The following is a 55910-nucleotide window of genomic DNA, read 5'->3' as shown; positions in this document are numbered from 1 at the left end:
ATCTCACCCGACGGCGCAAGCAGACGCAAGCTGCCGTCGGTGTTCCAACCCAGCCAGCGATGGCGCGTATGGATTTGCACGCCCGCGTCACGCAGGCGGCGCAGCCAGGCGCGCAGCAACGGTGCAGCCTTCATGTCCGAGGGAAACACTCGCCCGGAACTGCCAACGAAGGTGTCGATGCCCAGCCCGTGAATCCATTCGCGCAAAACCTCGGGGTTGAAGGCGTCCAGCAGCGGGCGCAGTTCGGCGGCACGCTCGCGATAGCGCGCCACAAATGGCTCGAAGGCCTCGGAATGGGTGATGTTCATCCCGCCGACGCCGGCCAGCAGGAATTTGCGACCGACCGAGGGCATGGCGTCATAGAGATCGACGGCAACGCCCGCCTGGCTCATCACTTCGGCAGCCATCAGCCCGGCGGGGCCGCCGCCAATGATCGCGACGCGAGATTTTGGGGTACGCATTGGAACGTCGCCGTGGTTCAGGGGCGGCCATTCTAGCGGCTCGCGATGGGAAGTTTGCAGCGACGATGGAGAGAGCGGGGCGCGGTGCGGAGTAAGAGAATCCCCGGCGCAGGGCGCGCCGGGGTGCAGGCTGTTAAACCGCGTCGGACTGTTTGGGCTGACGGCGATAGCCGAACATACCGGCGAACCCAGCAACGGCACCAGTGATCAACATCGTGATCAGCAAAGCCCAGCTGGCCTGCGATACACGCTTGGCCGCCTGGCCGGCGACTTCACGGGCCTTCTGCTCGGCCTGGGCCTGCAGCTCTTTAAACTTCACATAGGCTTCCTGATACTGCTGCTCGATCTGGCTGACCATCTGCTCGGCTTCCTGCTGGCTCATGTTGCCGCGCTCCTGTATCAGGTTGACCATCGCTTCGCGGTCGGCGGCATTCAGAGCTTCCTCACCTTTCTGCTGGATGCGGTCGATTAGTTGCGATATCTGCTCGTCGGCCTGCTGAGGATTCTGCTGGGCTTGCTCGGCGCGATTCTGAGCCTGCTGCTGAACCTGTTGTACGTCTTGCTCAAGGTTCTGCGGGGCCAGTTGCGGCTTGCCGGTCTGGCGCAGTGCCTTCTTGATTTCAGCCTCGATATTGCTCAGATCGAGATTGATGTCAGCCTGCTTGACCTGCTGCTTGATCTCACCACCGATAGCGGGCGCCATGGACGCAACACTAGAGCCAACCGCTTGCAAAGTTGAGCCCGCCACGCTGGCTGTGCCCGAGACAGCCGAACCGACCAGGCTGGCAATCAGATACACCGTGACCAGTGTCGTGACTGCCCACACCAACAAGCCGTGCAACATGCCGTGACGGGGCGCCATACGGCCCGCGATGTAGCCGCCGATGGCCAGTGATATGACACCGGCAAGCACCATCCAGATAATCGCGCCCATGCCGAGGCCCGCAACGGGATTGTGTTCAGTTGCGGGATCGATCGTGGAAGCGCCGATGGCCGTGCCAAGCAAGTGCAGCAGTAGTGAAACCACAAGTGCCAAAGCGATACCTGCAAACACAGCGCTCCAGGAGGTGTGCTTCAAGAAATGGCTCCGGCCATTGGGGTAGGCGGTGGTGGTGTGATCGGTTTCGAGCATCGGTGATTCCTCGTTGTTATGGTCATTTAGTGCTCGCAAACAGCGGCTTAGTCGTGCTGCATGGGTCAGCCACACATAGAAGTGAGGGTTTCGTTGCCGGTTGAAGTTCCGCGCTGCGGCCGTCGTTGTGACCAGTGGTGTCAGCCCAGGCCGTGTCGCTGCCAGGCCTTCGCGGCGCTGAAGTGCAGCTGCGCATGGCGCCGTGCGAGCAGGGCGCGGTCCTTGTCGTAGCCGCCGCCGATCACGCCAACCACCGGAATGTCTCGCCCCAGACAGTGTTCGATCACGGCGCTGTCGCGCATGGCCAGGCCTTCGTCGCTGAGCTCAAGCAGACCCAGCGCGTCATCACGGTGCACATCGACACCGGCGTCATAGATGACCAGATCCGGCTGATACAGCGGCAGCAGGTAGCTGAGCGTATCGTCGACGACCTTCAGGTAATCCGCATCGCCAAGGCCCGGCGCCAAACCGATGTCCCAATCGCTGCGGGCCTTGCGCGTCGGGAAATTCTTTTCGCAATGCAGTGACACAGTGACGGCATCCGGTACCTGCTCGAGGATCCGTGCGGTGCCGTCACCCTGATGCACATCGCAATCGAAGATCAGCACACGACCGACACGGCCACTCTCCAGCAGGGAAAGGGCGATGATGGCCAGGTCGTTGAATATGCAGAAGCCGGAGGCATGATCGTGATGGGCATGGTGGGTGCCACCCGCCAGGTGACAGGCCAGGCCGTGCTGCAATGCAAGGTCTGCGGCCAGCAGCGAGCCGCCTACTGCACGTACGGTGCGCTTCGCCAGTTGCGGGCTCCAGGGCAGGCCCAGGCGGCGCAGTTCGTCGCGGCTCATGTCGCCGCTGCAGTAGCGCTCGACGTAGTTACGGTCATGTGCGAGCGCCAGCATATCGGGTGGGCAGAGTTCGGGACGCAACAGCGCCGCATCCGTGGTCAAACCGCAATCAACGAGATGGTCGCGCAGCAGGCGGAACTTCTCCATGGGGAAGCGGTGTCCCGGCGGCAGAGCGGGGCTGTAATCGTCGTGAAATACCAACGGCAGGGACATCGAATCGGGCCCGTTGAGGTCAACCGCGAGTATGCAGAGCCGTTACCGAAGTCTTCAAGGAAACAGAATGGACGAACCGATGGAACGTATTGAATTGGAAACACCGCGCTTGCGTCTGCGTGCCTGGCGTGATGACGATCTCGATGCATTGGCCGAGCTGTGCAGCGACCCGCTGGTGATGCGCTATTTCCCCGAGTTGCTGTCGCGCGACGAATGCGCGGCGGCGATGGCGCGCAGCCGGATCCATTTCGCGCGGTTCGGCTTCGGGTTCTGGGCGCTGGAGCTCAAAAGCGATGGGCAATTCATCGGAATGGCCGGGCTGGCCTGGAGCCGTTTGCAGCTGCCGTTCTGCCCAGCGGTGGAAATCGGCTGGCGGCTCGCCCATGAGCATTGGGGGCAAGGCTTCGCGCGCGAAGCGGCAGAGGCATCGCTGGCGTGCGGTTTCGAGCGGCTGCAGCTCCCGGAGGTGGTGGCCTACACCGCGGCGATCAACGAGCCTTCGCTGGGGTTGATGCAGGCGTTGGGCATGCGGCATGAACCAGCGGGTGACTTTGACCATCCGATGATTTCCGAAGGGCATCCGCTGCGCCCTCATTCGCTGTATCGAATCACGCGGGATGAATGGGTAGCGCTTCGCCGACAAGCGCTACCAGTGGAGCCGCTTCTACGGAATCCGTAACATTGCGCGCCTGCCTCGTGCCTCGCATACATAAAGGAACTACACCATGAGCGACACCCTAGACACGCTGGTCAACCTGCTGTCGCTGGAGCGAATTGAAGAAAACCTCTTCCGGGGTGCCAGCCAGGACCTGGGCTTTCCCCAGCTGTTCGGTGGCCAGGTGGTCGGTCAGGCGCTGTCCGCGGCCAGCCAGACGGTGGCGCCGGAGCGTCACGTCCATTCGATGCACGGCTACTTCCTGCGGCCTGGTGATTCCCACCAGCCGGTGGTCTATGACGTTGACCGCGTGCGCGACGGTGGCAGTTTCACCACGCGCCGGGTCAGCGCGATCCAGAAAGGGCAGACCATCTTTACCTGCAGCGCGTCGTTCCAGGCCGACGAGACCGGGTTCGAGCATCAGTTGCCGATGCCCGACGTGGTCGGTCCCGAGGACCTGCTCAGCGAATGGGAGCTGTTGCACAAACTGACGCCGCTGATTCCGGCGCGTGTGGCAGAAAAGCTGCGCCGTCCGAAACCCATCGAGATCCGCCCGGTCACGCTGCAGGATCCGATCAACCCGCAGCCGATCGAGCCGGTCCGGCATATCTGGTTCCGTGCCGATGGCTCGCTGCCGGACAACCCGGCGCTGCACAAATACCTTGTCGCCTACGCCTCGGACTTCAGCTTTATCGGTACCGCACTGCAGCCACACGGCGTCAGCTCCTGGAGCAAGTTCATTCAGCTGGCAAGCCTGGACCATGCCATCTGGTTCCATCGCGAAGTGCGCGCCGACGAGTGGTTGCTTTATTCCATGGACAGCCCCTGGGCCGGCAACGCGCGTGGTTTCGCGCGCGGCAGTATCTTCAACCGCGCCGGGCAGCTGGTTGCCTCGGTGGCGCAGGAAGGCCTGATTCGCGTGCGCGAGGATTGGAAGTGAGCCTGGCCGATGCGCGGCACTGGGTGTTCGACATGGACGGCACCCTAACGCTTGCCGTGCACGACTTCCCGGCGATCAAGCGCGCTCTGGATATTCCCGAAGACGACGACATCCTCCATCACCTCGCCGCGCTGCCGGCTGAAGAGGCCGCCGGCAAGCGCGCCTGGTTGCTCGAGCACGAACGCGAACTGGCCTATGCCGCGACACCGGCGCCAGGCGCCCGTGAACTCCTGCATACGTTGCGTGATCGCGGTTGCCGGCTCGGCGTGCTGACGCGCAACGCACATGAGTTGGCGCTGGTAACCCTGCAGGCAGTGGGCATGGGTGACTGCTTCGCCAGCGATGACATCCTCGGCCGTGACGAAGCGCCGCCGAAACCCGATCCGGGCGGGTTAATGCATCTGGCGGACAAGTGGCGCATCGAACCCAGCGAACTGGTGATGGTGGGCGATTACCGCTTCGATCTGGAATGCGCCAAGGCGGCGGGTGCGCGCGGCGTGCTGGTCAACCTGCCGGAAAACCCCTGGCCGGAGCTGACCGAGCTGCACGCCCGTGATTGCATGGCACTGCGCCAGTTACTCGAGGGCTAGGCGGGAGAACAACCAACCTCGGATCGGCATGCCCAGTTAGCGGTGGCTCACGTTGTACCGATCCACGGTGGTGTCAGGCGGGACCCGCCGCGTAGATGTCAGTGCAGGCCGGGGCTGGCCCCATTCGCAGATATCAATAAAGCGCCTGGTACAGCTTGCGGCGGTAGGTGGTGACCAGCGGATGGTCACTGCCGAGCAGGTCGAATACTTGCAACAACGTCTTGTGTGGCAGGCCGTCGGCGTAGCCGCGATTGCGTACGAACAGCTTCAACAGTCCGTCCAGTGCCGCTTCGTGCTGCTGACGTGCCAGCTGCTGAATGGCCAATTGGTAGGCCGCCTCGTCATCTTCGGCGTTCTGCGCCAAACGGCTCTTGAGGTCGGCAACCTCGGGCAGGTCATTGGCCTGGCGCAGGAACGTCAGCTGCGCGCGGGCGCCAGCCAGGGCCTGCTTGTGTTCGTCGCCCTTGACGGCATCGAGCACCAACTCGGCTTCGCCGAGCTCGCCACGTTCAGCCAGGCAGCGTGCGTAGAGGATCAACGCGACAGCGTTCTCGTTGTCTTCAGCCAGCGCTTGCTTGAGGAGCTCCTCTGCCTCACCGATGCGTCCCTCGGCGAACAGCGCTTGTGCGGTTTCCAGCGAGTCCGCTTCCGGCGCAGCGGGCGCCTGCACGTGTGGCTCGAGCATGGCGCGAATCGCCGATTCCGGCTGAGCACCGGCAAAGCCATCGACCGGCTGGCCATCCTTGAACAGCACTACGGTTGGCAGGCTGCGCACGCCGAAACGCGCAACCACATCCTGCTCGATATCGCAGTTGACCTTGGCTAGCACGAGCTCGCCCTGATACTCCTCGGTGATCTTTGCCAACAGCGGCATCAGCGCTTTGCAGGGCGCGCACCACTCGGCCCAGAAATCCACCAGCACCGGCTTGTGAAAGGAGTTTTCCAGCACCAGCTGCTCGAAATTGGCGCTGGTGACGTCAAATATGTAGGGAGTCTGGCTCATTGGAATTCTCGGAATGGGCGCATGCGAAATGAGGCGTGCATGTTAAGTGGGGGCGAGCCGATTCGGAAGCAAGGGCGGCGCTGATACCCGATCAGCGACCGGGGGCCGCCAACGGCCAGCTCGCCAGTTCGCTGTAATGAACACCCGATGAGGTGTTTTCTGAGCAATAGAGGCCGAAGCGGCGCACCGGCCAATGGAATGCTGGTGGCTGGATATCCGGCAAGGCGTGAACCTGACGTGAAAGCGTGACGTGCGGCAGAAACGGCCGTGCGTCGAGCATGACGCCGTGTGTGGACAGCCCCGCGTGTAGCTGCTCGACCAGTTGGTTCAGCGGCGACGGGCTCTGGCTGGGCATCAGGCAGGCGAAATCCTTGCCGATCGTCCGCAACTGATCGAGCCGCAGCGCAAAGGCATCGACGCGCACCTTTGCCGCAAGCTGCTTCAAGCCCTCGACGGAGTCCGCGGGCTGGTTACCGAGAAAAGCCAGAGTCAGGTGCAGGTTGGCCTGGGCGACGGGCCGACCCCCTACCTCTTGGCTGTCACGCCAGTCGCAGACGGCCTCAGCGAGGTCGGAAGGGCAGGCCAGGGCGAAGAACAGGCGTAATGGTCTTTCGGTCGGCATGTTTCCTCCTGACGGCAGGCGCTGCTTGTCAGCACATCGCGACGGGCACGGCTTCGCGACGGGCGTGGTAGAGGCTGACCCGGCGAAATTCCGCAGGCTCGGCCAGGTCGGGCCAGGTACAGGCGTCAAGGATGTCCAGGCGCTGATACAGCGGGTGCTGGAAATCCCGCACGCGGGAATCGGCCACCAGCGCGACTTGGCCGCGACTGAGGAACTGATCCAGCAAGGGCAGGTTGGCCCGATCGTAGAGCACGTCGGCAACGATGATCAGGTCGTAGCGGTCAGCCTCGCTGAAAAAGTCGTCCGAATAGTTGAGCTGCACGCCGTTGAGTTCGGCGTTGGCGCGGCACGCGGCAAGGGCCAACGGATCCAGGTCGCAGGCAACAACCTCGGCCGCGCCGGCCTTCGCTGCGGCAATGGCGGCGACACCCGAACCCGAGCCGAAATCCAACACACGCTTGCCGCGCACCCATTCCGGCCGTTCGGCCAGCCAGCGCGCCAGGACCAGGCCGCTGGCCCAGCAGAAGCTCCAATAGGGCGGCTCGTCGAGGATCCGCCGGGTTTCCTCCGGGCTGAACGCCCGGTCCATATTGGCCGCATCGATCAGCCATAAACGGATATCGGTGCCGGGCAGCGACTCGATACTCAGCGAAGCGTCGCCGAGCAGCTCAGCCAAGGCTTGTTGCAGCGCAGCGGGCGGGGTCAAGGTGCTGGTACCAGATGCAGCGGGCCCAAGGACTGATTGGCCGGGCTGCTCACCTGCACGGCTGGTAGGCGCATGATCAACTGCCCCGAACGGGTCACTCGTCCACGCAGTTCCACGTCTCGACCCTGGGGGAATTTCTCGGCATTGAACTTGAGGATGAAGGGCAGCTCGGTTCCCCGACCCTGCAGCTTCACATTGCTCAGCAGGCGGTCTGGCTGGTCACGGCGGTTGACCTCCAGCAGTGCCAGCTCGACTTCGCTGTCGGCGGGGACGCCGATCAGGCTGCCGTGCAGTTCGTGCATCAGGGTGGTGGCCTGGGGCGGTTCCTCGAAGGTAACCGCCGCAGTAGGACGCTGGGATTGCTCACTCGAACACCCAACCAGAACCAGCAGCAAAGCAGGCAGAACAAAGGGGCGTAACTGCACGGACGGCTCCATAACATGATGTTGATGCGCGCCTGTATAGCAACAATCCGCTCGATTTGTCTTGCCGGCGGGATGCGCTACCATGGCTCTCCCGACGTCTGACAGCTCTAGCCCATGCATTGTCCCTTCTGTGGTGCACATGACACCAAAGTCATCGACTCGCGCCTCGTCGCCGAGGGTGATCAGGTGCGCCGTCGCCGTGAGTGCCTCGCCTGCGGTGAGCGTTTCACCACGTTTGAAACCGCCGAACTGGTCATGCCGCGGCTGATCAAGCAGGACGGCAGCCGCCAGCCGTTCGATGAGGAGAAATTGCGCGCCGGCATGCAACGCGCGCTGGAGAAGCGGCCGGTCAGCGTCGAGCGCCTCGAGGAAGCCATCGCCCACATCAAGCATCGCCTGCGCGCCACCGGCGAGCGCGAGATCAAATCACGCGTGCTGGGCGAGCTGGTGATGGTCGAGCTGCAGAAGCTCGACGAAGTTGCCTATATCCGCTTCGCCTCGGTGTATCGCCGTTTTCAGGATCTCAACGAGTTCCGCGAGGAAATCGAGCGCCTGTCACGCGAGCCTGCAAAAACCGAATGAGCACCAAGGATCACGCCTGGATGGCCCTGGCGCTGCAGCTGGCGCGCAAAGGGCTGTACTCCACGCATCCCAACCCACGGGTCGGCTGCGTCATCGTCAAGGATGGCGAACTCATCGGCGAGGGCTGGCATGTGCGTGCTGGCGAACCGCATGCCGAAGTTCACGCCCTTCGACAGGCCGGCGCCCGCGCCCGCGGTGCCACTGCCTACGTCACCCTTGAACCCTGCAGCCACCATGGCCGGACGCCGCCTTGTGCCGAAGCCTTGGTCAACGCCGGCGTTGGTCGTGTCGTCGCGGCCATGCAGGATCCGAATCCGCAGGTCGCTGGGCGTGGTCTCGAGCGCTTGCGCAGCGCCGGCATCGAAGTGGCGAGCGGGGTGCTGGAGGCGGATGCCCGCGCGCTGAATGTCGGTTTCATCAAGCGTATGGAAACCGGCCTGCCTTATCTGCGAGCGAAACTCGCCATGAGTCTGGATGGCCGTACCGCCATGGCCAGCGGCGAAAGCCAGTGGATCACCGGCCCCGCTGCCCGAGCCGAGGTCCAGCGGCTGCGTGCGCAATCGAGCGTGGTGTTGACTGGCGCCGATACGGTACTCATGGATAACGCCAGGCTGACCGTGCGTGAGTCAGAGCTAGGGCTCGATGCTGAAATGACCTCGCTGGCCATGCAGCGTCCACCGTTACGGGTGCTGGTGGATGGGCAACTGCGCGTACCGCTGGGCGCACCGTTCTTCCAGGCAGGCCCTGCGCTGGTGGCAAATACCCGTGCTGATCAGGCCGCGGTTTATCAGGCCGCGGGGCACGACTTTCTGACGGTGATAGGCGATGCGGGGCGTGTGGACCTGCAGGGTTTGCTGCGCGAGCTCGCAGACCGTGGCGCCAACGAGGTGCTGCTCGAAGCGGGTCCGCGGCTGGCTGGCGCCTTTGCAGCGCTGGGTTTGATCGACGAGTACCAGCTGTTCGTCGCGGCCAAGTTCCTGGGGTCGTCGGCCCGACCGCTGATTGACCTGCCTCTAGAGCGCATGAGCGAAGCACGCGAGCTGCAGATAAAGGATATCCGGGCCGTTGGCGAGGACTGGAAAGTCATCGCCGTACCGGCGAACTAACGCACGATCCGGCCGTTATTCGATGCCAACTTGCTGGTCATATAACGTGAATCCGCGAGCCTGGTAGTTCTGCAGCGCGCTTGGATGATCGAGGGTACAAGTGTGCACCCAGACGCGTCGCGTCCCGGGCCATTCCCATGCACTTGTGATCGCATGGCTCAGTAAGCCGCCTCCAAATCCTCGGCCGAAGAAGCCGCTTTCCAGCCCGAAATGGAGTATCTCGACGTCCTCAGCGCTACGGCGCAGCTCGTAATAGCCAGCGATGGCGCCGCGGTGGTAGGCCACCCAAGTGCGAAGATCGGGACTTTCAATTTCCCGCTGCCAGGCTTCATCGGATTGCTGAAGGCGCTCGGTCCACTGCCAGGGGCCGCCGATCAGCCGGTAGAGAAACTGATTGAAGCGAAACTGCTTGATCTCGCATTCGCTGATTAGCAAGTCCTGCGGTACGGGTTTGGCCCGTAGCTGCGAAGGCGCGGTCATCTCGAGGAAATACGTCACCGTTTGATCAGTCACTGCAAAATCTCGCTGGCAAATTCGGGGCGGCACAGCATACGCGATGGGCTCGTGATTGCTGTGCAGCGGGTGAACGTACTCGCTGAGATCACGCTTATCGGGCGGTTAGTTCACCGGCTTCAACCCGTTGTGATCGAGCTTGGCTTTTCGCTTGTTGGTGCCCAGCAGGTGCCGTGCGACTAGGCTTTCATGATGCGGATTGCCGAAGTGAAACAGCGCCGTGGCGCGCAGCATCGCGGGATCGCATTCATCATTCGCGTGCAGGCTTCGGTAACCCGAGAACAGGTAGAGATTGCCCGGCTCCAGCTTCAGGCGAATCGGTTTGAGCCAGCCGCGTCGCACCGCAAAAGCGACCAGCTTCTGGCTGGCGGTATTATGCAGCACGGCCTTTTCGATGACGTTGCGCAGGGCGTTGAAGCGGATGCGCCGCACACTGGGAAAGATGATCAGATCGCCGCAGTGCTCGCCTTCCGTCGGGATATACAACGGCAGTAGTGCAGTGACCGCCGTGGCGTCGAAGTGATAGAAGTGCGATTGCTTGAGCCCGCTGCGCCCCTGGAGACAGCGAATGACGGGAAAGATCTGCTCCGTTACGGCCGGCTCCCGGCCCGTCTGGAGTCGATAGAGTTCTGTCAGTGTCTCCTTGAACGGCTGCGACAGCGCCAGCCCTGCGATCAGGCTGCCGCCCAACGCCTCGATGCCATGAATGGCGAAATATTCGTGGTCATGGCTGGCCGCTTGCTGGTTGATGAAGGCGCGGCCCAGTTCAAGTTGCTCGGGCGAAATGTAGTGCTCAATGACCGTGTAGCCTTTGCGGTCGATCTCGGCAGCGTACGCCGCTGCCGACGGTTCCATAGCCGTAACCTCTGACATACCCAATCCCTCGTGGCACATGTGAAGGTTCGGAGCGTTCGTCCTGATCGTGTCCTGATCTGCGAGGAGGATCGGCATACTGCGAGCGGATCCTGGCTCGGCGTGTCGGTACGAAGAATGCGGGAGTGACGTTCCTTCCTGATCGCCTTGCGTTGCGTTGCATCGGGTGCGGCTGGCGGCGTCTACGATCGCCCGCTGCGATGCGTATGGACAAACAAGCGCAGCGGTAGTTGCGCTTGTTTGTCAGTAATTTTTACGGGCTGGGCTTGAGGTCAAACGGTCGTTTGTCGGCTGCAGAACCGGCGCAACTGTGGTAAAAACTGCGCCGGGCCTTAGCGGCCCACGTTCTCAGGGCGGGGTGAGATTCCCCACCGGCGGTAATAACGATGCGGTTGGCCATGCTGACCATCGTTTAGCCCGCGAGCGCTTGTCTCCGACAAGGTCAGCAGACCCGGTGTGATTCCGGGGCCGACGGTATAGTCCGGATGAGAGAGAGCGGGATGCCTCGACGGGCGCCTTTCGTGCGCGCGTCCACTCCCTATCGATCTGCAGCGCCCTGTTTTATCCAAAACAGGAGTTCGTCATATGCATCGTTTCAACAGCCTTCCACGGGAGGCCGTATGTTCACAGGAATAATCGAATCCATCGGGGCCATTGGTGCCATGACGCCGAAGGGTGGCGACGTTCGCGTGCTGGTCGAGACCGGCAAGCTGGATCTGGCGGACGTCAAGCTGGGCGACAGCATCGCGGTTAACGGCGTCTGCCTGACCGCGGTCGAGCTGCCCGGCAACGGCTTCTGGGCCGATGTCAGCCGCGAGACGCTGGCACGCACCGCGTTCGTCGATCTTAAGCCTGGTAGCCGCGTGAATCTGGAGAAGGCGCTGATGCCGACCAGCCGTCTCGGCGGGCATCTGGTCAGCGGTCACGTCGATGGCGTGGGTGAGGTGGTGGCGCGTGAGGAAAACGCCCGCGCCGTTCAGTTCCGCATCCGCGCGCCGCGTGAGTTGGCCAAATACATCGCGCTCAAGGGTTCGATCACGGTGGATGGCACCAGCCTGACGGTCAATGCGGTCAACGGTGCGGAGTTCGAGCTGACCATCGTCCCGCACACCCTGGCCGAGACCATCATGGTCGACTACCGCCCCGGGCGGAAGGTGAATCTGGAAGTGGACCTCTTGGCTCGCTATCTGGAGCGCCTGCTGATGGGCGACAAGGCCGCTGAACCGAATGCCTCGGGCCTGACCGAAAGCTTCCTGGCCGAACACGGCTATCTGAACAAGTAAGGATTGGCCACATGGCTCTGAACACTGCTGAAGAACTGATCGAAGACATCCGCGCCGGCAAGATGGTCATCCTCATGGATGACGAGGACCGCGAGAATGAGGGCGACATCATCGTCGCTTCCGAATGCGTGACCGCCGAGCACATCAACTTCATGGCCCGTTTCGCCCGTGGCCTGATCTGCATGCCGATGACCCGCGAGCGCTGCGAGACCCTGCAGCTGCCGCTGATGGCGCCGCGTAATGGCTCCGGCTTCGGCACCAAGTTTACCGTCTCCATCGAAGCTGCCGAAGGTGTGACCACCGGCATTTCCGCCGCCGACCGTGCGCGGACGGTGCAGGCTGCCGTAGCCCGCGGTGCGAAAGCCGAGGACATCGTCAGTCCCGGTCATATCTTCCCGCTGATGGCGCAGCCAGGCGGCGTTCTGGCGCGCGCTGGTCACACCGAGGCGGCCTGCGATCTGGCGCGCATGGCTGGATTTGAGGCCAGCGGCGTCATCTGCGAAATCATGAACGACGACGGCACCATGGCACGTCGTCCGGAGCTCGAAGTCTTCGCCGAGCAGCACGGTTTGAAGATCGGCACCATCGCCGATCTGATCCACTACCGGATGATCCATGAGCGCACCGTCGAGCGCGTCTCCGAGCAGCCGCTGGATACCGAGCTGGGGCAGTTCACCCTGGTCACCTACCGTGACGACGTGGAAGACACCGTGCACATGGCGCTGACCCGCGGTGAGATTTCCCCGGAAGAGGCGACCCTGGTCCGTGTGCACAACATGGAGCCACTGCGCGATCTGCTGCTGGTCACCGTGCCGGGGCGTTGGAGCCTGCGCGCGGCAATGAGCGAAGTGGCCAAGGCCGGTAGTGGAGTAGTGCTGCTGCTGGGCAATCCGCTGACCGGCACGCAGTTGCTGGCGCAGCTCAACCGCCAGCAGTCGCCAAGCCCGGCCACCTACAGCACCGTCGGTGCTGGTTCGCAGATTCTTCGCGATCTCGGCGTGCGCAAGATGCGCCTGATGAGTTCGCCGATGAAGTTCAACGCGATATCCGGCTTCGACCTGGAAGTTGTAGAATACCTGCCTGCCGAATAAATGATGTCAGGGCGCCGCGATGCAACGCGGCGCCTTCGTTCTTTAAAGAGATGAGAAACCACCTATGACACTGAAGACCATCGAAGGTACCTTCATCGCCCCGCAGGGCAAGTTCGCCCTGGTTGTTGGCCGCTTCAACAGCTTCGTCGTCGAAAGCCTGGTGAGCGGCGCCGTCGATGCGCTGGTGCGCCACGGCATCGCCGAAGACGCCATTACCATCATCCGTGCGCCGGGTGCCTTCGAGATTCCGCTGGTCGCACAGAAAGTTGCCCAGCAGGGCGAGTACGACGCGATCATCGCCCTCGGCGCGGTCATCCGTGGTGGTACCCCGCATTTCGAATACGTGGCTGGCGAATGCACCAAGGGCCTGTCGCAGGTTTCCATGGAGTTCGGTGTGCCGGTTGCGTTCGGCGTTCTGACTGTTGATTCCATCGAGCAGGCCATCGAGCGCTCCGGCACCAAGGCCGGCAACAAGGGCGCCGAAGCTGCACTGTCCGCGCTTGAAATGGTGAGTCTGCTGGCGCAGCTGGAGGCCAAGTGAGCCTTAATCACGACGACAGTCAGGACACCCCGCAGCCCAAGGCCAAGGGCAAGATCGCCACGCGCCGTGTCGCGCGCAGCCTGGGAATGCAGGCCCTGTATCAGTGGCACATGGCAGGTCAGAGCCTGAATGAAATCGAGGCGCAGTTTCGCGTCGACAACGATTTCTCCGGCGTCGATGGCAACTACTTCCATGAGCTGCTGACCGGCGTGGCGCGCGCCAAGACTGAAGTCGACGGCGCCATCGTGCCGCATCTGGATCGCCCGCTTGAAGAGCTGGATCCGGTTGAACTGGCCGTTCTGCGCCTGTCCACCTACGAGCTGATGCATCGTATCGACGTACCCTACCGGGTGGTGATCAATGAAGGCATCGAGCTTGCCAAGGTGTTCGGCGCCACTGACGGGCACAAGTTCGTCAATGGTGTGCTGGACAAGCTGGCGCCGATCCTTCGCAGTGCCGAGGTCGGCGCTTACAAGCGCTGAACCTGATCTGCCTGATGGGTGAGTTCGAGCTGATCCGCCACTACTTCGCCGCCGCCGCTTGTGCCAGGGCTGGCGGCGATGTCGTTTTAGGGATTGGCGATGACTGTGCATTGCTCGCTGTTCCGCCCGGCGAACAGTTGGCAATCTCCACCGATTCGCTGACGGCTGGGGTGCACTTCCCCGATCCGTGCGATCCGTACTCACTCGGTCAGCGCGCGTTGGCCGTTTCCACCAGCGATCTCGCTGGCATGGGCGCCACGCCCATCGGGTTTACGCTGGCGCTGACGCTTCCTTCCGTCGATTCCAACTGGCTGGCCGAATTTGCCCGTGGCCTTGACGCGATGGCGGCTGGCTGCGACATGCGTTTGATCGGCGGCGACACCACGCGCGGCCCGCTGAGCATGACGCTGACGGTATTTGGGCGCGTGCCGGTAGGCGAGGCGTTGTTGCGCAGCGGTGCGCAACCCGGTGATCTGCTCTGTGTTGGCGGAGCCCCCGGCGACGCAGCCGGGGCTTTACCGATCGTGCTTGGCGAGCGGGAGGCGGACACCGTCGAAGCGGCAGCACTGCTAAGACGCTACTGGTCGCCGCAACCCCAGCTCGCGCTCGGCCAGGCGCTGCGTGGCAAGGCAACCGCGGCGTTGGATATCTCCGATGGCTTGTTGGCCGACTGCAACCATATAGCCACTGCGTCTTCTGTTTCGCTGGTAATCGAGCAAGCCCGGGTGCCGCTGTCGGACTCGCTGGTGCGTTTCGCCGGGACTGATCAGGCCCTGCAATGCGCCTTGGGGGGAGGAGACGACTATCTTCTGGCGTTTACCTTGCCGGCAGATGCGTTACCGACCATGCAGTCCGAAGGATGGCCAGTTCACGTCATTGGCCATGTGGAGGTGGGAGAGGGCGTTCGGTTGGTGGATGCTGATGGGAGGTCTGTGGGCATCGGTCATCCAGGCTACAACCACTTCACCAGCTGAGCCGCCGACGCTCGAACTAATAATGAGGACAACCGTTTGACCGATTCTCTGCAGCCTGCCGCCGAACCGACCCCGCATTCGGTGTGGAGCAATCCATGGCACAACCTGGCCTTTGGTTTCGGCTCCGGCACCTTGCCGAAAGCGCCCGGCACCTGGGGCTCTCTGGTAGCGCTGGCCTTCGTGCCGCTGTGGCAGATGCTGCCGGGCTGGGGATACGGCGCGCTCATCGTCGCGAGCATGCTGTTCGGTATCTGGCTGTGCGGCAAGGTCGCCCAGGATCTGGGCGTGCACGACCATGAAGGCATCGTCTGGGACGAGTTTGCCGGCATCTGGATTACCTTCTGGCTGGTGCCTGCGGGCTGGTACTGGCTGCTGCTCGGGTTCATCGTGTTCCGTCTGCTGGATATCCTCAAACCGTGGCCGATCAGCTGGGTAGATCGGCAGGTCCATGGTGGGCTGGGGATCATGCTTGATGACATCCTCGCCGGATTTGCCGCTTGCGGTGTGATGCACATAGCGGTGCGCTTGTTAGGCTGATTGTCTCGGAGGCTTGGGCTGTGCGTCGGATCGCTGCAATGCCGGAAGGGCTCGTGAAACAATGCGACCTGTCCTGTTTCACAAGGCCGCCACTGATGCGCCTCGTTTCTTTGCTGCTTGTCTCCACGCTGTCGCTCCTCTCGCTGGCTGTCACAGCTGCACCTCGTGTGCAGGTGGTCGGCCTGTTTCCTGGCGCTGCTGTGTTGAACGTCGACGGCCAGCGCAAGCTCGTACGGGTCGGTCAGGTAGGGCCGGGCGGTGTAGAGGTAATAAGCGCTGATTCGAAAAGCGCGGTTCTGCGGGTGGAGGGCGTCGAGCGCAGCTATGGTCTGTCTCGTGAGTTGAGCTCAGGATTTGCCGAGCCTGATCGCCGGCAGCTGAGCATCGCCCAGGGGCAGGGCGGTCACTACTGGATCGCCGGCTCGATCAATGGTCAACCCGTGCAGTTTCTCGTCGACACCGGCGCCACGTCGGTAGCGATCAATGAGATTCAGGCGCGGCGCCTGGGAATCGATTACCGAGTTGATGGCCGGCAGATCGTCGTCGGCACAGCAAGCGGTACGGCCAAGGCCTGGCGGGTCAACCTCAACAGTGTAAAGGTCGGCGCGATCGACGTGCTCGGGGTCGAGGCCGTCGTGGTGGAAGGCGGCTCACCGACGGACGCCCTGCTTGGCATGAGCTTTCTCAGTCGAGTCAGCTGGCGTGAGGATCAGGGCGTACTAAAGCTCGAATCCAAAATCTAGACCTGGCCATCGTTACGCAATCTTGGCGGTATCGCTTCGTTGGCTGCCGATCTTCCGATACAGCTTGCTGCAGCACTGCTGTTACAATATCCGCTTTTCCGCTTTCTGGAGTCTCTCCGGTGTCAGTCGTGTTCGTCGCCGCTTCCAAACTGCCGACGCCGTTCGGTGTGTTCACCATGCATGGTTTTCTCGATCAGGACACTGGCAAGGAACATGTCGTACTGACTCTGGGCGATGTCGCGGACGGCAAGCCTGTTCTGGGTCGCCTGCATTCCGAGTGCCTCACCGGTGATGCCCTGTTCAGCCTGCGCTGCGATTGTGGCTTTCAGCTCGAAGCTGCGCTGCGCGCGATCTCCGAAGAGGGCCGTGGGGCGCTGCTGTATCTACGCCAGGAAGGTCGTGGCATTGGTCTGTTGAACAAGATCCGCGCCTACGAGCTTCAGGATGCTGGCGCTGACACGGTGGAAGCCAATGAGCGCCTCGGCTTTGCGCCGGACATGCGTGACTACGCGATCTGCCTCCCCATGCTCGAACACCTGGGCATCGCCGAAATCAAGCTGATGACCAACAACCCGCGCAAGGTGAAGGCCCTGCAAGGCTTCGGCATACGCGTCGCCCAACGCATGCCTTTGGAAATCGCACACAACCCGCACAACGAAAAATACCTCGCCACCAAGGCCGGAAAACTTGGCCACATGCTCGGCGAGATCCATCAGGGCGAAGCCGAGCAGTCGTGAACCGCGCTGCCGCCCGCCGCCAGCTGTCGCTCGATGGCTGGTTCTATCTGCTACTCATCGTTGTGCCTGTGCTCGTTGTCCGCCAGTTTCCACAGGTCGCAGGCCGCTTCGGCGAGCATTTGGCGTTGCCACTGTTCATTGGCGGTCTTGTCCTGTTGTTTCTCAATCTGCCCCGTTTCAGCGCCTATAAGCACGCCTTGATCGCCACTGAAAAGGATCTCGGCACGGATGCTGAGACATTTGCCTGGTCGAGGCTGCGCAGCGTCCGGCTGCGGGCTTTGCGAACCGCCGCGTTGCCGGCGTGGCTGGGGGCGATAGGCGTGCCACTCGGACTTGAACCGGTTGCCCAGTTGCTGCTGGTCTGTGGCAGCCTGGCGCTGCTGGTGCTCTACCGCCTACCGCGTCAACTGCAATGACCAGAGTGCTGGCTCTGTTGCTGGCACTGTCAGCATCGACCTGGCTGGGTGCTGCCGAGCGAGTCGTCAGCCTAGCCCCTTCGCTCAGCGAAATCATGCTGGAACTGGATGCCAAGGCGCTGCTCGTCGGCATGCTTGACGGTGGTGAGCGACCTGCATCGCTGGAGGCGATGCCCTCAGTGGGCCGAATGGGTCAGCTGGAAATGGAAAGCCTGCTAGCCCTTCAGCCAACGCTGGTATTGCTCTGGCCGGACAGCATCAGCCGTGCGCAGCGCGACCAGCTCTCACAGTTCGGCATCCCGGTGCTCGTCGTTCAGCCTGTATCCTTGGAACAACTGGCCGAGCAGTTTGCACGGGTTGGTCAGCGCGTCGGCCGAGGCGAGCAGGGGCGCGAACTTCAACGTCAGTTTTCCTTAGGCCTGGAGCAACTTCGGCGTCGATACCACCGAGAGCAGCCGTTATCGGTGTTTTATCAGGTTTGGAATCGCCCCCTGTATACGCTCGGTGGACGCCAGATCGTCAGTGAGGCCATCGAGGTATGCGGTGGTCGTAACGTATTCGCCGATCTGCAACTGCCGGCGCCCCAGGTCAGCGTCGAGTCCGTGCTATCACGTAACCCTGACGTTATCCTGGCTGGCAGCGGTGCTCAGCTATCCGAATGGAATGCCTGGCCGCAGTTGGAAGCGGTGCGTAAGGGACAGCTGTGGGAAGTGCCCGACAAGGGGCTCGAGCGACCGAGCTTCCAGATGCTCGGTGCGATCAGGAAGCTCTGCGAGGTTATGGCGCTGGCGGTACCCGAAGGCGCTCCTGAACGGCCCTAAAGCGACGGTGCCCAGGTCACAGCGAAGAGCACTGTGCGGCCTTCCGAGTTGTAACCGTACTGACCCGAGCTATAAGTCGCCTCAATATAGTCCTTGTTCAGCAGGTTGTTCAGCTTAGCTTCCAGGCTGATGTCCCGGCTGACTTTCCAGCCACCCCGCAGACCCAGCAAGCCATAGCCGTCAAGTTCGGTTGTGTTCGCTGCGTCATCATAGCGGCCGCTGACAGCGCGCCAGTTGGCGCCAACCGAGAAGTCGCCGAACTGGCGATCCAGGTCCAAATTAAGGGTGCGCTTAGCGCGGCGTGGCAGCGTGTGGCCGCTGTCTCGGTCGCGCGGGTCGATTAGGCCGAGTGCGAGCTGGGCTTGCCAGCCGAACAGCTGTTCGCTCAATGCAGCCTCAAGGCCATTGATGCGTGCTGTCTGTACGTTGTAGGGCTGCCAGCCGGTGCTGATGTCCGAAACGATCGCATCCTCTATATCGGTGCGATAAAGCGCCAGCTCCAGCGAGCCGCTGTCGCTGTAACGGCTACGCCATTGCACTTCGTAACTGCGGGAGCGCTCGGGGGACAGGTTTGGGTTCGCGCTGGAGTAGCAGAAGCCGAAGAAGCACTCGTCTGGATAGTAGAGGTCGTTGAACGTTGGCGCGCGGAAGCCTTCACTGTAGGAAAAAATCAAATCGTTGCGCGTATCCAGAGGGACGGTCAGCGCGCCATTCCAACTGTTTTGGCTTCCATACTGCTGGTTCTTGTCGTGCCGTATGCCCAGCTCCGTGGAGAACAGCCTGCCGGTGTAGCGATGCTGGATGAAGCCTGCATGGTTCCACCGTGATTCTTCGACAAAATCCGTCGTGCTATGGAGTCGGTCCTCATACCAGTCCGCGCCCAGCGTGACTTCGTGATCACGTGTAAGGGATAGCGTGTTTATCCAGCTTGCGGAATCACGATAGGTGCTAAAGCTGTAAAACATATTGGGGCTGGCTGTCGGCAGGTCATTACCGGTGTCGCGCTTGTCTTCGCTGTGGCCAAGTTCAAAGCGACTCTTCCAACCATCGCTAACCTTGAGAGTGGCGAAGCTGGAAAGGGTACTTAACTGAAAGTCGGTGGTCGGCTGGGACGGGCCGAATACATCGTCGTATTCGATCTGCCCACGCTGATCCAACGCGCTGAATCCGGCTTCCAGATGCTCGTTGAAGCGGTGCGACAGATTGAAGCTCAAGGCACGATTACGATAGGCATCGTCGTCACGATTGAGGTTGTCGCCGTGCCGAGTTGCGTCGATACCAGCGGTTTCATTCAGCGATGCGGCTAGATTCACTTGAGTCTGATCGTCTCCGCCGGAAACAGCCAGGCTGCGCTCGAAGGTCGAGTGGCTGCCAACGCCTAAGCGCAGGCGTGGGGCCAAGCCCGTGTCGTTCCCTTGCCGGGTGAATATATGTACCACGCCGCCGATTGCATCGGAGCCGTACAGTGCCGAGCGCGCACCTCGCACGACTTCTATGCGCTCGATATGGTCCGGGTTGAGAAACTCGATGCTGCTGGTGCCGCTGGAAGCCGCCGCGATGCGCTGGCCGTCTATCAGGAAAAGTGTTTGTCCGCTGGCGGTGCCACGGATAAACACGCTGGTAAGGCTGCCGGCACCACCGGTACGCACGACACTTACACCCGGTACGCGCTCCAGCAACTCGGCGACTGTGCGAGCCTGCAAGCGGTCGATGTCGGCGCGAGTGAACACCGTGGTGGCTGCCGCAGTTTCGGTTCGCAGCTGTGGCAAGCGGTTAGCGGACACGATGGTATCGCCGAGCTGCAGCGCGTCATAGTAGTCAGGTGTCTGGGCGTGTACGGAGATGCTTGGCAGCAGTGTCACCGCCAAGGCAAGTCGGGTCAGCTTCATCAAAATCGATCCTCAAAAGTTCAGCGCTTTTGAGAAGGGCAGGAGCAAGCGCAAGGGCACGCAGCCGCGCTTGACGGTGCTGCCCTCCGCAACACCAGTCGATCCGCCAGGCCGGTCTCCGGGCTTTCGACGCGCACCGCGCTCGCCTTCCCGTGCTGGGCACAGTGGCGGTTGAGCGGGCGGTGATCCTCGGATCACGGTCGATTACCGTTGCGGGGGCAGCGCCGGCCTTGCTCTTCGAGCGCACCGGCTTCCCGTTTAATGCGGACCTGGCGGTCGTGCACACCTGGGCGGATAGGAAATCGCGCGAACCTTACGGCCTGGGCTGGGGAAAGACAAGCGAATGAGCGACGCGCCTCAGTGCAAGGCTGCGGTAAACAGAGCTGATCGGTTGGGGGCTTAGGAAGCTCTCGGCTCGGGAGGGATTGATCCGCCCGGCCCAGCTACGGCAGCGTCGCGTGGATGACGTTTCATCCATCCCCGGACCCAGCGAAGATCGAGGTATGGAAATTCGACTCCCATATACCCAGGCCGCCTCGCTGTTGCCCGTGGCGGCGCTGGATCCTACGGCTGAGTGTGCAGCCTTCCCAGTCGCGCTTTGACTGCCGCCTCAATACCGGCGGCGTCCAGTCCGCACTCCCTGATCATCTCGCTGGGTTTGGCATGTTCAACGTAGTAGTCGGGCAGGCCCAGCTGGAGGAGCGGTGTGCTCAGGTTTTGCGCGGCGAGGAACTCTCCGACCGCACTGCCGGCACCGCCCATGATGCTGTTCTCCTCGATGGTCACCAACAGCTCGTGGCTGTCGGCTATCTGGCGCACCAATGCCTCATCCAGGGGTTTGACGAAACGCATGTCGACGACTGTTGCGTTCAGGGTTTCGGCAACCTGCATGGCGTCCGGCAGTTGCACGCCAAACACCAGCAGCGCGACCTGCTTACCCTCGCGACGTACCATGCCCTTGCCGATCTCTAGCGGCTCGAGGCCCGGTTCGATCATTGCGTTCGGGCCGGTGCCGCGTGGATAACGCACCGCGGCGGGACCTTCGAAGTGGTAGCCAGTGGTGAGCATCCGGCGCATCTCGTTCTCGTCGCTCGGTGTCATTACCAGCATGCCGGGGATGCAGCGCAAATAGGCCAGGTCGAAGCTGCCCGCATGGGTCGGGCCGTCTTCGCCGACCAGACCGGCGCGGTCGATGGCGAACAGCACGTCGAGGTTCTGCACCGCGACGTCATGGATCAGCTGATCGTAGGCGCGTTGCAGGAAGGTCGAATAGATTGCCACGACCGGCTTGGCACCCTCGCAGGCCATGCCCGCAGCCAGCGTAACCGCATGCTGCTCGGCAATCGCGACGTCGAAATAGCGGTCCGGATAACGCTCGCTGAAATCGACCAGATCCGAGCCTTCCTTCATGGCAGGGGTGATGCCCATCAGGCGTGGGTCTGCCGCGGCCATATCGCACAGCCATTGGCCGAACACGTTGGAATACTTCGGGCCGCTGGGTTTCTTCGGCTTGACCGGGCCGCCGATGGGGTCGAGCTTGCTGATCGCGTGCCAGGTGATCGGGTCGACTTCCGCCGGGGCGAAGCCTTTGCCCTTTTTGGTGACTACATGCAGAAACTGCGGGCCGGAGAGGTCGCGCATGTTGCGCAGGGTGCCGATAAGCGTCGGCAGATCATGGCCGTCGATCGGGCCGATGTAGTTCCAGCCGAGTTCTTCGAACAGCGTGCCCGGGACCAGCATGCCCTTGGCGTACTCCTCGGTGCGGCGGGCGATTTCCCAGGCGCCGGGAAGGCGCGAGAGGACCTTTTTGCTGCCTTCGCGCATGCTCGAATAGGTGCGGCTGGAGAGGATCTTGGCCAGGTAGTTGGACAGTCCGCCGACGTTGCGCGAGATCGACATGTCGTTGTCGTTGAGCACCACGAGCATGTCCGCACCGACTTCCGGCGCATGGTTCAGCGCCTCGAAGGCCATCCCGGCCGTGAGCGCACCGTCGCCGATGACCGCGATGGACTTGCGCTTCTTGCCCTGCATGCGGGCGGCGATGGCCATGCCCAGTGCGGCGCTGATCGAGGTACTGGAGTGGCCGACGCCAAAGGTGTCGTACTCGCTCTCGCTACGGCGTGGGAAGGCGGCGAGGCCGTCCTTCTGGCGCAGGCTTTCCATGCGCTCGCGGCGCCCTGTGAGAATTTTGTGCGGATAGGCCTGATGACCGACATCCCAGACCAGGCGGTCTTTCGGGGTGTCATAGACGTAATGCAGGGCAATGGTCAGCTCGATCACACCAAGGCCAGCACCGAAGTGCCCGCCGGTCCGGCCTACGCTGTAGAGAAGGTCCTGACGCAGTTCGTTGGCGAGTTCTTCGAGTTCCGCTTCGCCTAGCCGGCGCAGCTGCTCGGGCGTGGCCGCGCGATCTAGAACGGGCGTCGCAGGGCGGACCCGAGGAATCTCATGAAACGTCTTGGGCATCGGGCGAATCATTTTGGCTGAAAAAAGAGCCGCAGTTTACCCGATGGTTACAACGATAAGAACGTCTCAAGCATCAACGGTCGCCGTTATGCCGAACAGACGCAGCGCCGAGCAGTGGCGGTTCGCCGGTCAACTGCGGCGTTCCACGATGAAGCAGGCCAGCTGGCGCAGCGGCTCGGCGCTGGGCCCGAACGGGGCGACGGCCTCGAGCGCCAGGTCACGCAGCTCCAGCGCATAGGCCTTGGCGCTGTCCATGCCGAGCAGCGACGGGTAGGTGGGCTTGTCACGCGCGATATCGGCACCCTGGTGTTTGCCCAGCGTAGCGGTGTCGCTTTCCACATCGAGGATGTCGTCTTGTACCTGGAACGCCAGGCCCACCGCTTGAGCGTACTGCTGCAATGCTGCCAGTTTCTGCACATCGGCACGGCCACTGGCGAGGGCGCCGAGACGTACGCTGACTTCGATCAGCGCGCCGGTCTTGTGCCGGTGCATCAACTCCAGAGCGTTGCGGTCGAGCTTCAGTCCCACCGATCCCAGATCGATCGCCTGGCCGCCGACCATGCCGGCCGGGCCTGCGGCACGTGCGAGGCTGGCCAGCATGTCCAGGCGCAGGGATGGGTCGGATGGGTTGAGCGGGTCGCACGCAAGGGCTTCGAACGCGAGGCTCTGCAGGCCATCGCCGGCGAGAATCGCGCAGGCTTCGTCGAAGGCCTTGTGGGTGGTGGGTTGGCCACGGCGCAGGTCATCGTCGTCCATGGCTGGCAGATCATCGTGCACCAGCGAATAGGCGTGAATCAGTTCGACGGCACAGGCTGCGCCATCGGCCAGGGCAACGTCACCCTCGAGTGCTTCGCAGGCGGCGTAGACCAGCAGGGGACGGACGCGCTTGCCTCCGTTCATCACGCTGTAGCGCATGGCCTGGTAAAGACGGTCGAGTTGCGGGCGCGGTGGGGAGAAGAGTGTGCCGAGGCAGTTGTCGACGCGTTGCTGGCAGCGTTTCTGGTAGTCGCCGATCATGCTTCGGAATCCGCCTCGAATGGCGCTTCCTGCAACTTGCCGTCACGCTCCCGAAGGATCTGCACTTTCTGTTCGGCCTGGCTCAGTGCTGCCTGGCAGTCACGGGTCAGACCGATGCCCTGCTCAAAGCAGGTCAGCGAGTCTTCCAGCGACAGCTCGCCGCTTTCCAGACGCTCGACCAGCTGCTGCAACTCGGCGAGGGATTGTTCGAAATCGAGGGCGACTTTCTTGCGGGCCATGGCGGAACCTGTTCTCTGCGGCTGCTCTGAAACGGGCGCGACACTAGCAGAGCTGGCCGGTATACGCCATAAGCCGAGCGGGCTAGAGGCCTGCCGGTGACGGCCAGTACATGGCCTGGAAGTAGTAAAGGGTCATGGTGCTGCCCACCAGAATCACGAACAGACGCAACCAGGTCGAGGGCAGTTTCTTACTCAGCGCGCCGCCAGCGTAGCCGCCAAACGTGGTGCCCACCAGCAGGATCGCCAGTTCGTAGCCGCTCACCCGTCCGGCGATGACAAAGGTCGCTGTGGCGACGCTGTAGATCACCGCCGAGATCAGGTTTTTCAGCGCATTGGCGCGGACCAGCTGATGGCCTTCGATGGAAAACGCCGCCAGCTGCAGGATGCCCATGCCGGCACCGAAATAGCCGCCGTAGATCGAGACCAGCGCGTGAGCGGCCAGCGATGTCGGGGCATGAGGCGGCACCGCGTTATTGTCCTTGCGGCGCGCCGCGAGCCAGCGACTCAACCAGGGACTGGCGGCGAACAGCGCGGTGGCGAGCAACAGCAGCCAGGGAATGAGCAGGCTGAAGACGTCATCGCCGCTGGCCAGCAGCAAAAGGCCGCCGAGCAGACCACCAATCAAGCCTGCCAGTAGCAGGGGGATCAGGTAGCGGCCAAGGGGGCGTAACGCCGAACGTGCGGCCCAGGCGCCGGCGAGGCTGGCGGGCCAGAGCGCAACCGCGTTGGTCGCGTTGGCGGTCACTGGCGGCAAGCCCGTGGCAAGCAATGCTGGAAACGAAAAGAAGGTACCGCCGCCTGCGAGCGCATTCATGCCTCCCGCGGCAAAGCCGGCAGCGATCAATAGCAGCATATCGAACAAGGGCATCGGAAAGGCTCGAGGCAAAAAGAGACGAAGATTATCGCTGCCGCTGCGTTGCGCCAAGCACCTGCAATATCAGTCACCAGCGGTTGGCGCCAGCCACATGCCGACAAGCCACGCGTTAGCGGAGCCGGGCGCGACGCCAAGTGTTGACCGGCGATTGTTAGATAAGGTCACCTAAAACCGACTGCTACGGCTGCGTGGTGCCGACCTTGATAGCCGCTGGCGAACTGGTCAGCTCGTTGAGGATGCCGCAGCCATGCATGGCGCGATTGCCGGTGCAGCAGCTGCGTAGTTCCTGTAACTGACGCTCCAGGGCATGAAGGTTCTCCAGTCGCGTACGGACGCGTTCGAGCTGCTCGTCGATCAGGTGGTTGATGTCGCCGCAGCTGGCGTCCGGGTGATTGGAGAATTCAAGCAGCCGGCGAATATCAGCCAGCCCGATATCCAGTGCGCGGCAGTGGCGGATGAACGTCAGTTGCGCCAGCTGCCTGGAGGAATAGGATCGGTAGCCGTTGGAACCGCGCTCCGGGGCGGGCATCAAGCCGATCTTTTCGTAATAGCGAATGGTTTCGACATCGACGTTTGCCGCTGTGCTCAGCTCGCCTATGCGCATCATGGCCCCCTGGTGATGGACTGATTTGACAAAATGGATCTTGACCCTGGAGTTGCTCCAGGGTGTGCAATGGCTCCGAATATAGTTCAGGAGGCATTCCATGTCGTCGAGATGCTGTGATTCCGGTTGTTCAACCCCAGCGGTCAACCCGAGTTTTCGCAAGGCCCTTTGGGTCGCGCTGGCGATCAACCTGATCATGTTTGTCGTGGAGATCATCAGCGGGCTGCGTTCCGGCTCGGTTTCGCTGCTGGCCGATGCCATCGATTTCGCCGGCGACGCTGCCAACTACGGCATCACCCTGGTGGTGCTGTCGATGGGGCTGGTCTGGCGCTCACGGGCTGCCATGGTCAAAGGCCTGACGATGCTGGCGTTCGGCGTGTTCGTGCTGGGCCGTGCGGGGTGGTCGGTATACGCCGATGTCGTACCCGAACCGCTGACCATGGGCGTGATCGGCACGCTGGCGCTGATTGCCAACGTCGTCGTTGCGCTGATGCTTTACGCCTTTCGCGAAGGGGATTCGAACATGCGCTCGGTCTGGCTGTGCAGCCGCAACGACGCGATTGGCAACGTCGCTGTAATGATCGCCGCGGCAGGCGTCTTCGGAACCGGCGCTGCCTGGCCGGACCTTGTCGTTGCATTGGTCATGGCGGGGCTTGCCTTGTCAGCTGGCTTCTCGGTCGTCCGTCAGGCCCGGCAGGAGCTGGCCTCGCATCGTTAACGGCCGTTTGGGCAGATCACTGTGATCAGATTGACGACGGCCGAGGCGGCGAAAGGCGCACGTCTCGTTCGGGCTCGCCATACAGGCAAGACGGCCGCTAACTGGCAATGGCGGCCACCACCGCGACGACGATCACTGCGGTGACCGCCAGGCCTCCTGCAGCCAGCTTTCCGACCGTTTCCGAGCTCAGCCCGAGGGCTTTGTCTTTCATCTGTTTGCCGAACCGACCTTCGATGCGATGCAGGCCTTCGACCGGCTGGAACAGGTTGTCGGGTTGTTCATCACTGGCCGGCTCGTCGGTCATCTGGCCGCTCCAAGCCTGTTTGGCCATCATCCGGTCGAGCAGGCCGGGCATGAACATGTTGCCGATGATCGCCTGAAATGACGCACGCCCCAGCCAGAGCTCGCGCGGCGCATCGGTGGCAGCGCGCAGGATGGCGCGCGCCGCCACCTCAGGCGTGTGAATGGGGGGGACCGGCTGGGGGCGCTTGTTCATCTTGTTGCGCGACCAGTCGAACTGCGGCGTGTTGTGCGCCGGAAGCTGGACCATCGTCAGCCGGATTCGGCTGTTGGTATGAATCAGTTCGCAGCGTAGCGAATCGGTGAAGCCCCTGATCGCGAACTTGGCTGCGCAGTATGCCGATTGAAGCGGAATCGCGCGGTACGACAGCGCCGATCCGACCTGCACGATGGTGCCGCGGTTGCGGGTCTCCATGTGGCGCAGCGCCGCCAGCGTGCCATGCACGAAGCCCAGGTAGGTGACGTCGGTGACGCGCTTGAATTCGGCGGCAGTGATCTTGTTGACCGGCCCGAACACTGTCGCCATGGCGGCGTTGACCCAGATTTCGATTGGCCCCAGCTCCGCCTCGATCCGCTCGGCGGCGCGATCGACGGCTTCGGCATCGGCGACATCGGCGGAGATCGCCAGCACCTTCGCCCCGGTCGCTTCCAGTTCTTCGCGCGTGTCGGACAGGCCCTGTTCGCCGCGTGCGATCACCGCCACGCGAAAGCCCGCCCGCGCGAACGCATGGGCGGTTGCGCGGCCTACGCCAGCAGTGCCTCCACAGATCACGGCAGTCTGTTCGCGGTCGCTCATCTAAAAGCTCCTGTCTTGATGGGTTAGCGCAGAAGCGCGTTCCAGCCCGCATAGCGGTGGCGGATCGGTCCGCGTGGCAGGCTCAGGCCGATCACCAGCACGCCGGCGATCAGGCTGCCGACGGTTGCCGCGAACCCGGCCCCCTCGAGGAACGAAGGGGCGGCGATCAGCCAGGCGCCGATCGGCAGGTTGAGAAAGCGTAGCGGGCGTGCCACTTCGGCGAAGGCCAGCACCGAGACGGTGATCAACAGCGAGCCCATCAGGTGGTCGCTGTTGGCCATGGCCCCCTCGGTACCGAAGATCAGGCGTGTGCACATCAGCCAGACGCCGAGGATACAAAGCAACGCGAGGCCCCACGGCAGGTTCACGCCGCGCAGCCCCTTCAGGGTCATGGACGACAGGCTACCGTCGAACTCGGGTGTGTTGTCCTCCCGTGCACCCTCCATCGCATCGCCCTGCCAGAAGGTTTTCCAGAAGGGTTTACCGCGCTGACGTGCGTCCTTGAGGAACTGCCCCATGGCCACCAGCTCGTCCAGGGCGTAGGGCATCATCACCAGCATGGCCAGTGCCTGGATCAGGCAGAGGGTGCACCAGGTGTCGATGAAGATCGGCTGCGCGATGATGAAGAAGATACTCACCGCGCCCAGCGGCACTACCACCACGCCGAATGCGGCGACCATCCAGGGCATGGTTCGCCAGCGTCGTGCATCGCCCATCACCGCCATCAGCAGCTCGATCATGTAGGCCATGACGCCGACACCAGCGTCGGATACCGGCCAGGCGCGGGACATGTCAGAGGTGATGATGGTTTCGGTGCCGTTGGGCTGCGTCCCGAAGAAGGGGTCCCAGGCATTGGCGGTATGACCTAGCTGGTAACCGGCCAGATACCGAGCCAGCAAAATACCGATCACCGCAAGCAAGGCGATGGGCAATCGCTGCATCCAGGTGGAGGGGTTGTAGTCCCAGCCTGGCGGCACGGCGGCCTTCTGCATCATGCCGCTCATGCTCATGCCGGGCATCATCGGCACCAGCGTCGAGAAGGCGATCACCAGTCCGCCGACCAGAAGGGCGTTGCCGTAGCTGGCGGGCGAGGGCGTCCAGAACAGCAGCGGCGCGAACATCAGCCAGAGACCCATGACGGTATTCGCCCACTGCGCCCAGGCGATACGTTTCAGCGAGAGGACCGAGAACAATACGACCAAGGCGCCACTGACCACGTCGCTCCAGGTCATCAGCAGCGCGCGGGTGGCCACGTCCGGCAGCTCGCGCTCGGTCGCCAATCGCGGCAAGTCGAGATCGGTTGGCGCAATGTTCAGGTAGCCAAAGATAAAGGGAGCGCTGAGTACCCAAAAGCCCAGCAGCACATTGACGAAGTGGCACCAGAGCGTGGCCAGGTGGCGGCGTTCCATCATTTGCATGTGTGCGTCCATGCCCATGTCAGATGGCATGGCGCCCTGTCTCAGGTATTCACCTTGATGCTCCACGAATCCCCCCGAGGCCGGATTGATCGATGTGCGCCCTGACGCGAACAAGGCGCTGGCGCTGCGGTTGCAGCGGCGACGCTGTTCAGTGGACCGGAGGGGGATGAGGGAGTTGCAACAAAATGAAACGGAGTGCGGACCGATGGCGATCCGCAGTGCTCGTGATTCTGCCGCTTAGGCGCCGGAACAGCTCGGTTCGGTAGTGAAGGTCTTGGATGAATCCACCAGGCCTACCTTTTCCAGGGTACGGCGACCGATCAGAACCGGGTAATTCATCTTGTCCCGGTCGTTCAGCGAGAACTGCTCTTCGTACATCTGGTTGCCCAGACAGACCTTCATCAGTACCACCGGACGTTCTTCAGCACCGCCTGCGCCTCGCACCTTGATGTCGCGCACCATTTTGCGCTCCAGGCGGGTTCTGACGTCTTCGTCTGTATCCACATCCTCCAGCTCGACCGTGAAGCGCACCCATTCGTCGCCATCTTTTTCGAAACGGTCGATATTTTCGGCGTGCATGGAAGAGGTCAACGCACCGGTGTCGAGCTTGAATTTCACCGCGACCTGCTCAGGAAGGATCAAGCCTTTCTCGACCCACCCGAGTACTTGCGGAGAGCTTGCAAAGGCTGTCCCGCTGACTACGGCAGTCAGCAGGGCGGCCAGGATTGACGGGGTATGGCGGGATAAACGGGAGCGTACCGGACGGCGCATCTGTCACCTCAGAAGTCAGCGAATGCTGTGGATTCCATAGAGTGCTATCGCCGACATCGGTTCAAGTTGACTGTGGCTCGAAGCAAAGCGGCGCGCGTAGACCTCGGTCGGTTGATGCTGACTCATTGGCAATAGCCATCGGCGTGATTGATAAAAACAATCGGACAGTTAGGTATTTTTGGACTCCACCAGTAGGGCCGCTTGCATTCAATGCCGTCAGCGGCCCCATTTCACTAAAGGAGGTTGTTTCCAAGGGAAGTCATAAGAATCGAGAGGTGAACCATGTTCGTCCATAACAAACGACTTCAATACACCGTGCGTGTCGCTGCGCCCAATCCGGGCCTTGCAAACCTGATGCTCGAACAATTCGGCGGGCCCCAAGGCGAGTTGGCCGCTGCCATGCGTTACTTCGTCCAGGGTGTGTCCGAGGATGATCCGGGCCGCAAGGATATGCTCATGGACATTGCCACCGAGGAGCTCAGCCACCTCGAAGTCATCGGCTCCATCGTCGGTATGCTCAACAAGGGCGCCAAGGGCGAGCTGTCCGAAGGTGTCGAGAAGGAAGCGGATCTGTATCGCTCGCTGACCGGTGGTGGCAACGATTCGCATATCACTTCGTTGCTCTATGGTGGCGGCCCAGCCTTGACCAACTCTGCAGGTGTGCCCTGGACTGCAGCCTATGTCGACTCCATTGGCGAGCCGACGGCGGACCTGCGTTCCAACATCGCAGCCGAGGCGCGCGCCAAGATTGTCTATGAGCGGCTCATCAACGTGACCGACGATCCAGGCATCAAGGATGCACTGAAATTCCTGATGACCCGGGAAATCGCGCACCAGAAATCGTTCGAGAAAGCGCTGCATGCCATCCAGCCCAATTTTCCTCAGGGCAAACTGCCGGGCGATCCGCAATTTGCCAACGTCTACTACAACCTGTCGCAAGGCGAAGGCGATCTGCGTGGACCATGGAATCAGGGGCCGGAATGGGAGTTCGTCGAAGATCCGCAACCGGCGGTGGACGGCGGCGATGGAAAGCCTTCGGTCGACCTGAGCAAGGCCCAGCAGAAAGTGGTCCAGCAGATGGCGGTGCGGACCCAGTCCGATGTCTCCGTTGACCCGCTGACCGGGGCTGATCTCGGTTCGGGCGCTGCGGTTAGCAAAGGGAAGTCTTGATCGGCTAAGTACGCGGCCGATGGCGTCTGGGCACAGGCGCATACGCTGCGTATCGATGAACTGAAAAGCCGGCCATGGGCCGGCTTTTTCGTTGTCAGGTCAGTGCTGTGCCGGAGCGAACCGGTAATCAGCGACGGCTGAGCAACGGCACCACGGTGCGCGAGCTAGGGCGACCTAGTGTTTCGCTAATGGCCACGCTAAGCGTGTGCTGTGTGAACGGCTTTGCCAGTGTGTGCACAGGGCGGCCTTCTTCGGCCAGTTCTGCGTAGCCGCTGACCAGTAGGATCGGCAGCCCCGGTCTCTCGCCCCTAACGATCTTGGCCAGCTGGGTGCCTGTCATGCCTGGCATCATCTGATCGGTGATCAAGATGTCAAAAGCTTGCTGCTGGCGCAGAACACTCAGCGCTGCCTCGCCACCATCGACACTGGTGACCTGATGGCCCATGTCTTCGAGCAGCGCGGCGGTGTTGGCTAGCACCAGGGGGTCGTCGTCCACGATTAGGATTGTCAGCGCTGGTACGGGGGGCAAGGCGGGCTCGACTTTGTCATCCGAGGCTGTCACGCCCCGCTGATCGGAGACGCCCAAGGGTAACCACAGCTCGATAGTCGTTCCGTTTTCTGGGCTGCTTTCGATTGTCAGAGTCCCGCCCGACTGTTCGACTAGGCCGTGTGCCATCGATAGACCAAGGCCCGTACCCTTGCCCGGCCCCTTGGTGGTGAAGAAGGGTTCCGTGGCGCGTGCGAGCGTTTCCTGGCTCATGCCGATACCGGTGTCACGCACGATCAAGGCGACGTATTCCTGCATGCCTTCCGCTGCCGCGCGCAGCTGCCCCTCGATGCAGATGGTGCCGCCCGTTGGCATGGCATCCCGAGCATTGACCACCAGGTTGATCAGCACCATTTCGAGCTGGTTCGCATCCACGTAAGCCGGCGGCAAGCTGAGGGGGAACCGAGTTTCGATGTTGATATTGGCGTTGACAGAGCGGCGTAGCAGCTCGCGCATGTTCAGCACCAGGTCTTGCAGCACAACCGAACTGGGATTCAGCTCTTGTTTGCGCGCGAATGCCAGCATTCGCTGCACCAGGCTCGCACCGCGCTGTGTCGCCAGCAACGCGTTGTCGATCAGGGGGGCGGTACGCGTCGTGTCTTGCGGCAGCCGCTTGCGAAGCAGCTCGAGATTTCCACCTACTACCGCAAGCAGGTTGTTGAAGTCATGAGCGATCCCCCCGGTGAGCTTACCGATGGCCTCCATCTTCTGCGCCTGACGCAGCGCGGCCTCGGCGTGGCGGCGTTCGGTAATGTTCACCAGGCCACCTATGATGAGGGGGCCTTGGGTTGTCTGTTCGAGCCGGGTGGAGGCCAGGACGTCGATGAACGCACCCGCTCGGGCCACCAGTCGGTACTCGGCGTTGAGGCATTCGCCTGTTTTCAATAACACGGGCCAGTCCTGGCTAAGCATCTGCCGTGCGGAACGCTCGGTCATGAAGTTGATCAGCGGCCGGCCGATGACGTCCTCACGGCGATGGCCCATCAACACCAACCAGGCATCGCTTACCGATTCCAGCCGACCCTGTTCGTCCAGCGAATGCAGCGGCAACGGCGTCTTGCTGTACAGCTCGCGAAATCGCTCTTCACTCTGGCGCAGCGCCGCGGCTTCGCGCTCGCTGAGGCTCGCCATGCGCCTGTCGTACATCGAAGCAGTAAGCCCCAGAAAAAGCACGACGAAGGTCGACCCGGCAACCGCCAGCGCTAGCGTCAGCAGGTCCAGGCCACCACCCGTAAGTGCTGGCGTCGCATCGTCCAGCGGCGTGAAATGTGCACCAGCCATCGCGGAGTAATGCATACCTGCCACGGCGAAGCCCATGGCAACAGCCGAGATGGCCTGCAGCGACAAGCGCCGGCTTCGAGTGGAGAGCCAGAGTGCAACGGTAGCTGCGCCGATGCCGATGCCGAACGAGATGGCCACCCACAGCGGATCATAGGAAAGCTGCGCATGCATCGTCATCGCAGCCATACCCATGTAATGCATTGCGCCGATCCCGAGCCCCATGAACAGGCCGCCAATTCCCAGCGTGGTACGAGTCAGCCCGCGGCTGGCCACAGCCAAAAAGCTTACGGCTGTCACGACGATGGGGACGACCAGCGACCAGAGCGTCAGGGGTATGTCGTATCGAATCTGCATGCCGGGCATGCCGAACGCGAGCATTCCGACAAAGTGCATCGACCAAATGCTGCCGCCCATGCACACAGCCGCTGCGCATAACCAGGCGTGGCGAATCCAGTCTGCCGAGGCACGAGCTCGGCTGGCCAGGTCCAGCGCGGTGAAAGAGCCTGCGATCGCGATCAGGATGGACAGGCTTACCAATGCGACGTTGTAGGTGGTGGTCATCGCAAATCCAATATGACTTAGAGCTGTTTCTTAGGTATTGCACGGGATGACGAGTAAAACCATGCCGCTAGTCTAGCGGTCATTGCCCACCGTTCTACAAGATCACCTCTGGTAGACAGTCCGCAGCGGGTTTTGTGTGATCTGGTGTCGATACTTCGTCGGGCAGGTTTGCTGTTGGCGGCTGATTGTTGCCCTGCGGCGTGCTCAGGCTTCGCTTGAGACGTGCCGCAGACGCGTGTCCAGCTACAAGCGGTACGGATTGGTCAGCGCTGATCAATTTGAGGGTGCAGGGGCAACAATACGCCCACGGCGTCAACGAGAGTCGCGTAGCCGGCGATGTCGTCACCAGTGCACGTACTGGCTAGCCTCTACTGATGGCGATCAGCGCTCGGAGGCTCATTTGGGCGTCGTTAACCTGTTCGGGCGCGACTACTACGACAATCTGCGAATCAACGGCGGCTTCGGTCGTTATTACCAACTCGCGCCGGGGCGGACGGTTTAACGCCGGGAGCAAGCTCACGTTCAAATGAGGTAGTACGAAAATCGAGGCATAAAAAAGCCGGCTTGTGGCCGGCTTTTCTTCAGTGCTTCGGCTTACTTCTGATAAGCCTCGGCAGCTTTGATGATGGCGGCGCGGGCGGCATCGGCGCCTTCCCAGCCTTCGACCTTGACCCACTTGCCCTTCTCAAGATCCTTGTAGTTCTCGAAGAAATGCTTGATCTGCTCGATCAGCAGCGGCGGCAGGTCGGTGTATTCCTTCACGTCCACGTACAGCTGGCTCAGCTTGTCATGCGGGACGGCGATCAGCTTGGCGTCGCCGCCGGCTTCGTCGGTCATGTTCAGCACGCCCACTGGACGGCAGCGGATGACGGAGCCTGGGGCAACTGGGTAGGGCGTCACGACCAGTACGTCTAGCGGGTCGCCATCGTCGGCCAGGGTGTGAGGGATGAAGCCGTAGTTGGCCGGGTAGAACATCGGCGTGGCCATGAAGCGGTCGACGAACAGGCAGTCGGTGTCGTGATCGATTTCGTATTTGATCGGCGCGTGGTTGGCCGGGATTTCGATGGCGACGTAGATGTCGTTTGGCAGGTCTTTGCCGGCCGGGACTTTGCTGTAGCTCATGAACATTGCTCCGTGGTCGGCCGAGGCGGCCTGGGGCGAAAAAAGTGGGCGCGATTATAGGCGCAGTGTCGGGCGTTTTGCCATGCCGGCGGTGGCGAAGATCCCTGGTCCGGCAATGCGCGCATTCGACGGTCACAAAGCAGTGAGGTTCCTGCGTATTGCGGATGGTTGCCTTACCGCTGCTGCAGGCGTGTCAGCGGGTCCTGTCTATAGAAGGCCGTCAGCTGTCGGTAGACATCAGGATAGGCCTCGTGCAGCACGTCCGGCGCGCTGAAAAAATACTCGCTGGTGACGGCGAAAAACTCGGCTGGGTTTTCCGCGGCGTACGGATCGATTGCCGTGTGGGCATGAGGATCGGCGTCCAGCGTGGTATTGAGCGAGTCGTAAGCGTTTTGCATTGCGTGGGCCCAATCCTCGATACGCATGTTGCGGTGCAGCGGGGGCAGGCCGTTGGCGTCGCCATTGAGCATGTCGAGTTTGTGCGCAAGCTCGTGGATCACCAGGTTGTAGCCTTCCCAGGTGCCGCTCTGCTGGACCCCTGGCATGGCCAGAATCACCGGCCCCTGTAACCAGGCTTCGCCGCTGTGCTCGCCATCCCACTCGTGCATCACGCCAGCGGAATCGCGGTGCTTCTGCGGACTATGGAAATCATCGGGGTAGATGACGATTTCATGGAAGCCCTGATACCAGTCCAGATCAGCCAAGTGCAGCAAAGGCAATTCTGCCTGTGCGGCCAGCCGCAGGCGACTTGTAAGGTCTAGCTCGACTCCGGGCAGCGCGGTCAGGCGCTTGGCGTGCAAAAACAGCAGGCTGCGCTCGCGCAAGCGCTCGGTCTCCTCGACGCTTAAACCCTCGAGAATCGGCAGGCTGTCGAGCACGCTTTGCCAGAGCGCCGGTTCGATGGCGAGACGGGCGAGGATGCGCTTGCGGCGCCAGTCGCGGAATGACCACATCAAGGAGTTTCCTGCCGGGAGGGCGTCAACCTTAAGCGGGGCGCACGGCGTCAGCAAGCCGCGTAGGTGCTCCAACTCATCAAGCGCGAACCACGAGGCGTCATGCTGAACGTACTACCCTTCAGATCGGGGCCTATCGGCACTCAATCTAACTTGATGAACGGGACCACCAATGAGCGAATCGGACGTTTCACCCAAACCGACGTTGATCAATCCGCCCGGACTCTACGATCCCGCCCCCAACGGTTATTCCCACGTAGCGCTCGTGCCAGGAGGTACGCGGCTAGCGTTTATCGCAGGGCAGGGAGGTGAAACGGTGGACGGTCGGCTATCCGAAGATTTCCGCGAGCAGGTCCGTCAGGCGATGGCGAACCTCTTGATTGCCATCGGGGCGGCAGGTGGGCAGCCCTCGCAGGTAGCCAAGCTGACGGTGCTCATCGTCGATCACTGTGAGCAACGCTTAGGCATTCTCAGCGATGAACTGGCGCGGGCATTCGGAGCGCAGATGAAGCCGGCCTGCACGCTGATACCGGTTCCTCGCTTGGCGTTGGATGGCATGTTGTTCGAGGTGGATGCCGTGGTGGTATTGCCGGAGGCGTGACCATTCTTGGGCGGGAAGCGCTCTGCTGGAGAGGCTGGCAGCGCTGGCTCGAGCAGGGTGGCCATCCTTCAGAAAGGCAATCAGCCCAGCAGGAAATTGCTGGCTTTTGGTGAGTCGTCTTCGAGGCTGAGCACTTCCGCTTCGTCCTTCAGCGTCACCCCTGAGAGTTGGCGGCGGCAGGCTTCGCGCATCAGGTGGATCAGGCGGTGCGCGGCGAGGTTGTAGCTCAGGCCCTCCAGGCGGATGTTGGAGATGCAGTTGCGATCGGCATCGGTACGGCCGACCTTCGGGGCGTAGGTGAAGTACAAGCCGAGGCTGTCCGGCGAGCTCAAGCCTGGGCGTTCGCCCACGAGCATCACCACCATCTTCGCCTTGAGCCGCTCGCCCACTTCATCGCCAAGCGCGACGCGGCCCTGTTGCACCAGGCTGATGGGGGCGAGGCTCCAGCCATCCTTTTCGATCTGTTCTTCGATGCGCTGAAGCAAGGGTAGGGCGTGGCGCTGGACGGCGAGTGCTGACAGGCCATCGGCAATGACGATCGCCAGGTCGTAGCCCTCGGCGTGTTCAGTGGTGTGGTCTGTCAGCTGTTCGGCGGAAGGCTCGTCCAGCCGTCGTCCCAGGTCCGGGCGCTGGAGGTAAATGTAGCGGTCAGCGGCTGCGGAGCGCAGTTGCAGGGTCCTGAACCCTTTGTCCTGAAGCTGATGGGCCAGTTCTTCGGTGTCGAGGGATAGATGCACGGCGTCGCGTGCCTGGGCATGAGCGAACTGGAAATCCAGCTGGGCACCGGTGGGCAGGCTGGTGCCCGCACGACCCAAAGCGATGCGTGCCGGCGTGAGCTGGCGCAGATGGCTCCAGGGGTTGGTAATGGCGGTGGGCGGGCGCGTGCTCATTGCTGTTGCTCCGTGATGTTCCGGGCGTGCTGAGTGGATAGCGCTATGTGGTTGTGATCGCCAGCAAGCTGGCTCCTACGAGAAGCAGGGCTGTGCAGGACCTGTAGGAGCAAGGGGGACGCCCAGTCCTCGCTGGCGATCCGATGCATGCACCTGGCCGATCCAGCCACCACTGGGCCGCTACGACGAAACGGTGTCATGCCATCCGCTCCAGCGCCTGGCGGAAAGCCGGTGGAAGCTCGCTGCCCATCCGCAGCCGTCCGCCGTCCTGGCGCAGGATGTCCATCTTCGCCAGCCATTCCTCGAACTCTGGCGCTGGCCTGAGCCCCAGGCTCTGGCGCAGATAGAGCGCATCGTGGAACGAAGTGGTCTGGTAGTTGAGCATCACGTCGTCCGAGCCCGGGATGCCCATGATGAAGTTGATGCCGGCGGTGCCAAGCAGGGTCAGCAGCACATCCATGTCGTCCTGATCGGCTTCGGCATGGTTGGTGTAGCAGATGTCGCAGCCCATGGGCACGCCGAGCAGCTTGGCGCAGAAATGATCCTCCAGCCCGGCGCGGATGATCTGCTTGCCGTTGTAGAGATATTCCGGGCCGATGAAGCCGACCACTGTATTGACCAGTAGCGGCTTGAATTTGCGCGCCACGGCGTAGGCGCGGGCCTCACAGGTCTGCTGGTCGACGCCATGGTGCGCGTTGGCCGACAAGGCGCTGCCCTGGCCGGTCTCGAAGTACATCAGGTTATCCCCGACCGTGCCGCGCTTCTGCGACAAACCGGCCTCGTAGCCCTCCTGCAGAACCGCCAGGTTGATGCCGAAGCTGGTGTTGGCTGCCTCGGTGCCGGCAATCGACTGGAAAACCAGGTCCAGCGGCGCGCCACGGTTGATCGCCTCGATGGAGGTGGTGACGTGGGTGAGGATGCAGCCCTGAGTCGGTATGTCGTAACGCTGGATGATGGCGTCGAGCATCTTCAGTAATTCGCAGATGCCGCTGGTGCTGTCGGTCGCTGGGTTGATGCCGATCACCGCGTCACCGTTACCGTAGAGCAGGCCGTCAACGATGCTGGCGGCGATGCCGGCCGCCTCATCGGTGGGGTGGTTGGGTTGCAGGCGGGTGGACATGCGCCCGCGCAGGCCGATGGTGTTGCGAAAGCGGGTGACGACGCGCACTTTCTGCGCGACGAGGATCAGGTCCTGTACGCGCATGATCTTCGACACTGCAGCGACCATCTCGGGTGTCAGGCCAGGCGCGAGCGCCTTGAGCGCAGCCTCGTCGGCGTCATCACCCAGCAGCCAGTTGCGAAAATCGCCCACGGTCAGATGGCTGACCGGGGCGAAGGCGTCGGTGTCGTGGCCGTCGATGATCAGGCGGGTGACTTCATCGGTCTCGTAGGGGATCAACGCCTCTTCGAGAAAGCGCTTGAGCGGGATCTGCGCCAGGCACATCTGTGCGGCGACGCGCTCGGCGTCGCTGCCCGCTGCGACTTCCGCGAGGAAATCACCGGAGCGCGCCGGACTGGCCTTGGCCATTACCTCGCGCAGGCTGTCGAAGCGCCAGTTGGTGCCGCCTACGCTGTGCGTGTATCCCGCCATGCTCGTCCCCCATAGCAAGCTGTGAAAACTACCTGCGTTGACATCCCTGCGTTAAAAGCGGCCTCGGTTGCGAGCCCAGTCGGCAGGCTCATTTCCAACATAGGCTCGTACGCGAACCCGGTCCGCTTCAGTCCGCCCATGATGCGCACGGTTCGGTGGGCTAAAGCCCACCCTACTAACTACTTCAACGCCGCCTCGGCGTTCTCGATCGCTGCGAATTCTTCTTCCGGCGTGCCAGCCACCAGATGATGACGGCTGTAGATCGCGAAGTAGGCGATGAAGACGCCATAGATCACCGCGGCGGCAATGACGACACGCGGGTCGACGAGGAAGCCCGCCACCACCGCGATGCAGGCCAGCACCAGCGCGACGCCGGAAGTCATTACGCCACCGGGCGTCTTGTAGGGGCGATGCAGGTCCGGACGGCGCATCCGCAGGACGATATGCGAGGCCATCATCAGCACGTAGGAGATGGTTGCGCCGAACACCGCGACCAGAATCAGCAGATCGCCCTGGCCGGTGAGCGAGAGCAGGAAGCCGATCACGCCGGGGATAATCAAGGCCATAACCGGCGCCTTGTTCTTGTTAGTCAGCGACAGTTTGCGCGGCAGGTAGCCAGCCCGTGACAACGCGAAAATCTGCCGGGAGTAGGCGTAGATGATCGAGAAGAAGCTGGCGATGAGGCCGGCCAGCCCGACCAGATTGACGAAACCGCTCATCCAGGTGGACGACCCGTAGGCGGTGGTCAGCGCCTCGACCAGCGGATTGCCGGAGTCCACGAGGGTGCTGGAGCCAGCCCCGCCAGGCCCGACCAACAGGATCAGGCCGGCAAAGGCCACCAGAATCAGCATGGCGCCGATGAGGCCGCGCGGCATGTCGCGCTGCGGGTTCTTGGTTTCCTCGGCGGCCAGCGGTACGCCCTCGACCGCAAGGAAGAACCAGATCGCGTAAGGAATGGCGGCCCAGATCCCCACATAGCCATAGGGCAGAAAGCTGCTGGCACCGGCTGCGGTGGTCGGCGCGATGTCGAGCAGTTTATCGACCGAGAAGTGCGGCACCATCGCGACAATGAAGACGCCCAAGGCCAGGGCCGCGACCGCGGTGATGATGAACATCAGCTTCAACGCCTCGCCGACGCCGAAGATATGGATGCCGATAAAGATGATGTAGAAGGCCAGGTAGATCGCCCAGCCGCCAATGCCGAACAGCGATTCGCAGTAAGCGCCAATGAACACGGCGATGGCCGCGGGGGCGATGGCGTACTCGATCAGGATCGCCGTGCCGGTGAGAAAGCCACCCAGCGGGCCGAAGGCGCTTCGGGCGAAACCATAGCCGCCGCCTGCCGTGGGAATCATCGAAGAGAGTTCGGCGAGTGAAAAGCACATGCACAGGTACATGGTCGCCATCAGCAGCGTGGCGATGAACAGTCCGCCCCAGCCGCCCTGAGCGAGGCCGAAGTTCCAGCCGGCGTAGTCACCGGAAATCACGTAGGCGACGCCCAGGCCGACCAGCAGCACCCAACCGGCGGCGCCTTTCTTCAGTTCGCGTTCCTGGAAATAGGTGCTGCCAACTGCTTCGAAATCGATGGCGTGGGAAGGGGGTGTCGCACTGCTGTGTTCGAGAGCCATGGGAATCATCCTTTGATGGGTTCGGGTACGGCAGGATCGTTAAAGCAAGCGCTGTGCCTTTGCGGTTTCTACGGCGTTTGGGGATCTCTTGAGTGAAAAGGCAGCCACGCGTGCACCAGCCCGACGCCTTGCGGCGTGGGCGGGCACTGTTTATGGGCTAGAAGAACCCGAGAGGATTGATGTCGTAGCTGATCAGCAGGTTCTTGGTCTGCTGGTAGCTGTCGAGGATCATCTTGTGGGTCTCGCGACCGACGCCGGACTTCTTGTAGCCACCGAACGCCGCGTGGGCGGGGTAGAGGTGGTAGCAGTTAGTCCATACGCGCCCGGCCTTGATCGCGCGGCCCATGCGATAGGCGCGGTTGATGTCGCGGGTCCAGACGCCAGCACCCAGGCCGTACTCGGTGTCATTGGCGATGGCCAGGGCTTCGGCTTCGTCCTTGAAGGTCGTGACGCCGATGACCGGGCCGAAGATTTCCTCCTGGAACACGCGCATCTTGTTCGTGCCCTTGAGCAGGGTCGGCTGGATGTAATAGCCAGTGGCGAGCGAGCCTTCGAGTTTCTCCACGCCGCCGCCAGTGAGCACTTCGGCGCCTTCCTGCTTGGCGATTTCCAGGTAGGACATGATCTTGTCGAACTGCTGCTGGCTGGCCTGAGCGCCGACCATGGTGTCCGTGTCCAGCGGGTCGCCGCGCTTGATCTGCGCGACCTTCTTCATCACCGCTTCCATGAACGGCCCGTAGATCGACTCCTGCACCAGCGCCCGCGACGGGCAGGTGCAGACTTCGCCCTGGTTGAAGAAGCCCAGTACCAGGCCTTCGGCGGCTTTCTCGATGAACGTCGGCTCGGCCTGCATGATGTCTTCGAAGTAGATGTTCGGGCTCTTGCCTCCCAGCTCAACGGTGCTCGGGATGATGGCCTCAGCGGCGCGCTTCATGATGTGCGAGCCCACCGGGGTGGAGCCGGTGAAGGCGATCTTGGCGATGCGCTTGCTGCTCGCCAGGGCTTCGCCGGCTTCGCGCCCGTAGCCCTGCACCACGTTGAGCACACCCGGCGGCAGTAGGTCGCCGATGACTTCCATGAGCACGGCGATCCCGAGCGGCGTTTGCTCGGCCGGCTTCAACACCACGCAGTTGCCCGCGGCCAGCGCAGGGGCGAGCTTCCAGGCGGCCATGAGGATCGGGAAGTTCCAGGGGATTATCTGCCCGACTACGCCCAGCGGTTCGTGGAAGTGATAGGCCGCGGTGTGCTCATCGATCTCGGCGGCGGTGCCTTCCTGCGCGCGGATGCACCCAGCGAAGTAGCGGAAGTGGTCTGCAGCCAATGGGATGTCGGCGTTCAGGGTTTCACGCACGGCCTTGCCGTTATCCCAGGTTTCGGTGATGGCGAGCATTTCGAGGTTCTGCTCGATACGGTCGGCAATCTTCAACAGGACCAGCGAGCGCGCCTGCGCGCTGGTCTTGCCCCAGGCATCGGCGGCGGCATGCGCGGCATCCAGGGCTTTTTCGATGTCGGCGGCGTCGGAGCGGGGGAATTCGGCGATGGGCTGGCCGTTTACCGGGGACAGGTTGGTGAAGTATTGGCCGTTGACCGGTTCGACGAACTCGCCGTTGATGAAATTGCCGTAACGGGACTTGAAGGAAACGACAGCGCCTTCGCTGCCGGGATGGGCGTAACGCATGGTGAGTCTCCGGGACTTGTAACTGTGTGGGACTGCTGTGATCCAGCGTAGAACAAAGTCCGTTCGTCGGCTGGCGAGGCGACGTGCGGTGTACCGCTGGTCGGGCATTGGCAGCGCCAGTGCTGTGCTAATCTGCGCCGCAGTTTTCGGCGCCGACAGGCGTGGCTGTGCCGCCTGATCCGATTGCCCGGCGCGGCGCTTTTCAGAGGTCATTCATGCATATCCATATTCTCGGCATCTGCGGCACCTTCATGGGTTCGCTGGCAGTGCTGGCCAAGGAACTGGGCCACCGCGTCACTGGCTCCGACGCCAACGTCTACCCCCCGATGAGCACCCAACTCGAAGCCCAGGGCATCGAACTGACGCAGGGCTACGAGCCCAGCCAGCTCGAACCGACGCCGGATCTGGTAGTGATCGGCAATGCACTGTCGCGCGGCAACCCGGCGGTGGAATACGTACTCAACAAGGGCCTGCCCTATGTGTCCGGCCCGCAATGGCTGGCCGATCACGTGCTGCAGGGCCGCTGGGTGCTGGCCGCCGCCGGTACCCACGGCAAGACCACCACCAGCAGCATGCTGGCCTGGGTGCTGGAACACGCCGGCATGAGCCCGGGTTTTCTCATCGGCGGTGTGCCGCAGAACTTCGGCATCTCCGCGCGCTTGGGCGGTACGCCGTTCTTCGTGGTCGAGGCCGACGAATACGACAGTGCCTTCTTCGACAAGCGCAGCAAGTTCGTCCATTACCGTCCGCGCACGGCGATCCTCAACAACCTTGAGTTCGACCACGCGGACATCTTCCCGGACCTCGCCGCCATCGAACGGCAGTTCCACCATCTGGTGCGCACCGTGCCCAGCGAAGGCCTGATCATTCATCCCGAGTCTGAAACGGCGCTCAAACGTGTCATCGGCATGGGATGCTGGACGCCAGTGCAGACCACCGGCGAAGGCGGGCAATGGCAGGCCAACCTGCTCAGCGCCGACGGTTCGCGCTTCGAGGTGATCTTCGAGGGCGCTGTGCAGGGCGTGGTTGACTGGGCGCTGACCGGCCTGCACAACGTCAACAATGCGCTGGCGACGCTGGCGGCGGCTCGGCATGTCGGCGTGCTACCGAAGCAGGGCGCCGAGGCGCTGAGTGAGTTCTTGAGCGTCAAGCGGCGCATGGAAAAGGTCGCTGAGGTCAACGGCGTTACCATCTACGACGACTTCGCCCATCACCCAACTGCCATCGCCACCACGCTCGATGGTTTGCGCAAGCGTGTCGGCGATACGCCGATCATTGCCGTGGTCGAACCGCGCTCCAATTCGATGAAGCTCGGCGCGCACCGCGAGGGCCTGGCCGAATCGGTGGCGCTGGCCGATCAGGCGATCTGGTACGCACCGCCAAATCTCGGCTGGGACCTGGCCGCTACGGTCGCCGGCTCGCCGGTGGGTACGACCGTTTGCGATTCGCTGGAAGCGATCATCGCCAAGGTGAAGGCCGATGCCACGCCGGGTACTCAGGTGGTGGTTATGAGCAACGGTGGTTTTGGTGGGTTGCACAAGAAATTGGCCGAGGCGTTGGCGTAAATCAGCTTTGGTGGGCTGAAGCGGAGCGCCGCCCGGCCCACCCTACTTCGGTGACCATCCTCGCCCGTAGGGTGGGCTTCAGCCCACCAAAAACGACAAAGCAATAACAAGGAAACAGATAATGAGCGGCCCCGAACGCATCACCCTGGCCATGACCGGAGCATCCGGCGCGCAGTACGGCCTGCGCCTGCTCGACTGCCTGATCCAGGAAGACCGCGAGGTTCATTTTCTGATTTCCAAGGCGGCGCAACTGGTGATGGCAACCGAGACCGATGTCGTGCTGCCGGCCAAACCACAGGCCATGCAGGCGTTTCTCTCTGAATACACGGGCGCCGCGGCCGGGCAAATCCGTGTGTTCGCCAAAGAAGACTGGATGGCACCACCGGCATCCGGTTCAGGCGCACCGACTGCCATGGTGGTGGTGCCGTGCTCGACCGGCACCCTATCGGCAATCGCCACGGGCGCCTGCAACAACCTGATCGAGCGCGCTGCGGACGTGGCGCTCAAGGAGCGTCGTCAGCTGATTCTGGTGCCTCGCGAAGCACCGTATTCGAGCATTCATCTGGAGAACATGCTCAAACTGTCCAACCTCGGCGCCACCATCCTCCCGGCGTCTCCGGGCTTCTATCATCAGCCGCAGACCATCGACGATCTGGTGGATTTCGTGGTCGCGCGCGTCCTTAATCTGCTCAACATTCCACAGGACATGCTGCCGCGCTGGGGCGAGCACCATATCGTCAGCGACGATTAAGCACGGCCGCACCTGCGTTCGCCCAACCCATGAGGAAGCGCCGATGAAACGATCGACTATCCGGCTCGGCTCAACGCTGGCGCTCGTCCTACTGCTCTCCGGTTGCGCCACGGTGCGCACCCTCGATGCTGCCAAGCCCGGCGCGCCCGTCGTCTACTCAGGCACTCGCCTGGACTGGTACAGCCTCAACGGCGGATGCTGTCCGTTGGACCGTTTCGGTGCCGAGCCACCCAGGCATGCAGCCATTGACCTGCCGGCCAGCGCGTTGCTCGACACTCTGCTGTTGCCCTTCGCTCTGGCTGCGGTGCTCGGCATCGGGCTTGGTGTCAGCGGCGGCCTCTGAAGTGCCAGAGGTGGCAGTTAGGTTGGCTATTACTGATCTGAGTCCAGCGCGGCTGTTCTGAAGGAGGCATAGTCACCGGTAGCCAAAACGTGTGCGCTTGGTTGGCGATACAAGGAGAGCAGGGTGAAAGAGAAAGCCGGATTTCATGTCAGCTATTGGATGTTCGCCGTCCTGGCGTTTCTCGGCATCCAGTACCTGCTGACGGCACAGCAGGAAGTGGCGACGATCCCTTACAGCGAGTTCGAACAGCACCTCAAAGACGGACGCATCGATGAGCTGGCGATCACCGAGCGGCGTATCGAAGGGTCGTTCAAGGAACCCTTGCCCAGCGGCCAGCGACGCTTCGTCAGCAATCGCGTCGAACCGCAGCTGGCCGAGCACCTACAGCGATATCCGGTGCGCTACACCGGCAAGGTGGAAAGCACGCTGGTGCGGGACCTGCTGTCGTGGATCGTCCCGGCCGTGTTGTTCTTCGGCATCTGGCTGTTCCTCATCCGTCGCCTCGGCAGCGGCCTGGGTGGCGGCGGCATGATGCAGATCGGCAAGAGCAAGGCGCGGGTTTACGTCGAGACCGACATGAAAGTGAGCTTCGCCGACGTGGCCGGCGTCGACGAGGCCAAGGACGAGCTGAAGGAAATCATCGAATTCCTGCGTGATCCGAAAACCTACGGCCGCCTCGGCGGACGCATGCCCAAGGGCGTACTGCTGGTCGGCCCGCCTGGCACCGGCAAGACGCTGCTGGCGCGAGCCGTGGCCGGTGAGGCAAGGGTGCCGTTCTACTCCATTTCTGGCTCAGAGTTCGTCGAGATGTTCGTCGGGGTGGGCGCGGCGCGGGTACGTGACCTGTTTGAACAGGCGAGGGCCCAGGCGCCGGCAATCATCTTCATCGATGAGCTGGACGCCCTTGGCCGCGCTCGTGGCGCCGGACCAATGTCCGGCGGGCACGACGAGAAGGAGCAGACGCTCAACCAGTTGCTGGTGGAGATGGACGGTTTCGATACGTCCAGTGGGTTGGTCTTGCTGGCGGCCACCAACCGGCCGGAAATCCTCGACCCGGCATTGCTACGTGCCGGCCGGTTCGACCGTCAGGTGCTGGTGGATCGGCCGGACAAGGTCGGGCGGGTGCAAATTCTCGAGGTGCACTTGAAAAAGGCGCGGCTGGACACCGATGTCGATCCCCAGGCCATCGCCGCGCTGACGCCAGGATTCACCGGCGCCGACCTGGCCAATCTGGTCAACGAGGCGACGCTGCTGGCGACTCGGCGCAATGCCGAGGCGGTGGCCATGACAGATTTCACCGCCGCCATTGAGCGCATCGTCGCCGGTCTGGAGAAGCGCAACCGTTTGCTCAACCCGCGCGAGCGCGAAATTGTCGCGTATCACGAGATGGGCCACGCACTCGTCGCCATGGCACTGCCGGGTGTCGATCCGGTGCACAAGGTCTCGATCATCCCGCGCGGCATGGGCGCGCTGGGCTATACCATCCAGCGGCCCATCGAGGACCGCTTCCTGATGACCCGCGAGGAGCTCGAAAACAAGATGGCCGTGCTGCTCGGCGGGCGCGCAGCGGAGTGGCTGGTGTTCGCCCACCTGTCCACCGGTGCGGCGGACGACCTGGCCAAGGTCACCGATATTGCCCGGGCCATGGTCACCCGCTACGGCATGTCCCGGCGGCTCGGGCACATGGTGTTGGAGCGCGAGCCCAATTCTTTCCTCGGCAACGAAGCGATGCTCGGCCTCAAGCCGCAGCATGATTACGCGGAAAGTACCGCCACGGCCATCGACGAGGAAGTACAGGAACTGGTGCAGGCATCCTTCCAACGCAGCCTGACGCTGCTCGAAGCGCGCCGAGAGCTGCTGGAGCGCAGTGCTCAGCGACTGCTGCAGCAGGAAACCCTGGACGGGGAGGCGTTGCTTGAATTGAGTGCCGCCACAGTGGTTGCTCCGGCGTAACCTGTGTGCCGGCTACCCGGTATGCGGGTGAGCCGAAGGCCGTTGCTCATGCTGCGCCAGCGCCCATTGGACATGCTCGCGCACCAGCTCAGAGGGGTCGTCGCGGCGCGCCTGCAGGGCTTCGAGCACCGGAATGCTCGACGGCGCGTTGCCCAGCCCCACGGCGAGATTGCGCAGCCAGCTCTGATAGCCGGTGCGGCGCAGGGGCGAACCCTCGGTGCGGCTGAGAAACTCTTCTTCGGTCCAGCGGAACAGTGACGCCAAGTCGGCATTGTCGAGGCTGTGGCGGGGCTGGAAGTCGGTCTGCTGGGTCGGCTTGGCGAAGCGATTCCAGGGGCAGACGATCTGGCAGTCATCGCAGCCGAACACGCGGTTACCGATCTTCGACCGTAGCTCGACGGGGATCGGACCTTTCAGCTCGATGGTCAGGTAGGAAATGCATTTGCGCGCATCCAGCACCCGTTCGCCGACGAACGCATCCGTTGGGCAAACGTCCAGACAAGCATGGCAACTGCCGCAGTGGTCGCGATCGGTTGGCTCGTCGACGGGGAGGGCGATGTCGACAAACAACTCGCCGAGAAAGAACCAACTGCCCGCCTTGCGGTTGAGAACCAGGGTGTTCTTGCCGATCCAGCCGAGGCCGGCCTGCTGCGCCACCGCCTTTTCCAACACTGGCGCGCTGTCGACGAAGGCGCGAAAGCCGAACGGGCCGATCACGTGCTGGATGCGCTCGGCCAGCTGTTGCAGGCGTTTGCGGATCAGTTTGTGATAGTCCCGGCCTAGCGCGTAGCGCGACACATAGGCTTTTTCGGGCTGCGCCAGTTGCTCGGTCATGCGGGTGTCGCCGGGCAGGTAGTCCATGCGCAACGAGATCACCCTTAACGTGCCTGGCACCAGTTGCTCCGGGTGGGAACGTTTGCTGCCATGGGCAGCCATATAGTCCATCTCGCCCTGATAGCCGGCCGCTAGCCAGCGCTCGAGGTGCGCTTCATGCTCTCCGAGATCGACGCCAGTAATGCCGACCTGCTGAAAGCCGAGCTCGCGGCCCCACTCCTTGATGGAGTCGGCAAGAGCGGCTGGGTCGAGGGTGGTGCTGGACATGGCGTAGAGTCGTCGGCGTTGCGGCAATGTAAGGGCGGGCTGCGGTTTTGGCCTGGCGAACCGGCAGCTGTTAAACCCGCCGCGCGGCTCGCTCTCGGGCGGCAATCTTTTCTATCAATCCGCCGCCGACTCGCCACGGGCGGCCGGGCAGGCGCATGCGTATAATTCTGCCAGATATTCGCACGGGTGATTCATGTCCCAGACCACCGATACACTTCCCAGTCGTCTCTACTCTGCCGCTCAGGTACGTGAGCTCGACGCCCGGCTGATCGCGGCGGGGACGCCTGGTTTCGACCTTATGCTGCGTGCCGCCCATGCCGCCTGGCGCGCATTGCGCCGACGTTGGCCGGACGTTGAGGAAATCACCGTGTTGGCCGGGCGCGGTAACAACGCCGGGGATGGGTATCTGATCGCAGCGCTGGCGCAGCGTGCCGGTCGTCAGGTTCGGGTCATTGCAGTCGGCGATCCTCTGCAATTACAGGGCGATGCCGCACAGGCCTTTGCTGAAGCCCGGGCAGCCGGTGTCAGCGTGACGCCTTGGACGTCCGATGCCGATCTGCGCGGTGTGCTGGTCGATGCGCTGCTAGGCACTGGAATCACCGGAGAGGTTCGCGAACCCTACGCGAGCGTCATTCGCGCAATGAACGACAGCGCGCTGCCGATCCTTGCGGTCGACCTACCGTCGGGGCTGTGTGCCGACACGGGGCATCTGCTCGGGGAGGTTGTGCGGGCCGAGCTGACTGTGACCTTTATCGGCCTCAAACTCGGTCTATTTACTGGCCAGGGTCCGGATCGAATCGGAACGCTGATATTCGATGATCTGCAGGCCGATGCGCAGGTCATCGACCAGATCGAGCTGTCCGCCTTGCGCTTGTGCGAGGCGAACTTGCCGACCCTCGCACCCCGGTCGCCAACTGCTCATAAAGGAAGCTTTGGTCAGGTGCTGGTCATCGGCGGCGATCTCGGTACCGGCGGCGCCGCGTTGCTCAGTGCCGAAGCTGCACTGCGCTGTGGTGCCGGCATGGTGACCCTGGCGACACGCCCGGAACATGTCACCGCCTCGCTGGTGCGGCGCCCGGAAATCATGTGCAGCGGCGTCGAGTCGACTTATGCATTGACGGCACTGGCCCAGCGGGCCGATGTTCTGGTGATCGGGCCAGGTCTGGGGCAGACCCCGTGGGGGCGCAGCTTGCTGTCGCTGGCACCGCAATGTCACGTTCCGCAGGTGTGGGACGCCGATGCGTTGAATCTGCTAGCAGCCGGCGCGGTGGACCTTCCTAGCGATTGCTTACTCACACCGCATCCCGGTGAGGCCGCACGATTGTTGGAAATCTCCGTGGCCGAGGTGCAGGCCGATCGGCCAGCCGCCGCGCGCGCTCTTGCTGCGCGCTTCGGTTGTGCCGTACTGCTCAAGGGCGTTGGAACCCTGATCGCCGACCGCGACGGCCGGCTTGCACTGTGTGATCGCGGGCATCCAGCTATGGCCAGCGCGGGGCTCGGCGATGTGTTGGCGGGAGTAGCTGGTGCATTGCTGGCGCAGGGGCTGGCGCCTTTCGAGGCGGCCTGTCTTGCTGTCTGGCTGCATGCGGTGGCGGGTGAGCGTCTTGGTGCCGCAGGCCGAGGGCTGGTTGCCGCCGATCTGATCCCGATGGTCCGCCAGTTACTCGAGGAGCATTCGCCATGTCTGACGTAACGCTGTTTGCTGCCGACGAAGATGCCATGCTGTTGCTGGGCGCGCGCATCGCTCAGGCAACCGGCGGTCGGGGCGTGATTTATCTGCACGGCGACCTCGGCGCTGGTAAGACCACACTGTCGCGCGGGTTGATTCGTGGGCTTGGGCATGAGGGCAAGGTCAAGAGCCCGACCTTTACGCTGGTCGAACCCTATGAAACCCCGGCTGCACGAGTGTTCCATTTCGACCTTTATCGTCTTGTCGACCCGGAAGAACTGGAATTTCTGGGCATTCGCGACTATTTCGAAGGGGACGCTCTGTGCCTGGTAGAGTGGCCGGAACGTGGCGCCGGCATTTTGCCAAAGGCTGACCTGGACATTACCATTACGCCGCACGGGGCCGGTCGTATGCTGCGCCTGACGCCACGAGGCGAGCGCGGTGAAGGCTGGTGTTCCATCCTGACCGTTGGCAATCAATGAACATCATGGGGTTGGGTATGCGCATGCGCGCGCTGGTTAGTGGTTTGGCATTGATGCTCGCGGCCATGCAGGTCCTGGCGGCTTCCGACGTCCAGAGCGTCCGTCTGTGGCGAGCGCCTGACAACACGCGGTTGGTCTTTGACCTGTCCGGTCCGGTCCAGCATAAGGTGTTCACTCTGACGGCTCCGGATCGCATCGTCATCGACGTCGATGGCGCCAATCTGGCCAAGCCATTCGATCAACTGCCGCTGCAGAACACGCCCATTTCTGGATTGCGCGCAGCGAAATACGACGCCGACACCTTGCGGGTGGTAATCGACCTGAGCGCCGAGGTTTCGCCAAAGAGCTTTACGCTCACGCCGAACCAGCAATACGGCCATCGTTTGGTTGTCGACCTGTTCGACAATGCCGCCGATGCGGCAGCGGCATCCACTGCCAACGTTCCGGCGACCGCCACGCCGAGTACCCCGACTGCACCCGTTTCGCCGACCCTGTCGGCGATCAAGTTGCCTCCACTGCCAAGCAGCAAGCGCGATATCGTCGTGGCGATCGACGCAGGGCATGGCGGAGAAGATCCGGGCGCTATCGGTCCGGGCAAGATATACGAAAAAACCGTCGTGCTGGCTCTTGCCAAGGAGCTGCAGCGCCAGATCAACGCCGACAAGGGCTTTCGCGCCGAGTTGGTGCGCACCGGTGATTACTTTATCCCCTTGCGTAAACGCACCGAGATTGCCCGCAAGAAGGGCGCGGACCTGTTCGTCTCCATTCATGCCGATGCGGCGCCGCGGTCGTCAGCCTATGGTGCTTCGGTGTTTGCATTGTCGGATCGCGGCGCGACATCGGAAACTGCGCGTTGGCTGGCCGACAGCGAAAACCGGTCTGACCTGATTGGCGGCGCCGGCAATGTGAGCCTCGGCGACAAGGACCAGATGCTAGCCGGCGTGTTGCTGGACCTGTCGATGACTGCCTCGTTGTCTTCCAGTCTCAACGTCGGACAAAAGGTGCTGAGCAACATGGGCCGAATCACGCCTCTGCACAAACGCCGCGTTGAGCAGGCCGGGTTCATGGTGCTGAAATCACCCGACATCCCTTCGATCTTGGTGGAGACCGGATTCATTTCCAATCCATCCGAGGCGCGCAAACTACAGACTGCGGCCCATCAGCAGGCGCTCGCGCGTTCCATCCATAGTGGGGTGCGACAGTTCTTCCATGAAAATCCCCCGCCCGGCACCTACGTTGCCTGGATGCGCGACTCCGGCAAGATTGCCAGCGTGGCTCGCGAGCATGTCGTCCGTTCTGGCGAAAGCCTGGCGCTGCTTGCCGAGCGCTATCAGATCAGTCTGCCTGCGTTGCGCAGCGCCAATAGTCTGAAAAGCGACGTGATCAAAGTTGGCCAAACGCTGAACATTCCCGCTACCACGCTGGCCTCGCAGCCATGATCGAGGCAGCGCGCATCCAGCTGCTGAGTCCGCGGCTGGCGAACCAGATTGCTGCGGGTGAAGTGGTCGAGCGGCCAGCTTCGGTGATCAAGGAGCTGCTGGAAAACAGCCTCGACTCCGGTGCCACCCGTATTGAAGTGGACGTTGAACAAGGCGGGATAAAGCTGCTGCGGGTGCGCGATGATGGTTGTGGTATTCCAGCCGATGACTTGCCGCTGGCCCTGGCTCGGCATGCGACCAGCAAGATCCGTGACCTGGAAGACCTTGAACGTGTCATGAGCCTGGGTTTTCGGGGCGAGGCGCTGGCGTCGATCAGTTCGGTCTCCCGATTAACGCTGACTTCGCGTACGGCTGATGCTGCCGAGGCCTGGCAGGTCGAGACCGAAGGTCGGGACATGGAGGCGCGCGTTCAGCCGGCTGCCCATCCGGTCGGAACCTCGGTCGAGGTGCGCGACCTGTTCTTCAACACGCCTGCACGTCGTAAGTTCTTGCGCACTGAAAAGACTGAGTTCGACCACTTGCAGGAAGTGATCAAGCGGCTGGCACTGGCCCGGTTCGATGTCGCCTTCCATCTTCGCCACAACGGGAAGGTGGTGCTTGCGCTGCATCCGGCCAGTGATCCTGCGTCTCGGGGGCGCCGCGTCGCGTCGGTGTGCGGCCCCGCCTTTCTGGAACAGGCGTTGCCGGTCAAGATTGAGCGCACCGGTCTGCATCTTTGGGGCTGGGTCGGTTTGCCGACGTTTTCCCGTAGCCAGGCGGATCTGCAATATTTCTATGTGAATGGACGCATGGTGCGCGACAAACTGGTCGCCCATGCAGTGCGGCAAGCTTACCGCGACGTGTTGTTCAATGGTCGGCACCCGACCTTCGTGTTGTTCCTCGATGTGGACCCAGCAGTGGTGGACGTCAATGTCCATCCGACCAAGCATGAGGTTCGCTTTCGCGACAATCGCATGGTGCATGATTTCCTCTACGGCACCTTGCACCGCGCGCTCGGCGATGTCCGTCCTGAGGATCAGCTGGCTGCGCCAGCCAGCGTGGCGCCGGTAACCACGGTCTCTGGTCGTGATGCTGGAGAATTCGCCGGACAGAACGAAATGAGCCTCGCTGCCAGCGCGCTGGATCAGCCAGCGGCAGCACAGCCTGCCTGGCGCGGTGCCGGCGCTGGCTATCAGGCGCCTCGGCCGATGCCGACTGGCAGCGTTGCAGAAGCGCAGGGTGCCTACCGTGAGTTCTTCTCGCCATTGGCAGACGTGACTGCTGCGGCCTTGCCGGAAAGCCGGGATGACGTGCCGCCGCTTGGCTACGCACTGGCTCAGCTCAAGGGTATCTACATTCTCGCCGAAAATGCCCAAGGTCTGGTCCTGGTGGACATGCACGCCGCCCACGAGCGGATCATGTACGAGCGGCTGAAAACGGCAATGGCCAGCGAAGGTCTGCGTGGTCAACCGTTACTGGTACCGGAATCGATCGCCGTCAGTCAGCGTGAAGCAGATTGTGCCGAAGAACATGCACAGTGGTTCCAAAGGCTTGGTTTTGAGTTGCAGCGGCTGGGTCCTGAAAGTCTGGCGATCCGCCAGGTTCCCTCCCTGCTCAAGCAGGCCGAAGCGACCCGGTTGGTGCAGGACGTGTTGGCCGACCTGCTTGAATACGGCACTAGCGACCGAATTCAGGCGCACCTCAACGAGCTGCTTGGCACTATGGCATGCCACGGTGCGGTGCGTGCAAACCGACGCCTTACCGTGCCGGAGATGAACGGCCTATTGCGTGACATGGAGCAGACCGAGCGCAGTGGCCAGTGCAATCACGGTCGCCCTACCTGGACCCAGCTGGGCATGGCCGACCTGGATAAGCTCTTCCTCCGAGGGCGATAGTTGGTCTGCCCGGCTCGCCGGGGCCAGCCGTCGCCCGCGATACCTTTGTATGAGCATTCAATGTCCCGACTACCTCCTGCGATCTTTCTCATGGGTCCGACCGCTGCCGGCAAGACGGACCTGGCAATCGAGCTTGCTCGGACCTTGCCATGTGACCTGATCAGTGTCGATTCCGCCTTGGTTTACCGTGACATGGACATCGGCACTGCCAAGCCTTCACCCGAACTGTTGGATGCCTTCCCGCATCGTTTAATCGATATCAGAGACCCTGTGCAGAGTTACTCGGCTGCTGAGTTTCTGGCTGACGCCCTGGTGGCCATGGCGCAGAGCACCGAAGCAGGACGCGTTCCGCTACTCGTGGGCGGCACCATGCTTTACTTCAAGGCATTGCTCGAAGGGCTTGCGGATATGCCCGCCGCTGATGCTGAGGTGCGTGCGGCGCTCGAAGCACAAGTGCAGGCGGAAGGCGCGGCGGCGCTGCATCGCGAGCTCAGCGAAGTCGATCCTGTATCAGCCGCTCGGATCCACCCGAACGATCCGCAGCGTCTGATCAGGGCGCTTGAGGTCTATCGGGTCAGTGGTATAAGCATGACCGAGCATCGCTCCCGGCAAACCGCTCAAAAAGCCGGAGCCGGCACGCCAGACGGCTGCGTCTTGCCTTATACTGTTGCGCAGTTATCCATAGCGCCTGCGCAGCGGCAGGTCTTGCACCAGCGTATCGAGCGGCGTTTCGTTCAGATGGTTGAACAGGGCTTTGTCGCAGAGGTCGAATCTCTTCGCAGGCGCCCAGATCTGCATGCCGAGCTGCCGTCCATGCGGGCGGTTGGCTATCGTCAGGTTTGGCGCTATTTGGACGGTGAGTACTCTGCGCAGGAAATGGTTGAGCGTGGTGTGATCGCTACCCGGCAACTGGCCAAGCGTCAGCTCACTTGGTTGAGGGGATGGGAGGGGGCTCACTGGCTGGAAAGTTCGGCCTGTGACAATCTGCCGCGAGCATTGAAATACTTGGATAGGCTCGCCATATTGAGCTGACACTGCTATTTGACCGGCTATTCTCAATCATCGATCGGCCGTGTTCGATTTCGAATAATTAATGAAAAGATCCTCTAAGGAGTGCGGCACATGTCAAAAGGGCATTCGCTACAAGACCCTTACCTGAACACCCTGCGTAAGGAGCGCGTTCCGGTTTCGATCTACTTGGTCAACGGTATCAAGCTTCAGGGCCAGATCGAGTCATTCGATCAATTCGTCATTTTGTTGAAGAACACGGTTAGTCAGATGGTGTACAAGCATGCCATCTCGACTGTCGTTCCTGGCCGTCCGGTGCGCCTGCCTGCTGCTGGCGACGCTGAACAGTCTGAGTCGGGTAACGAATAAAGGGAGCTTTCATTGTTCTTCGAACGTCCCGGTGGTGGTGAGCGGGCTATCCTGGTTCATCTGGATGCTCAGGATCCAGCGGCGCGTGAAGACCCCCAAGAGTTTCGTGAGCTGGCGCGGTCAGCTGGCGCCGAAACAGTTGGCTTCGTCAATGTTGCCAGGCATCAACCTTCCGCCAAGTTTCTGATCGGCAGCGGCAAAGTCGAAGAGCTGCATGACCTTGTCAAGGACGGCGAGGTCGAGCTGGTCATTTTCAACCACACCCTGACGCCCAGCCAAGAGCGCAACCTCGAGCGAGCGCTCGAATGTCGTGTGCTTGATCGGACCGGACTGATTCTGGATATCTTTGCTCAGCGCGCGCGTACGCACGAAGGCAAGCTGCAGGTTGAGCTGGCTCAGCTGGATCACATGAGCACGCGGCTGGTGCGGGGCTGGACTCACCTTGAGCGGCAGAAGGGTGGTATAGGCTTGCGCGGCCCGGGCGAGACACAGCTTGAAACTGACAGGCGCTTGCTGCGTGTGCGTATTCGCCAGATCAAGCAGCGGCTGGAAAAGGTTCGTAGTCAGCGTGAGCAGGCTCGCCGGGGCCGCCGACGTGCTGATATTCCGCTTATATCCCTGGTGGGCTATACCAACGCTGGTAAGTCCACCCTTTTCAATGCTTTGACCGAATCCGAGGTTTACGCCGCTAACCAGCTTTTCGCTACGCTGGATCCAACCCTGCGTCGTCTGGATCTGGATGACCTTGGACCTGTGGTGATTGCTGATACGGTGGGCTTCATCCGTCATTTGCCGCACAAGTTGGTCGAATCGTTCCGGGCCACACTGGAAGAGTCGAGCAATGCTGATCTGCTGCTACATGTCATCGATGCTCACGAGCCCGAGCGCGATCAGCAGATCGAACAGGTGCTGGCGGTGTTGACCGAGATTGGCGCGCACGAGCTGCCGATATTGGAGGTCTACAACAAGGTGGATCTGCTCGAAGGCATCGAGCCCCAGATCCAGCGCAATGCTGATGGCGTACCGCAGCGGGTCTGGGTCTCGGCACAGCAAGGGTTGGGCTTGGATCTGTTGAAGCAGGCCATTGCCGAACTGCTCGGTAACGATCTCTTCGTTGGGACGCTTCGGTTGCCGCAGCAGCTTGGTCGCATGCGTGCGCAGTTGTTCGATCTAGGGGCGGTGCAGTCCGAGGTCCATGATGACGACGGTGTCAGTCTGCTTGACGTGCGTTTGCAGCGTGTCGAACTGCATCGTCTTATCAGTCGCGCGGGCCTTGAGGCGGAGCAGTTTTTCGAGCAACACACTTTGCAATAAAGCTCGGGGGGCTTTTAAGCCGTTCGTTCCGGGCTTTCGGTAGCATTGGTGGACGCGCCGCTGGCGCGTCTTTAGCTTTATTTGAATGGAGAGCGCTATGGCTTGGAATGAGCCGGGTGGCAACTCGAACAACCAGGATCCCTGGGGTAGCGGTGGCGGCGGTGGTCGTCGCGGCGGTGGCGGTGGCGATCAGAAAGGTCCACCGGACCTGGATGAGGCTTTCCGTAAATTGCAGGACAGCCTCAATGGCATGTTCGGCGGCAAGAAGCGCAGTGGCGGATCATCGGGTGGCGGTGCTGGTCGCCGTGGCGGGTTCGCGCTGGTCTGGATTGGTCTGGTCGTGTTGCTGGCCGTCTGGCTGTTCAATGCTATCTATATCGTGGACGAGCAAGAGCAGGCCGTGGTTTTGCGCTTCGGCAAGTATCACGAGACCGTGGGGCCGGGTCTGAACATCTATTTCCCGCCGTTTGATAAGAAGTTCCAGGCAAACGTCACACGGGAACGCTCCTACAGCAAGCAAGGGCAGATGCTTACCGAGGACGAGAACATCATTGAAGTGCCTCTGACCGTGCAATACAAAGTCAGTGACCTTCAAGCATTTGTCCTGAATGTCGAAGATCCGGAAGCGTCCCTG

Annotated in this window: 56 protein-coding genes and 2 riboswitches (2 of these 58 cut by a window edge); of the genes, 30 read left to right on the top strand and 26 right to left on the bottom strand. The window is 62.2% G+C overall.

What is annotated here, in order from left to right:
* From RT21_RS14085 to RT21_RS14075, 3 genes are all read right to left on the bottom strand, one after another.
* A protein-coding gene (locus RT21_RS14085) for a TIGR03862 family flavoprotein (protein WP_046163210.1) crosses the window boundary here: on the bottom strand, positions 1–461 show its 5' portion. Its footprint begins 781 nt before the window's first position; the window shows 461 of its 1242 coding nt (coding positions 1–461); the start codon lies at positions 459–461; its stop codon lies off the left edge, out of view.
* Between the two features lie 133 nt (positions 462–594).
* Positions 595–1593, bottom strand: coding sequence for a YrzE family protein (locus tag RT21_RS14080; RefSeq protein ID WP_045424259.1), 999 nt, complete (start codon positions 1591–1593; stop codon positions 595–597).
* Between the two features lie 140 nt (positions 1594–1733).
* A complete protein-coding gene (locus RT21_RS14075) occupies positions 1734–2654 on the bottom strand; it encodes a histone deacetylase family protein (protein WP_046163209.1) in 921 nt (306 codons plus the stop codon).
* 67 nt (positions 2655–2721) lie between these two features.
* On the opposite strand from RT21_RS14075, the gene RT21_RS14070 reads away from it, so the two are divergent.
* From RT21_RS14070 to RT21_RS14060, 3 genes are read left to right on the top strand one after another with little or no spacing between them, the layout of a single operon-like run.
* Complete coding sequence (locus RT21_RS14070) at positions 2722–3333, top strand: GNAT family N-acetyltransferase (RefSeq protein ID WP_371263613.1); 612 nt, start codon at positions 2722–2724, stop codon at positions 3331–3333.
* A 46-nt stretch (positions 3334–3379) separates the two neighbouring features.
* Positions 3380–4249 (top strand): acyl-CoA thioesterase II, encoded by an 870-nt coding sequence (tesB, locus tag RT21_RS14065; RefSeq protein ID WP_045424263.1) that lies wholly within the window; start codon positions 3380–3382, stop codon positions 4247–4249.
* Positions 4246–4839 carry an HAD family hydrolase gene (locus RT21_RS14060; protein WP_046163208.1) on the top strand — a complete coding sequence of 198 codons (594 nt, stop codon included), beginning with the start codon at positions 4246–4248 and terminating at the stop codon, positions 4837–4839. Before tesB ends, RT21_RS14060 begins: the two co-directional genes overlap by 4 nt.
* A 133-nt stretch (positions 4840–4972) precedes the next feature.
* On the opposite strand, the gene trxA is transcribed toward RT21_RS14060, so the two are convergent.
* From trxA to RT21_RS14040, 4 genes are all read right to left on the bottom strand, one after another.
* Complete coding sequence (gene trxA, locus RT21_RS14055; RefSeq protein WP_045424268.1) at positions 4973–5842, bottom strand: thioredoxin; 870 nt, start codon at positions 5840–5842, stop codon at positions 4973–4975.
* 91 nt (positions 5843–5933) lie between these two features.
* Positions 5934–6464, bottom strand: coding sequence for an RNA 2',3'-cyclic phosphodiesterase (gene thpR / locus RT21_RS14050; protein WP_046163207.1), 531 nt, complete (start codon positions 6462–6464; stop codon positions 5934–5936).
* Positions 6465–6492: 28 nt separating this feature from the next.
* Positions 6493–7170 (bottom strand): class I SAM-dependent methyltransferase, encoded by a 678-nt coding sequence (locus tag RT21_RS14045; protein WP_046163206.1) that lies wholly within the window; start codon positions 7168–7170, stop codon positions 6493–6495.
* Complete coding sequence (locus RT21_RS14040; protein WP_371263612.1) at positions 7167–7595, bottom strand: YbaY family lipoprotein; 429 nt, start codon at positions 7593–7595, stop codon at positions 7167–7169. The genes RT21_RS14045 and RT21_RS14040 overlap by 4 nt, the downstream gene beginning before the upstream one ends.
* 114 nt (positions 7596–7709) lie before the next feature.
* Here RT21_RS14040 and nrdR point away from each other — a divergent pair, with 114 nt between their 5' ends.
* Together nrdR and ribD are read left to right on the top strand one after the other, a co-directional pair.
* Positions 7710–8177 (top strand): transcriptional regulator NrdR, encoded by a 468-nt coding sequence (gene nrdR / locus RT21_RS14035; RefSeq protein WP_045424280.1) that lies wholly within the window; start codon positions 7710–7712, stop codon positions 8175–8177.
* Positions 8174–9283 carry a bifunctional diaminohydroxyphosphoribosylaminopyrimidine deaminase/5-amino-6-(5-phosphoribosylamino)uracil reductase RibD gene (gene ribD, locus RT21_RS14030; protein ID WP_046163204.1) on the top strand — a complete coding sequence of 370 codons (1110 nt, stop codon included), beginning with the start codon at positions 8174–8176 and terminating at the stop codon, positions 9281–9283. Before nrdR ends, ribD begins: the two co-directional genes overlap by 4 nt.
* Positions 9284–9298: 15 nt before the next feature.
* On the opposite strand, the gene RT21_RS14025 is transcribed toward ribD, so the two are convergent.
* Both RT21_RS14025 and RT21_RS14020 read right to left on the bottom strand, forming a co-directional pair.
* On the bottom strand, positions 9299–9796 hold the full coding sequence (locus RT21_RS14025; protein WP_371263611.1) for a GNAT family N-acetyltransferase: 498 nt from the start codon (positions 9794–9796) through the stop codon (positions 9299–9301).
* 105 nt (positions 9797–9901) lie between these two features.
* On the bottom strand, positions 9902–10651 hold the full coding sequence (locus RT21_RS14020; protein WP_052724753.1) for a hypothetical protein: 750 nt from the start codon (positions 10649–10651) through the stop codon (positions 9902–9904).
* A gap of 358 nt (positions 10652–11009) precedes the next feature.
* Positions 11010–11170, top strand: a riboswitch (FMN riboswitch).
* Positions 11171–11289: 119 nt separating this feature from the next.
* On the opposite strand from RT21_RS14020, the gene RT21_RS14015 reads away from it, so the two are divergent.
* The 10 genes from RT21_RS14015 to RT21_RS13970 all read left to right on the top strand — a co-directional run bounded on the left by RT21_RS14015 (position 11290) and on the right by RT21_RS13970 (position 18294).
* Positions 11290–11952 (top strand): riboflavin synthase, encoded by a 663-nt coding sequence (locus RT21_RS14015; RefSeq protein ID WP_046163202.1) that lies wholly within the window; start codon positions 11290–11292, stop codon positions 11950–11952.
* 11 nt (positions 11953–11963) lie between these two features.
* The gene (ribBA, locus tag RT21_RS14010) at positions 11964–13043 is read left to right on the top strand and encodes a bifunctional 3,4-dihydroxy-2-butanone-4-phosphate synthase/GTP cyclohydrolase II (protein WP_046163201.1); all 1080 of its coding nucleotides are present in this window, start codon (positions 11964–11966) and stop codon (positions 13041–13043) included.
* Positions 13044–13107: 64 nt separating this feature from the next.
* Complete coding sequence (gene ribE / locus RT21_RS14005; RefSeq protein ID WP_019340068.1) at positions 13108–13584, top strand: 6,7-dimethyl-8-ribityllumazine synthase; 477 nt, start codon at positions 13108–13110, stop codon at positions 13582–13584.
* On the top strand, positions 13581–14066 hold the full coding sequence (gene nusB / locus RT21_RS14000; protein ID WP_045424292.1) for a transcription antitermination factor NusB: 486 nt from the start codon (positions 13581–13583) through the stop codon (positions 14064–14066). Before ribE ends, nusB begins: the two co-directional genes overlap by 4 nt.
* Before the next feature lie 14 nt (positions 14067–14080).
* Positions 14081–15040 (top strand): thiamine-phosphate kinase, encoded by a 960-nt coding sequence (gene thiL, locus RT21_RS13995; protein WP_101153436.1) that lies wholly within the window; start codon positions 14081–14083, stop codon positions 15038–15040.
* A gap of 36 nt (positions 15041–15076) precedes the next feature.
* Entirely contained in the window at positions 15077–15577 is a 501-nt protein-coding gene (locus RT21_RS13990; RefSeq protein WP_046163199.1) for a phosphatidylglycerophosphatase A family protein, read from the top strand.
* A gap of 95 nt (positions 15578–15672) precedes the next feature.
* Positions 15673–16320, top strand: a complete 648-nt coding sequence (locus tag RT21_RS13985) for a retropepsin-like aspartic protease family protein (protein ID WP_046163227.1) — start codon at positions 15673–15675, stop codon at positions 16318–16320.
* A 119-nt stretch (positions 16321–16439) separates the two neighbouring features.
* Positions 16440–17057, top strand: a complete 618-nt coding sequence (ribA, locus tag RT21_RS13980; RefSeq protein ID WP_046163198.1) for a GTP cyclohydrolase II — start codon at positions 16440–16442, stop codon at positions 17055–17057.
* Positions 17054–17473: a hypothetical protein gene (locus tag RT21_RS13975; protein WP_046163197.1), complete on the top strand. Its 420-nt coding sequence runs from the start codon at positions 17054–17056 to the stop codon at positions 17471–17473. The genes ribA and RT21_RS13975 overlap by 4 nt, the downstream gene beginning before the upstream one ends.
* On the top strand, positions 17470–18294 hold the full coding sequence (locus RT21_RS13970) for a cobalamin-binding protein (protein ID WP_046163196.1): 825 nt from the start codon (positions 17470–17472) through the stop codon (positions 18292–18294). Before RT21_RS13975 ends, RT21_RS13970 begins: the two co-directional genes overlap by 4 nt.
* On the opposite strand, the gene RT21_RS13965 is transcribed toward RT21_RS13970, so the two are convergent.
* The 6 genes from RT21_RS13965 to cadR form a co-directional block, all read right to left on the bottom strand.
* Entirely contained in the window at positions 18291–20183 is a 1893-nt protein-coding gene (locus tag RT21_RS13965) for a TonB-dependent receptor domain-containing protein (protein WP_046163195.1), read from the bottom strand. The two genes, RT21_RS13970 and RT21_RS13965, sit on opposite strands and share 4 nt — an antisense overlap.
* A 91-nt stretch (positions 20184–20274) precedes the next feature.
* Positions 20275–20488, bottom strand: a riboswitch (cobalamin riboswitch).
* A 259-nt stretch (positions 20489–20747) separates the two neighbouring features.
* Positions 20748–22649, bottom strand: coding sequence for a 1-deoxy-D-xylulose-5-phosphate synthase (dxs, locus tag RT21_RS13960; RefSeq protein ID WP_046163194.1), 1902 nt, complete (start codon positions 22647–22649; stop codon positions 20748–20750).
* A 129-nt stretch (positions 22650–22778) separates the two neighbouring features.
* On the bottom strand, positions 22779–23666 hold the full coding sequence (locus tag RT21_RS13955) for a polyprenyl synthetase family protein (RefSeq protein ID WP_046163193.1): 888 nt from the start codon (positions 23664–23666) through the stop codon (positions 22779–22781).
* Positions 23663–23905: an exodeoxyribonuclease VII small subunit gene (locus RT21_RS13950; protein WP_046163192.1), complete on the bottom strand. Its 243-nt coding sequence runs from the start codon at positions 23903–23905 to the stop codon at positions 23663–23665. The genes RT21_RS13955 and RT21_RS13950 overlap by 4 nt, the downstream gene beginning before the upstream one ends.
* Positions 23906–23987: 82 nt before the next feature.
* Positions 23988–24773 (bottom strand): sulfite exporter TauE/SafE family protein, encoded by a 786-nt coding sequence (locus RT21_RS13945; protein WP_046163191.1) that lies wholly within the window; start codon positions 24771–24773, stop codon positions 23988–23990.
* A gap of 184 nt (positions 24774–24957) precedes the next feature.
* Complete coding sequence (gene cadR, locus RT21_RS13940; RefSeq protein ID WP_234463417.1) at positions 24958–25386, bottom strand: Cd(II)/Pb(II)-responsive transcriptional regulator; 429 nt, start codon at positions 25384–25386, stop codon at positions 24958–24960.
* Between the two features lie 97 nt (positions 25387–25483).
* Between cadR and RT21_RS13935 the strand changes: the two genes are divergently transcribed.
* Positions 25484–26101 (top strand): cation efflux transmembrane domain-containing protein, encoded by a 618-nt coding sequence (locus tag RT21_RS13935; protein WP_046163190.1) that lies wholly within the window; start codon positions 25484–25486, stop codon positions 26099–26101.
* Between the two features lie 97 nt (positions 26102–26198).
* On the opposite strand, the gene RT21_RS13930 is transcribed toward RT21_RS13935, so the two are convergent.
* The 3 genes from RT21_RS13930 to RT21_RS13920 all read right to left on the bottom strand — a co-directional run bounded on the left by RT21_RS13930 (position 26199) and on the right by RT21_RS13920 (position 29386).
* Positions 26199–27197, bottom strand: coding sequence for an SDR family oxidoreductase (locus tag RT21_RS13930; protein WP_046163189.1), 999 nt, complete (start codon positions 27195–27197; stop codon positions 26199–26201).
* A 23-nt stretch (positions 27198–27220) separates the two neighbouring features.
* Complete coding sequence (locus RT21_RS13925) at positions 27221–28615, bottom strand: vitamin K epoxide reductase family protein (protein WP_234463416.1); 1395 nt, start codon at positions 28613–28615, stop codon at positions 27221–27223.
* A gap of 237 nt (positions 28616–28852) precedes the next feature.
* Positions 28853–29386 (bottom strand): retropepsin-like aspartic peptidase RloA3, encoded by a 534-nt coding sequence (locus RT21_RS13920; RefSeq protein ID WP_046163187.1) that lies wholly within the window; start codon positions 29384–29386, stop codon positions 28853–28855.
* 282 nt (positions 29387–29668) lie between these two features.
* Here RT21_RS13920 and RT21_RS13915 point away from each other — a divergent pair, with 282 nt between their 5' ends.
* Positions 29669–30556: a manganese catalase family protein gene (locus RT21_RS13915; protein WP_045424334.1), complete on the top strand. Its 888-nt coding sequence runs from the start codon at positions 29669–29671 to the stop codon at positions 30554–30556.
* A 127-nt stretch (positions 30557–30683) separates the two neighbouring features.
* On the opposite strand, the gene RT21_RS13910 is transcribed toward RT21_RS13915, so the two are convergent.
* The 3 genes from RT21_RS13910 to RT21_RS13900 form a co-directional block, all read right to left on the bottom strand.
* Positions 30684–32945 carry an MHYT domain-containing protein gene (locus RT21_RS13910; RefSeq protein WP_046163186.1) on the bottom strand — a complete coding sequence of 754 codons (2262 nt, stop codon included), beginning with the start codon at positions 32943–32945 and terminating at the stop codon, positions 30684–30686.
* Positions 32946–33539: 594 nt separating this feature from the next.
* On the bottom strand, positions 33540–34067 hold the full coding sequence (ppa, locus tag RT21_RS13905) for an inorganic diphosphatase (RefSeq protein ID WP_015275614.1): 528 nt from the start codon (positions 34065–34067) through the stop codon (positions 33540–33542).
* Between the two features lie 173 nt (positions 34068–34240).
* On the bottom strand, positions 34241–35020 hold the full coding sequence (locus tag RT21_RS13900; protein ID WP_046163185.1) for a M90 family metallopeptidase: 780 nt from the start codon (positions 35018–35020) through the stop codon (positions 34241–34243).
* Positions 35021–35192: 172 nt separating this feature from the next.
* On the opposite strand from RT21_RS13900, the gene RT21_RS13895 reads away from it, so the two are divergent.
* Positions 35193–35621, top strand: coding sequence for a RidA family protein (locus RT21_RS13895; protein ID WP_046163184.1), 429 nt, complete (start codon positions 35193–35195; stop codon positions 35619–35621).
* A gap of 80 nt (positions 35622–35701) precedes the next feature.
* Here the strand turns inward: RT21_RS13895 and eutC are convergent, their stop codons facing one another.
* From eutC to RT21_RS13870, 4 genes are all read right to left on the bottom strand, one after another.
* The gene (gene eutC / locus RT21_RS13890; RefSeq protein WP_046163183.1) at positions 35702–36511 is read right to left on the bottom strand and encodes an ethanolamine ammonia-lyase subunit EutC; all 810 of its coding nucleotides are present in this window, start codon (positions 36509–36511) and stop codon (positions 35702–35704) included.
* 196 nt (positions 36512–36707) lie between these two features.
* On the bottom strand, positions 36708–38102 hold the full coding sequence (locus RT21_RS13880; protein WP_046163181.1) for an ethanolamine ammonia-lyase subunit EutB: 1395 nt from the start codon (positions 38100–38102) through the stop codon (positions 36708–36710).
* A 179-nt stretch (positions 38103–38281) separates the two neighbouring features.
* Complete coding sequence (eat, locus tag RT21_RS13875; protein WP_046163180.1) at positions 38282–39730, bottom strand: ethanolamine permease; 1449 nt, start codon at positions 39728–39730, stop codon at positions 38282–38284.
* 157 nt (positions 39731–39887) lie between these two features.
* Positions 39888–41408: an acetaldehyde dehydrogenase ExaC gene (locus RT21_RS13870; RefSeq protein ID WP_046163225.1), complete on the bottom strand. Its 1521-nt coding sequence runs from the start codon at positions 41406–41408 to the stop codon at positions 39888–39890.
* 215 nt (positions 41409–41623) lie between these two features.
* On the opposite strand from RT21_RS13870, the gene mpl reads away from it, so the two are divergent.
* From mpl to ftsH, 4 genes are all read left to right on the top strand, one after another.
* On the top strand, positions 41624–42973 hold the full coding sequence (gene mpl, locus RT21_RS13865) for a UDP-N-acetylmuramate:L-alanyl-gamma-D-glutamyl-meso-diaminopimelate ligase (RefSeq protein ID WP_046163179.1): 1350 nt from the start codon (positions 41624–41626) through the stop codon (positions 42971–42973).
* Between the two features lie 121 nt (positions 42974–43094).
* Positions 43095–43724 (top strand): flavin prenyltransferase UbiX, encoded by a 630-nt coding sequence (gene ubiX, locus RT21_RS13860; RefSeq protein ID WP_045424362.1) that lies wholly within the window; start codon positions 43095–43097, stop codon positions 43722–43724.
* A gap of 43 nt (positions 43725–43767) precedes the next feature.
* A complete protein-coding gene (locus tag RT21_RS13855; RefSeq protein WP_045424365.1) occupies positions 43768–44067 on the top strand; it encodes a YceK/YidQ family lipoprotein in 300 nt (99 codons plus the stop codon).
* Between the two features lie 123 nt (positions 44068–44190).
* A complete protein-coding gene (ftsH, locus tag RT21_RS13850) occupies positions 44191–46020 on the top strand; it encodes an ATP-dependent zinc metalloprotease FtsH (RefSeq protein ID WP_046163178.1) in 1830 nt (609 codons plus the stop codon).
* A gap of 12 nt (positions 46021–46032) precedes the next feature.
* On the opposite strand, the gene queG is transcribed toward ftsH, so the two are convergent.
* Positions 46033–47121 (bottom strand): tRNA epoxyqueuosine(34) reductase QueG, encoded by a 1089-nt coding sequence (gene queG, locus RT21_RS13845; protein ID WP_046163177.1) that lies wholly within the window; start codon positions 47119–47121, stop codon positions 46033–46035.
* 193 nt (positions 47122–47314) lie between these two features.
* Here queG and RT21_RS13840 point away from each other — a divergent pair, with 193 nt between their 5' ends.
* From RT21_RS13840 to hflK, 8 genes are all read left to right on the top strand, one after another.
* On the top strand, positions 47315–48814 hold the full coding sequence (locus RT21_RS13840) for a bifunctional ADP-dependent NAD(P)H-hydrate dehydratase/NAD(P)H-hydrate epimerase (protein ID WP_046163176.1): 1500 nt from the start codon (positions 47315–47317) through the stop codon (positions 48812–48814).
* Entirely contained in the window at positions 48802–49272 is a 471-nt protein-coding gene (gene tsaE / locus RT21_RS13835; protein WP_045424402.1) for a tRNA (adenosine(37)-N6)-threonylcarbamoyltransferase complex ATPase subunit type 1 TsaE, read from the top strand. The genes RT21_RS13840 and tsaE overlap by 13 nt, the downstream gene beginning before the upstream one ends.
* A gap of 17 nt (positions 49273–49289) precedes the next feature.
* The gene (locus RT21_RS13830; protein ID WP_046163224.1) at positions 49290–50711 is read left to right on the top strand and encodes an N-acetylmuramoyl-L-alanine amidase; all 1422 of its coding nucleotides are present in this window, start codon (positions 49290–49292) and stop codon (positions 50709–50711) included.
* Positions 50708–52585 carry a DNA mismatch repair endonuclease MutL gene (gene mutL / locus RT21_RS13825; protein ID WP_046163175.1) on the top strand — a complete coding sequence of 626 codons (1878 nt, stop codon included), beginning with the start codon at positions 50708–50710 and terminating at the stop codon, positions 52583–52585. Before RT21_RS13830 ends, mutL begins: the two co-directional genes overlap by 4 nt.
* A 60-nt stretch (positions 52586–52645) precedes the next feature.
* A complete protein-coding gene (gene miaA / locus RT21_RS13820) occupies positions 52646–53617 on the top strand; it encodes a tRNA (adenosine(37)-N6)-dimethylallyltransferase MiaA (RefSeq protein ID WP_046163174.1) in 972 nt (323 codons plus the stop codon).
* 90 nt (positions 53618–53707) lie between these two features.
* Entirely contained in the window at positions 53708–53962 is a 255-nt protein-coding gene (gene hfq / locus RT21_RS13815; RefSeq protein WP_019340119.1) for an RNA chaperone Hfq, read from the top strand.
* 12 nt (positions 53963–53974) lie between these two features.
* Complete coding sequence (hflX, locus tag RT21_RS13810) at positions 53975–55276, top strand: ribosome rescue GTPase HflX (protein WP_045424411.1); 1302 nt, start codon at positions 53975–53977, stop codon at positions 55274–55276.
* A gap of 97 nt (positions 55277–55373) precedes the next feature.
* A protein-coding gene (gene hflK / locus RT21_RS13805) for an FtsH protease activity modulator HflK (RefSeq protein WP_046163173.1) crosses the window boundary here: on the top strand, positions 55374–55910 show its start. It continues 654 nt past the right edge of the window; the window shows 537 of its 1191 coding nt (coding positions 1–537); its start codon is at positions 55374–55376; the stop codon falls past the right edge of the window.

The sequence above is a fragment of the Pseudomonas sp. 10B238 genome, assembly GCF_000970615.1.
Classification (GTDB): Bacteria; Pseudomonadota; Gammaproteobacteria; order Pseudomonadales; family Pseudomonadaceae; genus Stutzerimonas.
This window is presented reverse-complemented; position numbering and strand designations above follow the sequence as displayed.

Excerpts from the sequence above, each read along its gene's own strand:
- RT21_RS13955 (WP_046163193.1), bottom strand. The coding sequence starts at position 23,666 with ATGATCGGCGACTACCAGAAACGCTGCCAGCAACGCGTCGACAACTGC.
- tsaE (WP_045424402.1), top strand. The coding sequence starts at position 48,802 with ATGTCTGACGTAACGCTGTTTGCTGCCGACGAAGATGCCATGCTGTTG.
- RT21_RS13855 (WP_045424365.1), top strand. The coding sequence starts at position 43,768 with ATGAAACGATCGACTATCCGGCTCGGCTCAACGCTGGCGCTCGTCCTA.
- nrdR (WP_045424280.1), top strand. The coding sequence starts at position 7,710 with ATGCATTGTCCCTTCTGTGGTGCACATGACACCAAAGTCATCGACTCG.
- RT21_RS14070 (WP_371263613.1), top strand. The coding sequence starts at position 2,722 with ATGGACGAACCGATGGAACGTATTGAATTGGAAACACCGCGCTTGCGT.
- eutC (WP_046163183.1), bottom strand. The coding sequence starts at position 36,511 with ATGAGCACGCGCCCGCCCACCGCCATTACCAACCCCTGGAGCCATCTG.
- eat (WP_046163180.1), bottom strand. The coding sequence starts at position 39,730 with ATGGCTCTCGAACACAGCAGTGCGACACCCCCTTCCCACGCCATCGAT.
- ribBA (WP_046163201.1), top strand. The coding sequence starts at position 11,964 with ATGGCTCTGAACACTGCTGAAGAACTGATCGAAGACATCCGCGCCGGC.
- trxA (WP_045424268.1), bottom strand. The coding sequence starts at position 5,842 with ATGAGCCAGACTCCCTACATATTTGACGTCACCAGCGCCAATTTCGAG.
- RT21_RS13900 (WP_046163185.1), bottom strand. The coding sequence starts at position 35,020 with ATGTGGTCATTCCGCGACTGGCGCCGCAAGCGCATCCTCGCCCGTCTC.
- RT21_RS13915 (WP_045424334.1), top strand. The coding sequence starts at position 29,669 with ATGTTCGTCCATAACAAACGACTTCAATACACCGTGCGTGTCGCTGCG.
- RT21_RS14015 (WP_046163202.1), top strand. The coding sequence starts at position 11,290 with ATGTTCACAGGAATAATCGAATCCATCGGGGCCATTGGTGCCATGACG.
- RT21_RS14020 (WP_052724753.1), bottom strand. The coding sequence starts at position 10,651 with ATGGAACCGTCGGCAGCGGCGTACGCTGCCGAGATCGACCGCAAAGGC.
- hfq (WP_019340119.1), top strand. The coding sequence starts at position 53,708 with ATGTCAAAAGGGCATTCGCTACAAGACCCTTACCTGAACACCCTGCGT.
- RT21_RS14075 (WP_046163209.1), bottom strand. The coding sequence starts at position 2,654 with ATGTCCCTGCCGTTGGTATTTCACGACGATTACAGCCCCGCTCTGCCG.
- RT21_RS13945 (WP_046163191.1), bottom strand. The coding sequence starts at position 24,773 with ATGCCCTTGTTCGATATGCTGCTATTGATCGCTGCCGGCTTTGCCGCG.
- dxs (WP_046163194.1), bottom strand. The coding sequence starts at position 22,649 with ATGCCCAAGACGTTTCATGAGATTCCTCGGGTCCGCCCTGCGACGCCC.
- RT21_RS13950 (WP_046163192.1), bottom strand. The coding sequence starts at position 23,905 with ATGGCCCGCAAGAAAGTCGCCCTCGATTTCGAACAATCCCTCGCCGAG.
- RT21_RS13830 (WP_046163224.1), top strand. The coding sequence starts at position 49,290 with ATGCGCATGCGCGCGCTGGTTAGTGGTTTGGCATTGATGCTCGCGGCC.
- RT21_RS13910 (WP_046163186.1), bottom strand. The coding sequence starts at position 32,945 with ATGACCACCACCTACAACGTCGCATTGGTAAGCCTGTCCATCCTGATC.
- RT21_RS13840 (WP_046163176.1), top strand. The coding sequence starts at position 47,315 with ATGTCCCAGACCACCGATACACTTCCCAGTCGTCTCTACTCTGCCGCT.
- queG (WP_046163177.1), bottom strand. The coding sequence starts at position 47,121 with ATGTCCAGCACCACCCTCGACCCAGCCGCTCTTGCCGACTCCATCAAG.
- thiL (WP_101153436.1), top strand. The coding sequence starts at position 14,081 with ATGGGTGAGTTCGAGCTGATCCGCCACTACTTCGCCGCCGCCGCTTGT.
- mutL (WP_046163175.1), top strand. The coding sequence starts at position 50,708 with ATGATCGAGGCAGCGCGCATCCAGCTGCTGAGTCCGCGGCTGGCGAAC.
- thpR (WP_046163207.1), bottom strand. The coding sequence starts at position 6,464 with ATGCCGACCGAAAGACCATTACGCCTGTTCTTCGCCCTGGCCTGCCCT.
- RT21_RS13880 (WP_046163181.1), bottom strand. The coding sequence starts at position 38,102 with ATGGCGGGATACACGCACAGCGTAGGCGGCACCAACTGGCGCTTCGAC.
- RT21_RS13985 (WP_046163227.1), top strand. The coding sequence starts at position 15,673 with ATGCGCCTCGTTTCTTTGCTGCTTGTCTCCACGCTGTCGCTCCTCTCG.
- ppa (WP_015275614.1), bottom strand. The coding sequence starts at position 34,067 with ATGAGCTACAGCAAAGTCCCGGCCGGCAAAGACCTGCCAAACGACATC.
- ubiX (WP_045424362.1), top strand. The coding sequence starts at position 43,095 with ATGAGCGGCCCCGAACGCATCACCCTGGCCATGACCGGAGCATCCGGC.
- RT21_RS13930 (WP_046163189.1), bottom strand. The coding sequence starts at position 27,197 with ATGAGCGACCGCGAACAGACTGCCGTGATCTGTGGAGGCACTGCTGGC.
- ribD (WP_046163204.1), top strand. The coding sequence starts at position 8,174 with ATGAGCACCAAGGATCACGCCTGGATGGCCCTGGCGCTGCAGCTGGCG.
- RT21_RS14080 (WP_045424259.1), bottom strand. The coding sequence starts at position 1,593 with ATGCTCGAAACCGATCACACCACCACCGCCTACCCCAATGGCCGGAGC.
- RT21_RS13870 (WP_046163225.1), bottom strand. The coding sequence starts at position 41,408 with ATGCGTTACGCCCATCCCGGCAGCGAAGGCGCTGTCGTTTCCTTCAAG.
- ribE (WP_019340068.1), top strand. The coding sequence starts at position 13,108 with ATGACACTGAAGACCATCGAAGGTACCTTCATCGCCCCGCAGGGCAAG.
- miaA (WP_046163174.1), top strand. The coding sequence starts at position 52,646 with ATGTCCCGACTACCTCCTGCGATCTTTCTCATGGGTCCGACCGCTGCC.
- RT21_RS13920 (WP_046163187.1), bottom strand. The coding sequence starts at position 29,386 with ATGCGCCGTCCGGTACGCTCCCGTTTATCCCGCCATACCCCGTCAATC.
- mpl (WP_046163179.1), top strand. The coding sequence starts at position 41,624 with ATGCATATCCATATTCTCGGCATCTGCGGCACCTTCATGGGTTCGCTG.
- RT21_RS13895 (WP_046163184.1), top strand. The coding sequence starts at position 35,193 with ATGAGCGAATCGGACGTTTCACCCAAACCGACGTTGATCAATCCGCCC.
- RT21_RS13935 (WP_046163190.1), top strand. The coding sequence starts at position 25,484 with ATGTCGTCGAGATGCTGTGATTCCGGTTGTTCAACCCCAGCGGTCAAC.
- cadR (WP_234463417.1), bottom strand. The coding sequence starts at position 25,386 with ATGATGCGCATAGGCGAGCTGAGCACAGCGGCAAACGTCGATGTCGAA.
- tesB (WP_045424263.1), top strand. The coding sequence starts at position 3,380 with ATGAGCGACACCCTAGACACGCTGGTCAACCTGCTGTCGCTGGAGCGA.
- RT21_RS13925 (WP_234463416.1), bottom strand. The coding sequence starts at position 28,615 with ATGCAAATGATGGAACGCCGCCACCTGGCCACGCTCTGGTGCCACTTC.
- RT21_RS13970 (WP_046163196.1), top strand. The coding sequence starts at position 17,470 with ATGACCAGAGTGCTGGCTCTGTTGCTGGCACTGTCAGCATCGACCTGG.
- RT21_RS13965 (WP_046163195.1), bottom strand. The coding sequence starts at position 20,183 with ATGAAGCTGACCCGACTTGCCTTGGCGGTGACACTGCTGCCAAGCATC.